41 protein-coding genes are annotated in these 57,671 nt (G+C 69.6%); 27 read left to right on the top strand and 14 right to left on the bottom strand.

Annotation, left to right across the window (positions count from 1 at the left end; all coding sequences use genetic code 11):
* Nucleotides 1-24 precede the first annotated feature (24 nt).
* From VFK57_25845 to VFK57_25815, 7 genes are all read left to right on the top strand, one after another.
* Nucleotides 25-297 (top strand): hypothetical protein, encoded by a 273-nt coding sequence (locus tag VFK57_25845; protein ID HET7699169.1) that lies wholly within the window; start codon nt 25-27, stop codon nt 295-297.
* Nucleotides 298-1,593: a hypothetical protein gene (locus VFK57_25840; protein ID HET7699168.1), complete on the top strand. Its 1,296-nt coding sequence runs from the start codon at nt 298-300 to the stop codon at nt 1,591-1,593.
* Between the two features lie 180 nt (nt 1,594-1,773).
* Nucleotides 1,774-4,122, top strand: coding sequence for a helicase-related protein (locus VFK57_25835; protein HET7699167.1), 2,349 nt, complete (start codon nt 1,774-1,776; stop codon nt 4,120-4,122).
* Nucleotides 4,113-7,271, top strand: coding sequence for an N-6 DNA methylase (locus tag VFK57_25830; protein HET7699166.1), 3,159 nt, complete (start codon nt 4,113-4,115; stop codon nt 7,269-7,271). Before VFK57_25835 ends, VFK57_25830 begins: the two co-directional genes overlap by 10 nt.
* Nucleotides 7,272-7,394: 123 nt before the next feature.
* Nucleotides 7,395-8,825 (top strand): NrfD/PsrC family molybdoenzyme membrane anchor subunit, encoded by a 1,431-nt coding sequence (nrfD, locus tag VFK57_25825; protein ID HET7699165.1) that lies wholly within the window; start codon nt 7,395-7,397, stop codon nt 8,823-8,825.
* A 1-nt stretch (nt 8,826) separates the two neighbouring features.
* Nucleotides 8,827-11,505, top strand: coding sequence for a molybdopterin-dependent oxidoreductase (locus VFK57_25820; protein ID HET7699164.1), 2,679 nt, complete (start codon nt 8,827-8,829; stop codon nt 11,503-11,505).
* A complete protein-coding gene (locus tag VFK57_25815) occupies nt 11,505-12,557 on the top strand; it encodes a GAF domain-containing protein (GenBank protein HET7699163.1) in 1,053 nt (350 codons plus the stop codon). Before VFK57_25820 ends, VFK57_25815 begins: the two co-directional genes overlap by 1 nt.
* 18 nt (nt 12,558-12,575) lie before the next feature.
* Here VFK57_25815 and VFK57_25810 read toward each other — a convergent pair whose 3' ends face one another.
* Both VFK57_25810 and VFK57_25805 read right to left on the bottom strand, forming a co-directional pair.
* On the bottom strand, nt 12,576-12,890 hold the full coding sequence (locus tag VFK57_25810; protein ID HET7699162.1) for a DUF1634 domain-containing protein: 315 nt from the start codon (nt 12,888-12,890) through the stop codon (nt 12,576-12,578).
* Nucleotides 12,887-13,708 carry a sulfite exporter TauE/SafE family protein gene (locus tag VFK57_25805; protein HET7699161.1) on the bottom strand — a complete coding sequence of 274 codons (822 nt, stop codon included), beginning with the start codon at nt 13,706-13,708 and terminating at the stop codon, nt 12,887-12,889. The genes VFK57_25810 and VFK57_25805 overlap by 4 nt, the downstream gene beginning before the upstream one ends.
* 48 nt (nt 13,709-13,756) lie before the next feature.
* Here VFK57_25805 and VFK57_25800 point away from each other — a divergent pair, with 48 nt between their 5' ends.
* Nucleotides 13,757-15,121, top strand: coding sequence for a rhodanese-like domain-containing protein (locus VFK57_25800; GenBank protein HET7699160.1), 1,365 nt, complete (start codon nt 13,757-13,759; stop codon nt 15,119-15,121).
* The gene (locus VFK57_25795; GenBank protein ID HET7699159.1) at nt 15,118-15,678 is read left to right on the top strand and encodes a cysteine dioxygenase family protein; all 561 of its coding nucleotides are present in this window, start codon (nt 15,118-15,120) and stop codon (nt 15,676-15,678) included. Before VFK57_25800 ends, VFK57_25795 begins: the two co-directional genes overlap by 4 nt.
* A 17-nt stretch (nt 15,679-15,695) precedes the next feature.
* On the opposite strand, the gene VFK57_25790 is transcribed toward VFK57_25795, so the two are convergent.
* From VFK57_25790 to VFK57_25780, 3 genes are read right to left on the bottom strand one after another with little or no spacing between them, the layout of a single operon-like run.
* Nucleotides 15,696-16,385: a lipid-binding SYLF domain-containing protein gene (locus VFK57_25790; protein HET7699158.1), complete on the bottom strand. Its 690-nt coding sequence runs from the start codon at nt 16,383-16,385 to the stop codon at nt 15,696-15,698.
* 9 nt (nt 16,386-16,394) lie between these two features.
* Nucleotides 16,395-17,327, bottom strand: a complete 933-nt coding sequence (locus tag VFK57_25785; protein ID HET7699157.1) for a ketopantoate reductase family protein — start codon at nt 17,325-17,327, stop codon at nt 16,395-16,397.
* On the bottom strand, nt 17,324-18,715 hold the full coding sequence (locus VFK57_25780; GenBank protein HET7699156.1) for an amino acid permease: 1,392 nt from the start codon (nt 18,713-18,715) through the stop codon (nt 17,324-17,326). The genes VFK57_25785 and VFK57_25780 overlap by 4 nt, the downstream gene beginning before the upstream one ends.
* Before the next feature lie 46 nt (nt 18,716-18,761).
* Between VFK57_25780 and VFK57_25775 the strand changes: the two genes are divergently transcribed.
* Nucleotides 18,762-20,429 carry an amidohydrolase gene (locus VFK57_25775; GenBank protein ID HET7699155.1) on the top strand — a complete coding sequence of 556 codons (1,668 nt, stop codon included), beginning with the start codon at nt 18,762-18,764 and terminating at the stop codon, nt 20,427-20,429.
* Here the strand turns inward: VFK57_25775 and VFK57_25770 are convergent.
* Together VFK57_25770 and VFK57_25765 are read right to left on the bottom strand one after the other, a co-directional pair.
* Nucleotides 20,411-21,712, bottom strand: a complete 1,302-nt coding sequence (locus VFK57_25770; protein HET7699154.1) for an amidohydrolase family protein — start codon at nt 21,710-21,712, stop codon at nt 20,411-20,413. The genes VFK57_25775 and VFK57_25770 overlap by 19 nt on opposite strands.
* A gap of 10 nt (nt 21,713-21,722) precedes the next feature.
* Entirely contained in the window at nt 21,723-23,081 is a 1,359-nt protein-coding gene (locus VFK57_25765) for a M14 family zinc carboxypeptidase (GenBank protein ID HET7699153.1), read from the bottom strand.
* 39 nt (nt 23,082-23,120) lie between these two features.
* On the opposite strand from VFK57_25765, the gene VFK57_25760 reads away from it, so the two are divergent.
* Nucleotides 23,121-23,927, top strand: coding sequence for a hypothetical protein (locus tag VFK57_25760; GenBank protein HET7699152.1), 807 nt, complete (start codon nt 23,121-23,123; stop codon nt 23,925-23,927).
* A gap of 53 nt (nt 23,928-23,980) precedes the next feature.
* Here VFK57_25760 and VFK57_25755 read toward each other — a convergent pair whose 3' ends face one another.
* Nucleotides 23,981-25,267 carry an APC family permease gene (locus VFK57_25755; GenBank protein ID HET7699151.1) on the bottom strand — a complete coding sequence of 429 codons (1,287 nt, stop codon included), beginning with the start codon at nt 25,265-25,267 and terminating at the stop codon, nt 23,981-23,983.
* A 68-nt stretch (nt 25,268-25,335) separates the two neighbouring features.
* Here VFK57_25755 and VFK57_25750 point away from each other — a divergent pair, with 68 nt between their 5' ends.
* On the top strand, nt 25,336-26,466 hold the full coding sequence (locus VFK57_25750; protein HET7699150.1) for an aromatic ring-hydroxylating dioxygenase subunit alpha: 1,131 nt from the start codon (nt 25,336-25,338) through the stop codon (nt 26,464-26,466).
* Nucleotides 26,467-26,496: 30 nt separating this feature from the next.
* Nucleotides 26,497-28,005, top strand: a complete 1,509-nt coding sequence (locus VFK57_25745; GenBank protein ID HET7699149.1) for a hypothetical protein — start codon at nt 26,497-26,499, stop codon at nt 28,003-28,005.
* Nucleotides 28,006-28,021: 16 nt separating this feature from the next.
* Here the strand turns inward: VFK57_25745 and VFK57_25740 are convergent, their stop codons facing one another.
* The gene (locus VFK57_25740; protein ID HET7699148.1) at nt 28,022-29,221 is read right to left on the bottom strand and encodes an aminomethyltransferase family protein; all 1,200 of its coding nucleotides are present in this window, start codon (nt 29,219-29,221) and stop codon (nt 28,022-28,024) included.
* Between the two features lie 245 nt (nt 29,222-29,466).
* Here VFK57_25740 and VFK57_25735 point away from each other — a divergent pair, with 245 nt between their 5' ends.
* The 10 genes from VFK57_25735 (at nt 29,467) to VFK57_25690 (ending at nt 43,687) form a co-directional block, all read left to right on the top strand.
* Nucleotides 29,467-31,056 carry an NAD(P)/FAD-dependent oxidoreductase gene (locus VFK57_25735; protein HET7699147.1) on the top strand — a complete coding sequence of 530 codons (1,590 nt, stop codon included), beginning with the start codon at nt 29,467-29,469 and terminating at the stop codon, nt 31,054-31,056.
* Nucleotides 31,056-32,648, top strand: a complete 1,593-nt coding sequence (locus VFK57_25730; GenBank protein HET7699146.1) for an NAD(P)/FAD-dependent oxidoreductase — start codon at nt 31,056-31,058, stop codon at nt 32,646-32,648. The genes VFK57_25735 and VFK57_25730 overlap by 1 nt, the downstream gene beginning before the upstream one ends.
* A 12-nt stretch (nt 32,649-32,660) precedes the next feature.
* Nucleotides 32,661-35,153, top strand: a complete 2,493-nt coding sequence (locus VFK57_25725; protein ID HET7699145.1) for a hypothetical protein — start codon at nt 32,661-32,663, stop codon at nt 35,151-35,153.
* Nucleotides 35,150-36,301 carry a VWA domain-containing protein gene (locus VFK57_25720; GenBank protein HET7699144.1) on the top strand — a complete coding sequence of 384 codons (1,152 nt, stop codon included), beginning with the start codon at nt 35,150-35,152 and terminating at the stop codon, nt 36,299-36,301. Before VFK57_25725 ends, VFK57_25720 begins: the two co-directional genes overlap by 4 nt.
* 10 nt (nt 36,302-36,311) lie before the next feature.
* Complete coding sequence (locus VFK57_25715; GenBank protein ID HET7699143.1) at nt 36,312-39,080, top strand: VWA domain-containing protein; 2,769 nt, start codon at nt 36,312-36,314, stop codon at nt 39,078-39,080.
* A gap of 60 nt (nt 39,081-39,140) precedes the next feature.
* Complete coding sequence (locus tag VFK57_25710) at nt 39,141-40,691, top strand: DUF1800 domain-containing protein (GenBank protein ID HET7699142.1); 1,551 nt, start codon at nt 39,141-39,143, stop codon at nt 40,689-40,691.
* Between the two features lie 2 nt (nt 40,692-40,693).
* On the top strand, nt 40,694-41,935 hold the full coding sequence (locus tag VFK57_25705; GenBank protein ID HET7699141.1) for a DUF1501 domain-containing protein: 1,242 nt from the start codon (nt 40,694-40,696) through the stop codon (nt 41,933-41,935).
* Nucleotides 41,936-42,005: 70 nt separating this feature from the next.
* Nucleotides 42,006-42,272: a hypothetical protein gene (locus tag VFK57_25700; protein HET7699140.1), complete on the top strand. Its 267-nt coding sequence runs from the start codon at nt 42,006-42,008 to the stop codon at nt 42,270-42,272.
* The gene (locus tag VFK57_25695) at nt 42,272-43,387 is read left to right on the top strand and encodes an alanine racemase (protein ID HET7699139.1); all 1,116 of its coding nucleotides are present in this window, start codon (nt 42,272-42,274) and stop codon (nt 43,385-43,387) included. Before VFK57_25700 ends, VFK57_25695 begins: the two co-directional genes overlap by 1 nt.
* A gap of 12 nt (nt 43,388-43,399) precedes the next feature.
* A complete protein-coding gene (locus VFK57_25690; protein HET7699138.1) occupies nt 43,400-43,687 on the top strand; it encodes a BMC domain-containing protein in 288 nt (95 codons plus the stop codon).
* A gap of 20 nt (nt 43,688-43,707) precedes the next feature.
* Here the strand turns inward: VFK57_25690 and VFK57_25685 are convergent, their stop codons facing one another.
* Together VFK57_25685 and VFK57_25680 are read right to left on the bottom strand one after the other, a co-directional pair.
* Nucleotides 43,708-44,193, bottom strand: coding sequence for a MerR family transcriptional regulator (locus VFK57_25685; GenBank protein HET7699137.1), 486 nt, complete (start codon nt 44,191-44,193; stop codon nt 43,708-43,710).
* A gap of 1 nt (nt 44,194) precedes the next feature.
* Complete coding sequence (locus VFK57_25680) at nt 44,195-44,476, bottom strand: 4a-hydroxytetrahydrobiopterin dehydratase (protein HET7699136.1); 282 nt, start codon at nt 44,474-44,476, stop codon at nt 44,195-44,197.
* 212 nt (nt 44,477-44,688) lie between these two features.
* Here VFK57_25680 and VFK57_25675 point away from each other — a divergent pair, with 212 nt between their 5' ends.
* The 3 genes from VFK57_25675 to VFK57_25665 are packed head-to-tail and all read left to right on the top strand — an operon-like array spanning nt 44,689 to nt 51,339.
* On the top strand, nt 44,689-45,369 hold the full coding sequence (locus tag VFK57_25675) for a TetR/AcrR family transcriptional regulator (GenBank protein HET7699135.1): 681 nt from the start codon (nt 44,689-44,691) through the stop codon (nt 45,367-45,369).
* Entirely contained in the window at nt 45,366-46,571 is a 1,206-nt protein-coding gene (locus tag VFK57_25670) for an efflux RND transporter periplasmic adaptor subunit (protein ID HET7699134.1), read from the top strand. Before VFK57_25675 ends, VFK57_25670 begins: the two co-directional genes overlap by 4 nt.
* 7 nt (nt 46,572-46,578) lie before the next feature.
* Nucleotides 46,579-51,339, top strand: a complete 4,761-nt coding sequence (locus VFK57_25665) for an efflux RND transporter permease subunit (GenBank protein ID HET7699133.1) — start codon at nt 46,579-46,581, stop codon at nt 51,337-51,339.
* Nucleotides 51,340-51,351: 12 nt separating this feature from the next.
* Here VFK57_25665 and VFK57_25660 read toward each other — a convergent pair whose 3' ends face one another.
* The 3 genes from VFK57_25660 to VFK57_25650 form a co-directional block, all read right to left on the bottom strand.
* Nucleotides 51,352-52,320 carry an FAD-dependent oxidoreductase gene (locus tag VFK57_25660; GenBank protein HET7699132.1) on the bottom strand — a complete coding sequence of 323 codons (969 nt, stop codon included), beginning with the start codon at nt 52,318-52,320 and terminating at the stop codon, nt 51,352-51,354.
* On the bottom strand, nt 52,313-53,377 hold the full coding sequence (locus VFK57_25655) for a hypothetical protein (GenBank protein ID HET7699131.1): 1,065 nt from the start codon (nt 53,375-53,377) through the stop codon (nt 52,313-52,315). Before VFK57_25655 ends, VFK57_25660 begins: the two co-directional genes overlap by 8 nt.
* A gap of 71 nt (nt 53,378-53,448) precedes the next feature.
* A complete protein-coding gene (locus VFK57_25650) occupies nt 53,449-56,403 on the bottom strand; it encodes a M14 family zinc carboxypeptidase (GenBank protein ID HET7699130.1) in 2,955 nt (984 codons plus the stop codon).
* 49 nt (nt 56,404-56,452) lie between these two features.
* Between VFK57_25650 and VFK57_25645 the strand changes: the two genes are divergently transcribed.
* Nucleotides 56,453-57,586, top strand: coding sequence for a YihY/virulence factor BrkB family protein (locus VFK57_25645; GenBank protein ID HET7699129.1), 1,134 nt, complete (start codon nt 56,453-56,455; stop codon nt 57,584-57,586).
* Nucleotides 57,587-57,671: the final 85 nt, after the last annotated feature.

Below are 57,671 nucleotides of genomic sequence, written 5' to 3'. Positions count from 1 at the left end.
GAGCCCTGAGAGGGGGAAACCGCTATGAACCTGCAATTCGCAAAGCGTCAGGGTGCGCTTTCCGCGGTGGTCTTCGCCGGGATCATGTTCGCCCTGGTGTCGGTCGACGCCCGCGTGCGCGACCACGTGTCCGGACTCATGAGCAGCACGGCGAGCGTCGCGCCCTTGAGCAGCCGCGTTTCCGATCTCGTCGACGCGCTGTGGACCGCGGCGAAGTATCAGAGCATCGAGAACGCACCGCTGGTGGTCTTCGCCACGGTGGGCATCGTGCTGACGATCTTCATGGTCAAGAGTTAAGTGCCGCAGCCGCTAGTACTCGCGATCGAGCCCGATCTTCGCCAGGCCGCCATCGTCAAACGCATCGTCCGCGAGAAGGCGCTCGCCGACGTCGTCGTCGTCGACTCGCGGGACGCGGCGATCCAGGCGATGCGCACCAGCATGCCGGACGTGCTGCTGCTCAGCGCGCTGCTGTCGCCGCGTGACGAAGACGAACTGATCGCGCACCTGAAGACGCTCGAGCACGCCGGCCACCTGCAGACGCACACGATTCCGCAGCTCGCCTCGTCGCTCGACGCCGGCGACGACACCGGCTCGCGCGGCCTGTTCTCGGCCTTCCGCCGCAAGAAGGACCCGGCGCAGGTCTCCGGATGCGATCCCGATCTGTTCGCGGACGAGATCCGCGTCTACCTGCAGCAGGCGGCGGACAAGAAGCTGCTGCTGGCGCAGACGTCGTACACGGCGCAGGCGCACCGTCCCGGCCCTGCGGTCCCGTCGCAGGCGGCGACCGCGGATCCCGAGGAGCCGGCGGCGCCGGAGTCGGCGTGGTCTTCCCCGTTCGAATGGAAGCCGGCATCGTCCTCGCGGTCGTCGAAGTCGTCCGAGAAGCCGGCCGCTCACAAGCGCGGGCCCGCGCCCGCCCCGGCACCGGCACCGGCACCCGTCGTCACCGCCCCGGCTGCGGAGGCGCCGTCGATCATCATGCCCGCGATCGACGAACCGATCGTCAGGCCCGCGGCGGATGTACCGATCGTCGAGCCCGCGGCGTTCGAGCCGCCGATCGTCAAGCCGGCCGCGGCAGAACCGCCGCCGGAGCCGGTGGCGATCCAGCCGCCGATCGCGCCCACCCTGGAGGCGTTCACGTCCGCCCTTGCCGTTCCGGCCAGGGCCGATGAGCCGCCGGCCAAGGCGCCGCGACCGGTCGCGGCGCAGACCGACACGCCTGCCGAGTCCGCGCCACCGCCGGCGCCGGCGAAGAAGAGCGCCAGGCCGGCCGACGCGCCGAGACCGAAGGCGGTCGCGGACCGCCTGCCGAAGCTCACCGGACGCGTTCACCTGCAGGATCTGCTGCAGCGGTCCAGGCCGTCGGACGGCAGCGGCCGCGATCGTCTCGGCCCGCTGGCACGGTGGGCGCGCAGCGACGCACCGCGCCCGGTGAAGGGGGCCGCCGTAACGAGCGACGACGTGCGGTCGTTGATCTCGTCGCTCGCAGTGCCATCCACCGTCGCCTCGGTCGCATATGCGCGCGGGGTCCGCATTCGGCGCGTTCGGGTGCCGGTATCGCCGGACCAGGACGCGGTCCAGGCGTCCGCGTAGCCCGCGCGACGCCGAATCGGCCGCGGGCCGCGGCACGTCCATTGCCATCCGCCGGGCGGCGCAGATCGCCACCCCGCGGAAATGCCGGCAAATTCGATCGACGATCGCAATACGCGCGAAGACGCCTTTCCTGCGCCATCGCAGCCGCTGCCACGTGCGCTCAGTGCGGGGGCCTGGGTCGTGGCGCGCGGCCATCGGTGTCGGCTCGAGACGACGGTCCGCCACACCGATTGCGACGAACTCCACCTCACGCGAGAGGCGGACGGCACCAGGCGGATTCTCCTGTGGCCGTTCGACCGGCCGGCCGTCTGCGCCGATCAGCGGCGGCCGCGCGCCGTTCGTCTGCGTGTCTGGGCGGCGTCGGTGCTTCGAGACGCCGCGCGCACGATCGACCCGCTGACCCCTCGAAGCAGGCGATCCTCGGCCGATCTCATCGCCTTTCAACTCGCGCCCGCGGTTGCGGCCGCGGGAGGCGTCTGCCGCCTGCTGCTCGCCGACGAAGTGGGATTGGGCAAGACGATTCAGGCCGGGTGGATTGTGAGCGACGTCCTGGCGCGCGATCCCGACGCGCGGATCCTGCTCGCCGTACCGGCGGGCGTTCGGCACCAGTGGGCGTCAGAACTGGCCGGGCGCTTCAACCTCCAGCTCTCCGTGGTCGACGCGCGCTGGTTGCGCAACACGGTCGCGGACATTCCCGGCGACTCGAGCCCGTGGACGGCGCCCGGCATCTATGTCGGATCGATCGACTTCCTGAAGCGGCCCGACGTAGCGGAGGGGATCGCCTCGCATGTCTGGGATCTGCTGGTCGTCGACGAAGCGCACACGGCCGCGGCGCCGACCGACCGTCACACCGCGCTGCAGCGGTTTGCGGCGAGATCGCGCCGCGTCGTTGCGATCACCGCCACGCCATATTCGGGGACCCCGGGATCGTTCGCGTCGCTCGCGTCGATCGGTGCGACTCCTGCGGCGGCGCCGCCGCTGATGTTCCGGCGCTCGCGCGCCGACGTCGGCGATGCGCGCCGGCGGCGGCACCGGTTCGCGCGGGTGCGCACCTCCGGCGTCGAGGGGCGCTTTCAGCGGCTGCTCGAGCGCTACAGCCGGGACGTGTGGAACGAGCCGCTCGCGGACCGCGACGCCGCCAGGCTTGCGGTCACGATCCTGCGCAAGAGGGCGCTGTCGTCGCCGGCGGCGGCCGCGCAGTCGCTGCGACGGCGCCTCGCGCTCCTGCAGGGGCGCGGCAGGATTCCCCGTCAACTGGCGCTGTTCGAAGACGATGATCCGCTCGACGACGAGGTCGCGCCCGGCTCGCTGGCGGCTCCGGGGCTGGCCGACGCAGCACGGGAGCACCGCTGCCTGGCCGCCCTCATCGCCGCGGCAGACGCCGCCGCCGGAACCGACTCGAAGCTGCGCTACCTGCGCCGGTTGGTCGGGCGGGTTCCGCGCGAATCGCTCGTCGTCTTCACCGAATATCGCGACACGCTGCTGCAGATCGCGGCCGCTCTCCCGCCATCGCTGCAGCTGCACGGCGGGCTCGCCTCGCCGGATCGCGCCGCCGTTCAACGGCGGTTCAATGCCGAGGGCGGCCTGCTGCTCGCGACCGACGCGGCGGCCGAGGGACTCAACCTTCACGAACACTGCCGGATGGTCGTCAACTACGAGCTGCCGTGGAATCCGGCACGACTGGAGCAGCGCATCGGCCGCGTCGATCGCATCGGGCAGCGGCGCACGGTCCATGCGCTGACGCTCACCGCCCGCGACACCGCCGAGGATCTGGTGATCGGGAACCTCGCGCGGCGGCTCTCGCGCATCGTTGCCGCGCTGGGGGCGGACGACCGTCTCGGCGCGTTTCTCGACGACGCACGCACCGCCGGGATCGTCATCGGCGGCGATGCCGTCGAGGCCCTGCCGGACGGCCGGGAGAACGACACCGTGGCGATCCTTCGTCACGATGGCGATCCGGGACGGTCGGGTGAAGCCGCACGTCAGATCGCGGCGCACCGCCGCATCGCCGGGACGCGCGATGACAGCGGCCGGAACGTCCTCGTCAGCAGCATGCGTGCGAGAGCCGGCACGCCGCCGCCCGGGTACGTCGCTGCCCTGTCGTGTACCGCGCGAACGATCGAGGGCTTCCCCGTCGCCGTGCGCCAGTTCCTGCTGCATCTCGAGGCCAGTCCCTGCCGGCCCTGCACCGCCGGCGACGTGCGCCGCGCCGCGGCGCCGGTCATCGAGCGGCTGAACACCTCGCGTCTTCCTGCCGTCGACGTCTGGTTCGCGGGCGTCTGCGACGCGCACGACGCGGCGGCAGCTGCGATGGCCGCGCGGGAGCGGGAGCTGAGCGATCGGCCGCGCGACCGCGCCGCGGTTCAGCCGGGCTTGTTCGACCGCCGCGCTCTGGCGGAAGCGGCGCGGATCGTCACGACCGAGGATCGGCTGCGGCAGACGCACCTCGGCGAGATCGAGCGCCTCGAACGATCGCGGCCCCTGCATCTGAGTTGCGGCGTCTCGGCGGTGCTGATTCTGTGGCGCTGAAGAGCATCGGCGGTTCGCTGGCGTCCGTCGAGCTGCTGGAGGAGCTCGGTACGTTCGACGCGCGGATCGCGCCGCTGAGACGGACGCTGGCCGAGGCCCGGCGGGCGCTCGGCCCCGCGAGCACGGCGCGCCAGATCTTCGATCATCAGCTCGGACCGATCCTGAACGTTCTCGGTTTGGACGTGCAGATCCTGCGCGGGGATTCGACCGAGGTCGTCGCGGCTGCGGGTCGCGGCAGTACTGCCGCAGCGGTAGCGGCGGCGGGCGGCTGGGGAGCCGATCTCCACCGGCTGCGCCGCCGCACCCGACGGGACGCGCCAGTCCGTGCACGCTGGTGGATTGGCAGCAATGGCACGACCGCGCGCCTGGTGGACGCGACGCGCGCGTACACGCGGCGTTCGCTCGACCTCGATCTGCTGCGCCTGGAAGACGATGACACGGCGCTTGCGGCCACGCGGCGGTTGTTCGATGCCGACGCCGACACGCCGCTTGCGACGCTCGAACGGATCGTCGCCGCATCCGACCGTCACTGCGCGGCCGTCGGGCGCTCGCTGCAGAACGGCGTTCGCGAGGCGCTGGCGCGGCTGGTGGATGGGTTCGCGCGCGGACGCAGACGTCCCCCCGATCCGGCCGTCTCGTTCGCCGATGCGCTCACCGTCGTCTACCGCATTCTCTTCCTGCTGTTCGCGGAGGCGCGCGGCCTGGTGCCCCAATGGCATCCGGTCTATCGGGAGAGCTACACGATCGAGTCCCTCCGACCTGCCGTCGAGTCGCGCGCCGCACCCGTGGGACTGTGGCAGTCGCTCCAGGCGATCGCTCGCCTCGCGCATCGCGGCTGCGCCGCGGGATCGCTGCACGTCGTCCCCTTCAACGGGCGGCTCTTCGCGCCGGCGGCCGCACCACTGGCGGACTCGTTCGTCGTCGACGACAGCGTGGCGCGCGACGTGCTCCTGGCGGTCACGACGCGTCCGGGCGCGGACCGCCGCGAGCGCATCTCCTACCTCGATCTCGGCGTCGAGCAGCTTGGCGCCGTGTACGAGCGCGTGCTGGATTTCACACCGGGCGAGCCGCGGCGCAAGCCGACCGGCACCTTCTATACCCCTCGCGCCATCACCGAGTACCTCGTCCGCCGGACGCTGGCGCCGCTGGTGCGCGGCCGCTCACCGCAGGAGATCCTGTCCCTGCGCGTCATCGATCCCGCGATGGGAAGCGGCGCCTTTCTGGTGGCGGCGTGCCGTTTCACGGCGGATGCCTACGAGGAGGCGCTGATCGCGAGCGGTGAGGCCTCCCGTGCGGACCTCACGGCGGCCGATCGCGCCGGTTTCAGACGACTGGTGGCCCAGCGCTGCCTGTACGGAGTCGACGTGAATCCCATGGCCGTGCAGCTCGCCAGGCTGTCGCTCTGGCTGTGCACGCTTGCCGCCGACCGGCCGCTGTCGTTTCTCGATCACCATTTGCGGAGCGGCAACAGCCTGGTCGGGGCGTCGGCGGCGGATATGGCGCGGCAGCCGCCCGGCCGCGGCAGCCGGCGGCCAGGGCAGCCGCTGCCCTTGTTCGACGCCGAGGCGCTCGTCGCCCGCATCGGAGCGTCGGTGGAAATGCGTGCGGCGCTCGCCATGACTCCCGACGACTCAGCGACCGTCGTGAGAGGGAAGGAGCGCTCGATGGACCGGCTCGCCGGGGAGCACGGACCTCTCGCGCCGTGGCGTGTGCTCGCGGACGCGTGGTGCGCGGCATGGTTCTGGCCGGACGGCGAGACCGCGCCAGGCGGCCGGGCCTGGACGGCGTTCAGCAGCGCGCTGCGCGGCGAGGCATCGGGTCTTCCTCCCGCCGTGGAAGCACGGTGGAGGGACGCGTCCGCCAGACTCGCCGCGTCCCACCGGTTCTTCCACTGGCAGCTCGAGTTCCCCGAGATCTACTTCGACGCCTCGGGCCAGCCGCTCGAGCGGGCCGGTTTCGATGCGGTAGTGGGCAATCCGCCCTGGGCGGCGGCCCGAGGCTTGTCGGCCTTTTCCCGCGAGTCCGGCTGCTACGCGCTCCAGGGCACGGGGCACGCCAATCTGTATCAACTGTTCGCCGAGCGAATGCTCCAACTGACGCGACCCGGCGGACGCGTCGGCATGCTGATGCCGTCGGGGCTGCTCGCCGATCACGGCTGCGCGGCTCTGCGCCGGCGGCTGTTCGACGGCTTCGCGGTGGACGCCGTGCTCGGACTCGACAATCGCGACGCGCTGTTTCCGATTCATCGCGGTCTGCGGTTCTCGCTGATCACCGCTTCGGCCGCCGGGTCGACCGCCGCATTGCAGATGCGGTGCGGCATTCGCAGCGCCGACGCGCTGGACGACGTGCCGGATGCGGGATCGGTGCCGTCGGCCATTGCCGTGCCGCTGGCGCTCGTGCGCCGGTTCAGCGGCGAAGGGCTCGCCGTACCGGACCTGGAGCACGAGCGCGATCGCGCAATTCTGGCGCGCATCCTCACGCTCGCTCCGGCGCTCGCCGGCGACGATGGCTGGCGGGTCCGGTTCGGCCGCGAGCTGAACGCGACGGACGACGCGCCGAACTTCGCCGCGGCGGGCCTGCCGATCGTGGAAGGCAAGCTGCTCGATCCGTATCGTCTCCGTGTCGAAGAGGCGCGCGCCTTCATCGGCTCCGCGGCGGCGGCGCGGCTGCTCGGCGATCGCTTCGAAGGGCCGCGCCTCGGCTATCGCGAGGTGGCCTCGTCCACCAACCGGCTCACACTGATCGCGGCGATGATCCCGGCGCGCGTCGTCACCACGCATACGATTTTCTGCCTGCGCGACCGCGTGGACGAGACGCTGCAGTGGTTTCTGTGCGGGATCTTCAACAGCTTTGCCGCCAACTATCTGGTGCGCCTGCGGGGCGGCACGCACGTGCCTGCCGCCGTCATCCACCAGCTGCCGGTGCCGAGAGTGCCTCGCGAGTCCGTGCTCTTCACGCGCATCGCGTCGCTGGCGCGCGCCGCCGCAGACGACGAGGCTGCGCGCGCCGAGGTTCACGCGCTCGCGGCGATCGCCTATGGACTCGGCGAGGAAGATGTGATTCACGTGCTCGCGACCTTTCCGCTCGTGAGCGAGTCGGAGCGAACCGCCGCGCTCGCCGCGTTTCGGCGCACGCGGGATGCGATATAGTTTTTCTGCTCCATGGCCAATTACGGCTTCGCCATCGACCTCCGAAAGTGCATCGGATGTCATGCCTGCACCATCGCCTGCAAAGCCGAACACGAGATTCCGATTGGCGTGAATCGATGTTGGGTGAAGACGGTCGAGAAAGGCGCCTTCCCGGACACCCGCCGCTTCTTCTTCCCGGTCCTCTGCAATCAGTGCGCTGACGCCCCGTGCGTGCGCATCTGCCCGACGAGCGCCCTGTTCAAGCGCCGCGACGGGATTGTCGATCTCCATGGCGACAGTTGCATCGGCTGCCGCGCCTGTATGGAGGCGTGCCCGTACGATCAGCTGTTCATCGACCCGAACACGCACACCGCCGAGAAGTGCAACTTCTGCGCGAACCGGGTCGAGAACAAGCTGCTGCCGGCGTGCGTGAGCGTGTGTCCGACCGAGTGCCGGATCTTCGGCGATCTGGACGACCCGGCGAGCGAGGTCGCGCGCATCGTGCAGCGCGAGGCGTTCATGGTGCGCAAGCCCGAGAAGGGCACGGGACCGAAGATCTTCTATCTCGGCGCCGAGGAGAGTGCGATCCGGCCGGAAGCGGCGGTACGCCCGCTGTACTACCGCGAGGGCGAGGTTCACCTGCGGCCGGTGGGGGCGCCGGACGAGGATCCGGCGTCGCCGGCCGAACCGCGCGTCGACTATGACGTCCCGCATGGCAAACCGTGGGGGATCGACATGGTCCTCTATCTGTTCATGAAGGCGGTGTCGACCGGAGTGATGCTCGTGGCGGCGCTGCTCTGGATTCTGTCCGCCGAGCGAACCGCGTTGACGATGCTGGTGGCGCCCGCGCTGTCGCTCCTGTTCCTTGCCGCGACGACCGCCGTCCTGATCGCCGATCTCGAGCGCCCGGCACGCTTCTACTACATCCTCACGCGACCGAACTGGCGATCATGGCTCGTCTGGGGCACATGGTTCCTCGTCGCCCATGGCGCCATCAGCACGCTGTGGCTGGGAGCCGGGTGGCTCGGTGGGTACGCCGGCGAGGGCGTCGTCAGCGTGCTGCTGGCGCCGGCGATCGTGTTCGCGACCCTGGCGACGGCGTATACAGGCTTCCTTTTCGCCCAGGGACTTGGGCGCGATCTCTGGCAGGGGCCCCACGCGGCGATTCATCTGATCGCGCAGTCCGGGGTCGCCGGTGCCGCTGTCCTGCTCGGCATCAACCAGGTCTTTCACGTCGGCTCGCCGGACGCGTCGGTGGTGCTGGCGGCCGTGCTCTTTTTCAGTCTGCTGATGCATTTGATGATCGTCGTGTTCGAGAACCTGCTGGCCTCCAGCCCGACCCGCCATCACGAGCTCGCCCTGCACACGATTCGGCGGGGCGCGTACGCGCCGCTGTTCTGGAGTGTCGTGATCGCGGCCGGCGGCGTGCTGCCGCTGCTCCTCTATCTCCTCGCCGGCGCGGTGTCGAGCGGCGAAACGGCGATCGTCATGCTGATGGCTGTTCTCGCGCTCGCCGGCAGCGCGGCGTGGGAATACATCTGGGTGGAGGCGGGACAGTCGGTCCCTCTGAGCTGATATGGCCACGGACAGGATGACGCCCGGCTTCCGCTCCCACCCCGATCCGTCGGAGTGGGACAACTACACCGACTACGAGTCCACCAGCTGGCCGAGGAAGGAGCGGCGCCGCTACTGGATCGTTCCGTCGATCTGCTTCAACTGCGAGTCGGCCTGCGGCATCCTCGCCTACGTCGACAAGGAGAAGCTGGACGTCCGCAAGATCGAGGGCAACCCGGTGCATCCGGGCAGCCGCGGCCGCACCTGCGCGAAAGGGGTGGTCACCCCCAACCAGCTCGACGACCCCGATCGCATCCTCTATCCGCTGAAGCGGACCGGGGGGCGCGGCCAGGGGGGCTGGGCGCGCGTGACCTGGGACGAGGCGCTGACTGAGATTGGCGGGCGCATCCGGAAAGCAATCGAGGAAGGACGCCGCCACGAGCTGATGTACCACGTCGGCCGCCCCGGCGAGGACGGCTACGCCAATCGCGTCATCCAGGCCTGGGGACTCGACGGCCACAACAGCCACACCAACGTCTGCTCGTCCTCGGCGCGGCTGGGGCATTTCCTCTGGACCGGCGCCGACCGCCCGTCCCCCGACTACGCCAACGCCCGAACGATCCTGCTGCTGTCGTCCCACCTGGAGACCGGGCACTACTTCAATCCGCACGCGCAGCGGATCATCGACGCGCAGTCTCAGGGTGCGACGGTCATCACGATCGATCCCCGGCTGTCGAATTCCTCGGCCAAGGCCAATCTCTGGCTGCCGGCGTATTCGGGTACCGAAGGCGCGCTGCTCCTCGCGATCGCACGCATTCTGCTGCACGAGGATCTGTTCGACAGGAAATTCGTGCGCGACTGGGTCAACTGGCGCGACTACCTGCAGGCGCTTCATCCCGGCCGGCCGGAGACGTTCGAGACCTTCGTCGACGTCCTGAAGGAGGAGTACGCGCAGTTCACGCCGGAGTTCGCCGCCGCCGAAACCGGCGTCGCCGCGGAACGCATCGTCGAAGCGGCACATGCGATCGCCCGCGCCGGCAGCCGCTTCGCCACGCACAGCTGGCGCGCCGCCGCGGCGGGCAACCTGTGGGGCTGGCAGATCACGCGCTGCCTCTATCTGCTGGTCGTCCTGACCGGCAGCGTCGGCACCGTCGGCGGCGTGAACCTGCACGTGACGAACAAGTTCGTCCCCAAGCATCCCAACCCGCCGCCGGCACCGGAATACTGGAACGAGCTGCTGTTCCCGCGCGAGTTCCCGCTGTCGTTCCACGAGCTGAGCTATCTGCTGCCCCACTTCCTCAAGGAGGGGCGCGGGAAGCTCGACGTGTACTTCACCCGCGTCTACAACCCGCTGTGGACGAACCCCGACGGGTTCTCGTGGATGGAGGTGCTGCAGGACGAGCAGAAGATCGGCCTGCACGTGTCACTGTCGCCGACCTGGAGCGAGACGGCGTGGTTCGCCGATTACATCCTGCCGATGGGACTCGGCACCGAGCGCCACGACACGATGAGCCAGGAGACGCATGCCGGGCAGTGGCTCGGGTTCCGCCAGCCGGTGCTGCGGGTCGCGCGCGAGAAGGCAGGCGAGACGTTCACCGCCACGCACGAATCGAATCCCGGAGAGGTGTGGGAGGAATCGGAGTTCTGGGTCGCGCTCAGCTGGAAAATCGATCCGGACGGCGCCCTCGGCATCCGCAAGTTCTTCGAGAGCCCGTATCGTCCCGGCCAGCCGATCACGATGGACGAGTACTACGGCTGGATGTTCGAACACTCCGTCCCCGGACTGCCCGAGGCCGCGGCGAAAGAGAGTCTCACGCCCCTGCAGTACATGCGCAAATACGGCGTGTTCAAGGTGTCCGAGAACACCTACAGCCGTGACTTCGAGAAGAACGGCTTCAAGACCCCGTCCGGCAAGCTCGAGTTCTACTCGAAGACGCTGGCCGACTGGGGCTGGCCTGAACATGCGATCCCGCGCTATGTCCCCGGCCACGTGCACTGGCGCGACCTGAAGCGGGAAGACGGAGAGTTCGACCTCCTGCCGAATTTCCGGCTGCCGACGCTGATTCACACCCGATCGGCGGTCAAGTGGCTGTACGAGATCTCGCACAGCAATCCGCTCTGGATCGCGACCGCCGATGCGTCGCGCTACGCGCTTCGCACGGGCGACCTCGTCAGGGTCCGGACGCGAATCGGGTATTTCGTGACCCGCGTCTGGGTCACTGAGGGGATCCGGCCCGGCGTGCTGGGCATGTCGCACCATCTCGGCCGCTGGCGACTGAACGAGGATCTCGGCGGCGCGCGGAACGCGACGGCGCTGGTCTCGATCGCGCGCGATCCGGGCGGGCGCTATCGCATGCGCCAGCAGCACGGCGCGCGTCCCTTCGAGAGCAACGATCCGGACAGCGCCCGAATCTGGTGGAGCGAGGTCGGCGTTCACCAGAACCTGACCTTCCCGGTTCAACCCGATCCGGTCAGCGGGATGCACTGCTGGCACCAGCGGGTCCGCCTCGAGCGCGCCCGGCCCGAAGATCGGTACGGGGACATCGAGGTCGACACGGAAAAGGCGCACCAGGCGTATAAAGAATGGATGCAGTTGACGCGGCCGGCGCCGGGACCTGACGGGACCCGTCGTCCATCCTGGTTCGACAGACCGCTTCGTCCGGTAGCGGCCGCCTACAAGCTGCCTGCGGCGATCGGCTGATGTTTCGCGACCACCGCGCCCCGCTGTGGGTGATCTGGGGCCTCGTCGCCCTGTTCGGCGTCGTCCAGGCGTCAGCCTGGATTGTCGCGGGCGGCATCCCCACCCGTCCGCTCGTCCTCGTCCAGGTGATCACCGCCTGGATCGTGATGCTGCTGCTGGCGGCGCTGGCGACGCAGCGCCTCGGCACGCTCGCCGAGCGCATCCGGGCGCACGAGTCCACTCACCAGCAGAACCTCGGCGAGATCGAGCAGCTCCAGAACCACAACGCGATGCTCGAAATCATCGCCCGATCGGTCGACGTCACGCTGGCGTTCCAGGGCCTGGCGGCGCGGCTCTCGCACGTCGTGCCGTGCGATCGAATCGGGCTCGCGCTGCTCAGCGAGGACGGCGACGAGTTCCAGACCTACACGGCACGGGTCTCGGAGGAAGAGCGCCGCAGCCGTCCCCGTCCGGAGATCGTCTTCAAGGTCGATCGCACGGTTCTCGGCGGCGTCGTCCGCTCGCGCGAAGCGCTGATCGTGCCCGACGTGTCCGCCGCCGCCGCCGATTTCCTTGACGCCAACGTCCTCCATACGTCCGGCTTCGGCTCGGCGCTGATCGTGCCGCTGGTCTCGAAAGGGCGCGCGGTCGGCACGCTGAACCTCGTCCAGCGCGCCAGGAACGCGTATCGCCCCGAGCACGTCCGCGCGGTTCAGCCAATCGCGGAAGTGTTCGCCGTCGCGATCATCGCCCAGCAGCTCCAGGTGTCGCTCGGCAAGTACCGGACCATGGAGGCGATGTCGGATCTGACGCTGTCGATCGCGGCGGAAATCAACAGCGCGCTGCAGATCATCATCGGGCACTGCGATCTGCTCGATCGCGCCTATCCGGACCCGCACCTGCAGCGCGACCTGGCGACCGTCATCGTGCAGGCGCAGAGAATCGCCGGGCTGCTCGAGAAGATGCGCTCGGCGGCGCACGAGCGGATGAAGGAAGTCGAAGCGGCGGTGGAGCAGGCGGGAATCCCGTCGAGCCCCGAGGCGTTCGTGAACTCGCGTCCCTTCGAAGTCTAGCCGCGGGGCGGCCGCGGCCTACCCGCCGGACCTCGTCAACGCGAGGGTGACCGTCACCGCCAGCAGCACGAACACCATGACGGTCGTCGCCACGAAGAACCAGTCGCGCATCCTCACGTACACCACCAGCGAGACGACGACGCGCAGGATGGGCGTTGCCATCAGCACCATCAGCCCCAGCGTGAGCATTGCGTTCGCGAAGCCGGATGGCCCGGCGGCCATCCATGCGGCGAGCCCGGTGGCGAGGCAGGCGGCAGAGGCGATCACGCCGGCCTGGAGCAGGCGTCCGAGCACCAGCTCGAGATGCTGCAGGGTCGCCTCGCTCGTTCTCACAGCAGCGCCTTCCTGAAATACAGCAACGACACGGCGCCCAGCACGACGGCCATCAGCGCCTTGAGCCACTTGGCGCGGGCGCGGCCGCCGAACCACAGGCCGGCGCGCGACCCGGCCAGCACGCCGAGCACCGCCGCGGCCGCGGTCGGCGGATCGACCTGACCGCGGGCGTAGAACAGCGGGAGCGACGCCGCCGCGGTCACGCCGATCATCAGCGCGCTCGTGGCCGCGGCGGGACGCAGCGGCACGCCGCACCAGGCGTTCAGGATCGGGACCTTGAGGATGCCGCCGCCGATCCCCAGCGCGCCCGAGACGGCGCCGGCGATCGCGGACGCGCCGAGCGCGACCGGCAGGCGCTTCACGCGGTAGGCCACGTCCCGGCCGGACTCGGCTTCGAAGTAGCGGCCGCCGAGGATGCCGGTGTCGGCGTCGGCGTCGAGCACGTTGCGCTTCTCGAGCCGCGTCACCATCAACGCCGCGATCACGGCGGTCACGACCGCGAAGGTGATGTAGAGCGTGCCCGGCGAGAGGCGTTCGACGGTGATCCCGGCGGCCAGCCCGCCCGCGGCGGACGCCACCTCGAGCACCATGCCGAGGCGAAGATTGATCGTATTGCGGCCGGCGGCGCCGGCGGAGACGGCGCTCGACGTGGCGATCACGGTCATCAGGCTGACCGCGCGGGCGATCTCGAAGTTCATGCCGAGGCCGGCGTTCAGGAACGGCACGAGGAACACGCCGCCGCCGATGCCGAGGAGCGACCCGAGACCGCCTGCGACGGCGCCCGCGCAAACGACTGCGGCGGCGAGTAGCAGGGTCATTGTGGGTGTATGATTTTTTCCGGCGGGATAACTCGGGAATTCTATCGCATGTTCCAACGATTTTTCGACGAGGGTCTCGCGCAGGCGTCGTTCCTGATCGGCTGCGGCCGCACCCGACAGGCCGTGGTGATCGATCCGCGGCGCGACGCCGCGATCTACACCGCCGCGGCAGCGCAGCACGGCGCCGCCATCGTCGCCGCCATCGAGACCCACGTGCATGCCGATTTCGTCTCGGGCGCGCGCGAACTCGCCGCCTCGGGCGCGCGCGTCATCACCGGACCGTCATCCGGCGTGCGGTATCCGCATCAGCAGGCCGGTGACGGCGAGACGCTCGCCGTCGGCGACGTGACGCTCACGTTCCTTCACACCCCCGGACACACTCCCGAACACATCTGCATTCTCGCCGCGGCGCCCGGCCAGCCCGCGCGGCTGTTCACGGGCGACCTGCTGTTCGTCGGCGCCGTCGGGCGGCCGGACCTGCTCGGCGACGAGCAGACGGCACGGCTCGCGCGCGATCTCTTCACGTCATTACAGCGCGTCATGCAGCTGGACGACGACGTCGAAGTGCATCCGGGACACGGCGCCGGCTCGCTGTGCGGGGCCGGCATCGGCAAGGAGCCCTCGTCGACGATCGGCCGCGAACGGCGGCAGAACGCGCTGCTGCACCACACCGATCGCGACGCCTTCGTCGAGGCGGTGCTCGGCGACATTCCGCCGACCCCTCCGTACTTCGCGCGGATGAAGCGCGTCAACGCCGAAGGGGCAGCGCTGCTCTCATCCGTGCGCGGTGCCGGCACGCTGCCGGCAATCGCCCCCGCGGCGGTGGCGGCGCTGGTTGCCGACGGCGCCGTGCTGATCGACTTGCGCTCCGCCGGGGAATTCGGCACGGCGCATCCCGAAGGGGCGCTCAACATCGGGTTCGGTCCGAAGATCGGCTACTGGGCCGGCTGGGTGGTACCGCCCGACGTACCGATCGTGCTGCTGGCGGACGATCCGGCACAGGCGCCGGAGGCAGCGCTGCAGCTGCTGCGGATCGGCCTCGATCGGGTCGAAGGAACGCTGGCGGGCGGGTTCGACGCATGGTCGCGCGCCGGTCTGCCGGTGGCGGCGATCGACCAGGTGTCGGCCGCCGAACTGCGCGACGCGGTCGGCCGCCGCGAGCCGATGCAGCTGATCGACGTCCGGACGCCTCGGGAGTACACGGCCGGCCACGTCGACGGCGCGATCAACGTCCCGGTCGGAGAGATCCTCTCGCGCAGCGGCGAGCTGCGGCGCGACGCCCCGACGGCGGTCATGTGCGAAGGGGGCTTCCGGTCCGCGCTGGCGGCGTCGCTGCTCCAGCGCGAAGGGTTCACTCATCTGGCGAACGTCGCCGGCGGCATGGCGGCGTTTCGCGAGGCGGTGACGAGATGACGCGAGTACTGAACGATCCGCTCCGCTCCCGGCTGGACGCGGTCATTCACGCCGGGCGCCTCGACCGCGTGCCGGAGCTGGTGAAGGCGATTCTGGTGGACTCGATGCACTGCGGCTCCCTCGCGGTGCCCGACAGTTTCCGCGCGCCCATCGAAGGGACCTACGCGCGGCGCCTGCTGCATCGCGATCCTGACGGGCAGTACACGATGGTGGTCATGACGTGGGGTCCGGGACAGAGAACCGCGCTGCACGATCACGCGGGCATCTGGTGCGTCGAATGCGTGGTCGACGGCCGCATGGAGGTGGCCCAGTACGACCTGCGGGCGGAGCACGACGGACGCTACGAGTTCACCGAGCGCAGCCGGGTCCTGGCCGGGCGCGGTTCGGCCGGCTGCCTGATCCCGCCGTTCGAATATCACACGCTGGGGAACGCCGCCGACACGCCGTCAATCACGCTGCACGTCTACGGCGGCGAGATGGATCACTGCCACGTCTTCGAGCCCGCGGACGACGGTTCCTATCGCCGCGTGCGGAAAGCGCTCGCGTACCATAACTGACGCTCGGCGGCGGGGCTCTATTGTTTTCGCTCTGACAGGTTCTTCGGCGATCGCTGCGTCAGCACGTCGATCATCCCCTTGGCGGCGGACGGCACCGCGATCGAGCCCTTCACGATCTCGCGGGCCGCGATCTGGCTGCCGTAGACCAGGGTGTTCGCGTCATTGTCCGGACGGAGCGTCGATCCTTCGAGCGAGATGCCGGCGAACAGGCCGCGCGACCGCGAGTAGCTGAGCATCTCCGCCTTCATCTGGACGTCGGTCGCCGCCGCGGCGGAACGCCCCTTCGGACCGGCCGCCGCCGCCGCGTCGACCCCCAGCTTGACCTTGCTGCTCAGGACCGAGGTCGCGCCGCGGTCGTTCATGATCAACAGCACGTAGTCGGTGGACTGGCCCCCGAGCTGGAACCCGATGCTGCCCCCTTCGAGCGCCATCAGCGTCGGCGCGCTCCACGGGCCGGTGAAATCGTCGCCGGTGCGGCAGGTCATGGCGCCGCGGCCGTACGTGCCGCCGACGCCAACCGCGAACTTCTTCACATCCGGGAACACCACCACGCACTCCGCCTTGTCGAGCAGGTCCTTGGGAATGTCGTCGGGGATGTCGATGATTTCCTTCAGAACGGTGGCGCAGGCGCGGAGCCGATCTTCTTCCTTGCCTTGCGCGCCGAGGCTCACGGAGAGGCCCAGCACGGCGATCAGGACTTTCTTCATGCCCCAAGTCTACCGTTTCTCTCCGGCGGCGTGGAGCTTCAGCACCGCGTAGAGCGTGGACATGATCGGCGTCGGCACGCCGCGCGCCGCGCCGCGCCGCACGACCGTGCCGTGCAGCGATTCCACCTCGATCGGTTTTCCCTGCTGCAGATCGATCAGGAGCGACGATCGCATCGACCCGGGAATCCTGTCGACGTAGGGGACGATGCGCTCCACCACGTCGGCGGCGACCGGCACCCCCTCGGCGCGCGCCACCGCCTCGATCTCGCGGGAGCCGGCGAGGAACATCGACCTGACGAACGGGTCTCCCCAGATCGGCCCGATCGGCAGCCGCGCGGCGCCGGTGAAGCCGGCGAGGGCGGCGAGAAAGATGAACTTCTCCCAGATCGGCACGCGTCCGTCTTCGACGGGAAACGACTGGATGTCGGCGGCGGCGAACGCCTCGTGGATGCGCCTGACGCGCTCGCTCATCCGCGGCAGGTCGCCGAACGCCTCGCCGAACACGATGCGGCGGTGATCGCCCGTCTGCACGATCAGTCCGGGCGCTTCGAGCGCCGTCGCGATGTAGGTGGTGCCGCCGAGCGTGCGCGCTTCGCCGGCGATCGCCGCGACTTCCCCGGGACTGTCGACGCCGTTCTGCACCGTCAGCACCGCGGTCTCCGGCCCGAGCAGCGGGGTCAACCGCGGCAGCGCGGTCGGATTGTCGTAGGTCTTGACCGCGACGAGCACGAGATCCACCGGCCCGATTTTCGCCGTGTCCTCTTCGGCGCGGCCGCGGACGGTGAAATCGCCGAGGGCGGCGCTCCGGATTTCGATGCCGCGCTCGCGGATCGCCTGGAGGTGCGCGCCGCGCGCGATGAAGGCGACCTCGTGCCCCGCCCGCGCGAGCCTCGCGCCGTAATAGCCGCCGACCGCGCCGGATCCCAGAATGGCGATTCTCATGTCTTCTTCGAATACCAATACACCGGAAGCCCGACGGCAAGAAGCGCCAACCCCGCGACGGACTCGCGCGGACGCTCGATCAGCGTGTTGAGCACGACCGCGCCGGACGCCGCGATGTAGACGATCGGCACGATCGGATATCCCCACACGCGGTACGGCCGCGGCACGTCGGGCCGCAGCCTTCGCAGGCGGAACACGCCGAACGCGCCGAGCGCGTGCAGCAGCGTCGACGCGAACATCACGTAGGTGAACAGCTGTTCGTAGCTGCCCGACAACGCGAGCAGCGACGCCCAGCCGCCGAGCGCGACCAGCGCGACGTGAGGCGTGCGATAGCGCGGATGGACGGCGGCCGCCGCCGGCAGGAACACGCCGTCCCGCGCCATCGCGAACAACAGCCGGGCGCCGGCGAGCACCGCGGCGGCGTTGCAGCCGAGCGTCGACACCAGGACCGTCAGCGCGACGAAACTCGCGCCGCGGGTCCCCGCCAGCACCGAGGCCGCGCGCTCCGCCACCCGCGTCACCCCCTGCAGCTCCGCCATCGGCAGCGTGTAGAGGTACGCGACGTTCACGATGAGATAGATCGCCGTCAGCAGCGAGATGCCGATGATCAGCGCGCGGGGCAGATCCCGCCGCGGGTCCCGCATCTCGCCGGCAATCCAGGTGATGCAGTACCACGCGTCGTTCGCCCACAGCACCGCGATCATCGCGACGCCGAAGGCCGCCAGGGGCCGCGGCACGCTCGGGACGACAGGCGTCCACGCCGGCGAGACATCGGCGGCGATCAACGCCAGCACCGGCAGCGACGCGAGCCCGAGCACCTTGGCGATCGTCAGCAGCACGTTCGCCGCGTTCCCGCTCCGCACCCCGACGTAGTTGATCGCCACCAGCGCCGCAATCGACACGATCGCGACGATCTGCGCCGCCGACACCGTCCAGGTGCCGAGCGGCGTCGGCGCCGACCACAGGATCCGCGCCGTCGACAGCGAGGGGGCGAAATAGCTCAAATAGTCGGCGAACCCGACCGCCACAGCCGCGATCCCGCCGCTGAAGAAGATCAGCAGCGCCGCCCAGCCGTAGAGGAACGCGACCATCGGCCCGAATGCCTCGCGCAGATACACGTAGACGCCCCCGGAGCGCGGGAACATCGCCGCCATCTCGGCGTAGGTGAGGCCGGCGCTCAACGCAATCACCCCCCCGGCGGCCCAGGCCAGGAGGATCAGCGCCGGCGACGGCAGGGCGGAGGCCATCGTGCCGGTCGTCAGGAAGATGCCGGACCCGATGACGCTGCCCAGCACGAACAGGATGCCGGACCGCAGGCCGAGCGCCCGGACCAGCCCCTCCTCAGGGAGGGCCGCGCCGGCTGCCGGCGTCGTCAGCGGGGCTGCCACAGCGGCGACTTTAGCAGCCTTTCAGGGTGATAGAATCCGCAGTCTTATGGCCGCCCGCCTTGCCGGCTTCATCGTCGTCGCCATCGTGACGTCCACCGTGATCGCCGGCTTGATTGTCGGCGCGCAGCGCGACGACAACAGCGGACCGGTCGATCTGATCGTCCACAACGCGAAGGTGTATGCCGCCGACGATCTCGGCACCATGGCGGAGGCGGTCGCGATCCGCGGCAACAAGCTCCTCAAGGTCGGCAGCGAGCGCGAGGTGATGCGCTACCGCAAGCCGCAGACCACGGTGATCGACGCCAAGGGAGCCGCCGTGCTTCCCGGGTTCGACGACGCGCATGCGTCGCTGGTGGCCGGCGGACTGTCGCGCGAGGCCGTGCAGCTGTTCGGCGCCGCGACGCTCGACGACATCCGCGCGCGGATCGAGGCCTGGGTGGCGGCGCGCCCCGACGCGCCGTGGGTGACCGGCGTCGGCTGGTCCATCGACTCGGTCAGCGAGCCGACGCGCGCGCAGCTCGACGCGATCGTCTCCGATCGTCCGGCCCGGCTCCTCTCGCAGGACGGCCAGACGCTGTGGGTGAACTCGCAGGCGCTCGCACTCGCCGGAATCGCGCGCCGCACCGCCGCGCCGGCGCACGGCGCCATCCTGCGCGATCGCCGCGGCGATCCGACCGGGGTGCTCAAGGGGACGGCGATCGCGCTGATCGACAAGGCGGCGCCGAAGCCGACGCGGGAAGAGCGCGCCAAGGCGCTGCAGCTGGCGATTCGCGACGCGCAGCGCCAGGGGATCACCAGCGCGCACGATCTCGGCGCGTCGCCGGGTGACATGGACCTCTACGATGCCGCGCGCGAAGCCGGCCTGCTCGGCCTGCGGGTGTACGCCGCGGTTCAGGCGGAGCGCACCGCCGCAGCGGATCTCGACGCGATCGCGAAGCGCTACCCCGACGACCCGCTGCTGAAGACCGGCCTCGCGACCATCGCGTTCGACGGCTCGGTCGAGTCCCAGACCGCCGCGATGCTGTCGCCCTACGCGCCCCGCGGCAGCGGCGACGGCGACGCGGCGATGACGCCGGAGCAGCTCGCGGCGCTCGTGGCCGCGCTCGACACCCGCGGCTGGCAGGTCGCGATCGACGCCGCCGGCGACCGCGCCGTCCGCGCCGCGCTCGACGCCGTTGCCGCCGCCGCCAGGAGCGGTCAGGCGAAAAAGGCGCCGCGCCATCGCATCGAAGGCGTGGCCACGGTGGCAGCCGAGGACATTCCGCGTTTCGGCGCGCTCGGCGTGATTGCGTCGCTGCAGCCGCTGCACGCGACCGGAGATGCGCTGCTCACCTGGAGCAGGAATCTCGGCCCGGAACGCGCGGCGCTCGGCTGGCCGGCACGCAGCCTGAGCGCGGCAGGCGCGCACCTGACCTTCGGCACCGATTGGCCGCGGCTGCCGCTCGCGCCGCTCGACGGCCTTCGCGCCGCCGTCCGGCGCCCCGACCTGCACGCGCCGGAACAGCTGACGCTGAAGTCGGCGATCAACGGCTGGACGTCCGGCGGGGCGTGGGCGTCGTTCGACGAGCACCGCAAGGGCCGGCTGCGGGCCGAGATGCTCGCCGATCTCGTCGTCCTCTCGAACGACATCTTCGCCAGCGCCGCGAACCTCGCCGCCGCGGAAGTCGTGATGACGATCTTCGACGGCAAGATCGTCTACCGGCGCCCCTCGTAGGGGCGCACGACGGCGCCGCCTTTCATCACGAACCCGACGCGCCGCAGCGCGCCGATGTCGCGCGACGGGTCGCCGTCGACCGCAATCAGATCGGCCAGCAACCCGGCTTTGACCGCGCCGACCCTGTTCTCCATGTGCAGCACGCGCGCCGCAATCGAGGTGGCGCTCTTCAGCGCATCGCTCGCCGTCATGCCGTAGTTCACCATCAGCTCCAGCTCGCGCGCGTTGTCGCCGTGCGTGAAGACGCCGACGTCACTGCCGCTCAGGATCGTCACGCCGGCATCGAGCGCCGCCTTGAAGCTCGCGCGCTTTCTGGTGATGCCGGCGGGTTCCTGGCCCTCCCCCTTCTTCCAGCCCGCGTACTGTGCGGTCGCGTCTCCGGCGGCGAGTGTCGCGCACAGCGCGACGCCGCGCTCCTTCATCAGCTTGAACACTTCCGGCGTGCCGGCATCGCCGTGCTCGATCGTCTCGATCCCGGCGACGACGGCGCGGCGCATGCCCTCGGGAGTGCTCGCGTGCGCGACGACCGGACGGCCGCTGCTGCGCGCCGTGTCGACGATCGTCGTCAGCTCGTCGACCGAGAACGTCGGCGCCGCCTCGCCGCGCGCGCCCCAGCGGTAGTCGGCGTAGACCTTGATCCAGTCGGCGCCGTGCCCGATCTGATCGCGGACGACGCGGACGAGCGAGGCGCCGTCCGCCTCTTCGGCGCCCTGCGGCACCTGCCACTGGAGCGCGAACCCCTTCGGTCCGTAGCTGCCGGTCGCCACGATCGCCCTCGTCGTCGTCAGCAGCCGCGGACCGGGAATGATGCCCTGATCGATCGCCTGCTTGAGCTCGACGTCGGCGTAAGCGGCCCCTTCGGTGCCGAGATCGCGGACCGTGGTGAAGCCCGCCATCAACGTCGCACGCAGGTGGTTCGTCGCCCGCGCGATGCGCAGGCCGAGGCTCTCGTGAAGCACCTGATCGTTCCACGAGGTCTCGTTGTACGGGTGGAGCAGGACGTGCGAATGCCCTTCGACGAGACCCGGCAGCAGGGTCAAGCCGGGAAGGTCCACCACGGCCGCGGTGGGATCGGTCACCGTGGCGATTGGCCCGGCGGCATCAATCCGCTCGCCGCGAACGCGCACGCCCCATCCCTCGTGCATCGACTCGCCGTCGAACACCCGCGCGGGCCTGATGACCGTGACGGCGGCGGCGGGCTCGCGCGGAGGCGTCCGCTGGACCTGCGCGCCGAGCGCGACCGGGATGAGACAGAGCGACGAGAACAGCAGCCGTCCGCGCATGACCGCTCCTTCAGTACTTGAGGATGGTGTCGACCACGTAGCGTGACGCGGGCTTCGACGGATCGTTCAGCGAGCGCAGCAGGACGATCTCCGCGGATTGTCCCGGAACGATGATGCGCGGCGACGGCGCCTTGGAGAAGTCCGGAAGGTCGACCTCCTGCCCCTCCGTCATCTCCGGATCCCAGAGAGGCGCGGCGACGAGCCCGCGGGCATCGATGGTGCGCAGCGCGCCGTAGGTTCGCAGGTCTCCGAGGTCGCCGATGTTCGCCTGCACCTGGATGCGGCGCTGTCCGTCCACCGGGCGGACGCGGCGATTCGCGGCGATGCCGATATCCGCCGTGAACGGCGGCACGCCGCTGCCGGCGACGACCGTCGCCTGCCGCACGAGCACGTAGAACATCCGCGATTCGTTGAATGGCAGCTCTTCGTAGCGCTTCGGGTTGGCGCGTTCGACGCTGCCCGTGGCAAGCGCGTCGAGCGCCGACAGGATCGCGACGAAGTTCATCCGGACCAGCGGTGGATCCGGCTCGGCGGACGGGAACGGACCGGTCTCGATCAGCACCACGGGCGTGCCCCAGAGCGTGAGATTGTCGCCGAAGGCGCGCACCTCGAACTCGTCGTCATAGCGGCCGATCTGCCCCGACGCGAACGGTTCCAGGGCATCGCGGATGACCGCGCAGAGCTTCTTCGTGAGCCGGCGGCCCGCGTTCTCCGAGCGCGGCTTGTCGTATGCCACCGACAGCAGGGAGATCGACGCGGGCTTGGGCGGATCGCCCACCGACGTGCCCCATCCCTGGTTGTGCAGGTTGAAGCCGACTTTCGGATTGAAACGATCCCGAACCGCCTTCAGGACGCGCCCTTCGGGCGTCTGCAGGCCGAGGGCGTCGCGGTTGATGTCGATGCCCTGCGCGTTGCGCCGCTGGAACCGCTCCGCGCCGTCCGGATTCAGCATCGGGACGACGTAGAGGGTCAGGGACGACAGGATCCGCCGGACCGCGGGGTCGGTCCGGTGGCGCTGGAAGTATTCGAACACGTCGAACAGCGCCGCCGTCGCCGTCGGTTCGTCGCCGTGCATCTGCGACCAGAGCAGCACGCGATACGGGCCGGTGCCGACGGTCACGAGATTGATGGAGCGTCCTTCGAGCGACGACCCGGCGCGCTCGAGAATGAAGCGCGGGTCGGACCGGGCCAGCGCGGTGAGGCGGCGCTCTACGTCGGCATGATCGAGCAGCGGCGGCACGGGGGGAGAAACGCGTTCGGCGTCCCAGATCGCCGCCAGATCCTGCGGTGAAATCGGCGTGGCGCGTTGAGCCGCGGTCGTGAGCACCGAAAGAACCACGATCGCCGCCGTCCCAAACGTCCGAAGCATGACTCCTCCACGGCTCACTGGCGGTCATTATCTGCGAGAATGACGCGTGAGGACACGGTGTTCAGCCCGCCATCGGCGACTGCGTTCGACGCGCTCACGTCGCTGACGTCCGCGGGGGTCTACATGATCGTCGCGCTGGCGGCGCTGGCGCAGGCCCCTCATGACGCGCGCGTCCGCGTGTTCTTCGCGGTCGCGCTCGCCGGCATCGCCCCGTACTGGATCACCGCGCAGATCTGGGTCTGGGGATGGCCCAAGGCGTTGAGCAAAGGGGCGGTGGTGTTCGTCGTGCTGTCGCTGATGATGGGCAGCGTGGCGCTGTTCCACTTCACGCAGGTCTTTCCCTGGCGGCGGCCGTGGATCAAGGCCTACGGCTCCCGTCTCTGGGCCGCCTATGTCGTCATTCCGGCGCTCACCGCGCTGGTTGCGTTCATCACGCCGAGCTTTACCCGCGGCGGATCCGGAGGGTTCGGCGCGGTGTCGCCGGGGCTGACGGTGCTGCTGCTGCTCGCCGCCGTCGGGTCTGCGATGACGATCGTCGTCGCGCTCGGCATCATCGTGCCATTTGCCGGCCTGTTGTCGCTCTACAAGAGCTTCCTGGTGGCGCGCACGCGCGGCATCGAGTCGGCGCGCCGGACCACCCTGCTGATGCTCGTGAGCCAGCTTGGCGGCGGCGCGCTGACGATTCTCGTGGTGCCGCTGATGCGTCTGATGACGCCGTCGGGCCCGCTGGTGACGATCGCCTCAGGCCTCCTGTTCGCCTGCGCGATGCTCATGCCGCTCGCGTTTGCGATCGGGGTCTGGCGGCTGCACGTGCTCGAGCTCGACATCGACGCGCTGCCTCAGTAACGCAGCCGTACGAGCGTCGGCGCGCCCGCGGCAGGAGTCCGGCGGGGTCGACCTCATCGTCTTCTCCCGGACAGGATCGCAACGACGAACAGCACGGCCCCGGCGACGATGGCAAACGCGCCGGCGCGCAACTGCGCCGGCGTGGCGCCGAACAGAATGGCCAGGGCAATCAGGATGGCGAGCACCGGGATGACCGGTCCGAGGGGGAGCCGCATCTGCGGCTCCGCCACCACGCCGGCGAAGCGCGGCGTTCGCAGGCGCAGCGCCGCGGCGCAGGTCGCGACGTAGACGATCAACCGGCTCACCGCGCTGGCCTGCGCCATGGTCACGAACGACCCGGTGGTGGCGAGGATCAGCGAGACCGCGGACGTGAACACGATTGCGACCACCGGCGTGCCGAACCGGTCGCTGACGCGCGCGAAGATGCCCGGGATGTCGCCGTGCTCGGCCAGCGCGAAGAGACTGCGCGAGCCGGAGAGCGCCTGTCCCATGTTGTTGCCCAGCGTCGACAGTACGGCTCCGAGCGTGATCACCGCCGCGCCGGTCGCCCCCATCATCAGCGCCGAGGCGTCGGCGAGCGGGGTCTTGGAGTCCGGCAGCGACGGCAGCACGCCGAGCGCGACGACCTGGGCCAGCGTCAGCACGATGGTGACGACGACCAGCGTCATGATCAAGGCGAACGGCACCATCCGCCGCGGATCCTTGGCCTCCCCGGCGGGGACGGGGATCACTTCGTAGCCGCCGAACGCGAAGATCAACAGGAGCGCGCTGCGCGACAACTCGCTCGACGAGGGCAGCCCGTGCAGCTCGAATCCGCCTGGTCCCAGCTGTGTCAGGCCGACGGCGATGAACAGGGCGAGCGGCACGAGCTTGCCGATGGTCAGCGCGTTCACGACCCACGCGCTCTGACGGATGCCGACGATGTTGATCGACGCGAGCGCGACGATGATGGCGGTGAGCAGCGCGGTTCGCATCGCGCCGGCGGTGACCGCGGGCCAGTAGAATCCGAGCGAGGCGACGAGCACGTTGATCACCGACGCCCAGCTCGTGGCCCTGGTGAACCACTGCATCCAGCCGACTTCGAACGCGGCGAAACGTCCGAACGCGGCTTTGGTGTAGAGATATGGTCCGCCGGTGGAGTCGAAGCGGCTGCTGACTTCGGCAAAGGTCGCGGCGATCAGCAGCGAGGCGAGGCCGACGGCGACGATGAGGAACGGGCTCCACCCGCCGACGATCGCGGCAAGCGCCGCCGGCATCGCGAATACCGCGCCGCCGATGACCTGGTTGACGCCGATCGCGGTCAGGTCCCAGCGTCCCAGCTCGCGGCGAAGTTGGCTCACCTCGAAGTCTTGTATCATATTCTCCCCGAGGGGCTTCGCCCCTCGCGGATCTCGTCGTCAGGGCTGCCATGGAACACGTCGTCGTCAAACCCCGCGACAACATGCCGGAGGGCGCGTCCACGCTGCCGGCGAAGTACTACACCGATGCGTCATACCTTGCCGCGGAGCTCGACGGCCTGTTCGGCAGGATGTGGTTCCACGCGGGACGTTCGGAAGAAGTCGCCAGGGCGGGGCAATATTCCATCCGCGAGTTGAACGGCTACAACATCGTCGTGACGCGCAACGCGCACGGCGAGGTGCGTGCGTTTCACAACGTCTGCCGCCACCGCGGCACGCGGCTCTGCCCCGAGACCGCGGGACAGTTCCCCGGCAGCATCCAGTGCCCGTACCATGCCTGGACCTACGATCTCGACGGCGCGCTGATCGGCGCGCCGCACATGAACGAGGTGCCGCACTTCCGGCGTGCCGACTATCCGCTGCTGCAGGTGCATGCCGCGGAGTGGGACGGCCATGTCTTCCTGAACCTGTCCGCCGATCCCGCGCCGCTCGCCGACCAGCTCGGGCCGCTGATCGCGAAGTTCCGCAGCTGGAACATGGGCGAGCTGCGCCGCGGCCACCGCATCGTCTACGACGTGAAGGCGAACTGGAAGCTGATCATCCAGAACTACAACGAGTGCCTGCACTGCCCGAACCTGCACCCGGCGCTCAACAAGCTGTCCCACTATCTGAGCGGAGAGAACGAGCCGTTGCGACCCACTTACATGGGGGGCGTGATGGATCTGCAGCCGGGTGTCGAGACCCTGTCGATGGACGGGACCTGCCCGCGCGCGATTCTGCCCGGCCTGTCAGCCGAGGACGCGCGGCGGGTGTACTACTACTGCATCTTTCCGAACATGATGCTCAGCCTGCATCCGGATTACATGCTGACGCACACGCTGTGGCCGATCGCGCCCGATCGGACCATCAACGTGTGCGAGTGGCACTTCCAGCCGTCCGAGCTGGCGCGCCCCGGTTTCGATCCCGCCGATTGCGTGGAGTTCTGGGACATGACGAACAAGCAGGACTGGTACGTCTGCGAGCTGTCGCAGGCGGGCATCAGCTCACCTGCGTACATCCCCGGCCCGTATTCGAACCGCGAGGATCTGCTCTACGCATTCGATCGCTTCATCGTGGAGTTCCATAGCGGCGCCGGCCGCTGAAACAGCGGCCTCGGACGCGCGGAGGCATGCATGAGCGCAGTCCGTCATCGATACTGCTTTCTGTCGTGGTGCATCCTTCTGTGCCTCGGCAGCGCGGTCTACTCGGCCGCCCGGGCGCCGGTCATCTGGAACGATCGCCAGCTCGATGACTGGGCAACGCCGGTTGCCGCACTCAAGGTGCGCCCCTCCCATTACAGCCGATCCGAGTACTACGCGATTGCCGGCGACAACCTCCGTACCTATCCCGTCTACCGGCCCGATCGAGAGCCACCGGGATACTGGGAGGCGCTTCAGAAGAAGAAGCCGGAGCCGCTGGTGGATGCGGCCGCCATCCGCTCGACGAAGGACTGGATTGCCGCCGGCGGGCGCGCGTTCAGGGACCTCGACGATCCACTGAGCCGGACCGATGATCCCGCGCTGATCGCCCGCGCCCGCGATCCCGTCACTTTCGCCAACGTGCCCGGCCTCGCCGACGGCACCGTCTTTCAGCCGCGTTGGGTCGTCACCGATCGCGGCCTGATGCTCAGCAACCTGGCGTGCGCAACGTGCCATCGCCGAGTGAATGCCGACCGCACGATCGACTATGCAGGACCGCTGGCGCCGGTTCCCGACGGGTTCGGCGCGATTGGCGCCGATGGCGCCTTTCGTCTCAATGCTGTCGCCTCGCAGCGCGCGTTCGGGGGGGAGAGTTTCGGCGCGACCGTTCGGCGCCTGTTCGAGACGCCGTGGGATCCGGATCCGAGACTGCAGGCTCTGGCCGCGCTGTCGCGCCAGGAAGCCGCGGCATCGTTCGGCAACCGCCAGGGCGTGATCCCCAGGCCCAACGGCCATCCCTGGCACGGCGCGCGTGTGCCGGACCTGCACGTGCTGCGCTACAGCCGCTACATCGACGCCACCGGCACGCACCGCCTTCGCGGACCGGAAGACGTCGCCCGCTACGCGGCGCTGATCACCGGCGCCGACCCGATGGACTTCGGCTCGCATCGCATGCTCAGCGATGAGCAGCGTCGAATGAAGACCCGCTTTGCGGACGAGGTGTTATACGCCATTGGCGTGTACCTGCTGTCGCTCGAGCCTGCGAGGAATCCGAACCTCCCGCCTGCGGATCTCGTCAAGCGCGGCGAGCAGGTGTTTCGGCGGGAGAAGTGCGGCGCGTGCCATCCGCCGCCGAACTACACGACCGGCGAGCTGACGCCGGCGCTCGGATACACGGTTCCGCTCGATCATCCCAATTTCAGCGACGTGCGGGATCGGAGCGTGGGCACCGACCCCGGCCTCGCGCTGCGCACGCGGAAGGGCACCGGCTTCTACAAGATCCCCTCATTGCGGGGGGTGTGGAGCCGCCCTCGGCTGCTCCACGACGCGTCCATTCTCACGCTCGAAGAGCTGTTCGATCCGGCGCGTCTCGAACCGGACTACGAGCGAAAGGGGTGGAGCCCTCCGGGGATGACGACCGGTGCGGTCCCGGGCCTGGAATTTCTCACGACACTGAGCGCCGAGGACAAGCAAGCGTTGATCGCGTTCCTGCGAACGCTGTGAACGCTCCGAACGCGCATTACGCCGGTGGTGTCGCGGTCTTCCGCGCCGGGTTGAAGAACGGCGTCTTCACCACCTTCGCGGTCACGCGGTGACGAACCGCCTCCACGGTGATCTCGAACTGCAGCTCCGTGCCAGGCGCATGGTGCGGACGATCGACGGTGGCGAGCGCGATCATGCGCTTCAGCGTGGGTGACCAGGTCGTCGACGTCGCTTTCCCGACCTGGCGGCCGTTGCGATACACCGGGACGGCGGCGCGGGACGCGGTTGCCGCGACGGCGGGCGCCAGGCCGGCCGCGTCATACAGCTTCTCGACTTCGTTCCAGTCGATCTCCAGACCGACGACCTGGCGGTCGGCGCCGCGGCGATGCTCGTCGCGCAGCGCGCGCTGGCCGATGAACCGCCCCTTGTCGAGGCTCACCAGCTTCCCCATCCCGAGCTCGAACGGGCTGTAGGCCTGGGACGCGATCATCGCCTTGCGGCTGCTGAAGAAATCCACTTCGATCAGCAGCAGCCCGGCTTCTATGCGCGCGACGTCGAGCGCCAGCATCCCCGCGGGTTTGATGTCGAACGGCCGTCCGCCCTCCATCAGCGCGTCGAACACCGCTATCGCGCGGTTCGCCGGCATCCAGATCTCGTACCCGAGATCGCCCGTGTAGCCCGTGCGCGAGATGTCGACGTCGACTCCCGCGATCGTGCCGCTGGTGACGCGGAAGTACTTGAGCCTGTCGATGTCCGCGTTCGCCACCGCGCGCAGCAGGCGCGCCGACGTCGGACCCTGCAGGGCGAGCGCCGCGACTTCCTCGGAGATATCGTCGATGCGCACGTCCATGCCGGCCGCGTTCAGCGTGAACCAGCGCAGGCTCGGGTCGGCGGCGGTCCAGCGGAACGTCTGCTCCGCCAGCCGCGACACCGTGCCGTCGTCAATCACCTTGCCGTGCTCGTCGCACCACGGCGTGTAATACACCTGACCGACCGCCATCCTGGCGACGTCGCGCGTGATCAGCCGATCGACCAGCTTCGCCGCGTCGCGCCCCGTGATCATGTACTTGAACAGCGGCGAGACGTCGATCAGCGCCGCCGCGTTGCGGATGGCGTTGTACTCGTGCTCGTGATGGCTCTCGTAGGCGCTGACCGTGTAATAACCGGACCACTCGCGATAGTTCAGGCTTTCGCAGAGGGCGAGTGTGCGCTCGTGAACGGGTGTTCCGATCGGCATGCCCGCATTGTAGTCCGGCCACCGGAGCGACACCCGCCGACCGAGCGCGCACCCTCGCCGCCGCCGCCGCAATCGGATAGTATGCCGCTGTGCGGCCGGCCGCTCGTCTCCTCGCGCTGCTCCTGGGCAACCAGACCCGGTCTGCCGGGTTGTCGTAGTCCCGCTAACCGCTCTGCGCCTTCCGAACCTCGAACCTCGGATCTCGAACCTCGAACCTCGGACATCGAACCTCGGACATCGATCGCATGAGCACCACCTACGACGTCATCGTGATCGGCGGCGGACACAACGGACTGGTCAACGCGGCCTATCTCGCGCGCGCCGGGCGCAAGGTCCTCGTGCTCGAGCGGCGGCACGTGCTCGGCGGCGCCGCCGTCACCGAAGAGATCCACCCGGGCTTCAGGTACTCGGTCTGCTCCTACGTCGTCTCGCTGCTGCGCCCCGAGATCATTCGCGATCTGGACCTGCCGCGACACGGGCTGGAGATCCTGCCGCTCGACGGCACCTTCACGCCGATGCCGGGGGGCAACTACCTGTGGCGCGTGAACGACCACGCCAGGACCCGCCGCGAGGTCGCGCGCCACTCGAAACTCGACGCCGAGGCATACGAGGAATACGGCAAGGCGATGGTCGAGATGGGACGGTTCGTCAAGCCGATCCTCAACATGACCCCGCCGGATCCGACGTCGCTCGACCCGCGCGGGCTGATGGATCTCCTGTCGCTCGGCAGGCGCTTCCAGTCGCTCTCCGATCAGGACAAGTACAACCAGGTCCAGCTCATGACGATGAGCGCGGTCGACTTTCTCGATCAGTGGTTCGAGACCGACGTGCTCAAGGCGACGATGTCGGCGTCGGGGATCATCGGCACGTTCCTCGGCGTGCGCTCGCCGGGTACCGCGTACGTGCTGCTCCACCACTACATGGGAGAGATCGACGGCGCCTTCCGCTCCTGGGGCTTGTCGCGCGGCGGCACCGGCGCGATCTCGAATGCGATCGCCTCCGCCGCCCGCGAGGCAGGGGCCGAGATTCGCGCCGAAACGCCGGTCTCGAAGATTCTCGTCAAGGACGGCGCGGCGGTCGGCGTCGTGCTGGAAAACGGCGACTACTTCACCGCCAACGTGGTCTCGTCGAGTCTCGATCCGCGGCAGACGTTCTCCAGGATGGTGGGGGAGGAGCACCTGCCGGCGGAGTTCGTCGAGGACGTGCGCCGCTACAAGTTCCGCGGTTCATCGGGAAAAGTGAACCTCTCGCTCGACGCGCTGCCCGACTTTACGAGCATGCCCGGGCCGGGCCCGCACCTGCGCGGCGCCGTCTCGATCTCGCCGAGCGTCGACTACATGGAGCGCGCCTACGACGAGGCGAAGTACGGGCGGTACTCGCGGCGGCCGTACATCGACATGGTGATCCCGAGTCTCACCGACCCGTCCGTCGCGCCGCCGGGCAAACACGTGATGTCGTGCTTCGTGCAGTACGCGCCGTACCACCTGAAGGAAGAGGGCGGCTGGGACGCGCATCGCGAGGCCTTCGGCGACACGGTGATCGACACGATCGCCGAGTACGCGCCCAACATCAAGGACATCATCCTGCACCGCCAGGTCCTGACGCCGCTCGACATCGAGCGCGACTTCGGCTTGTCCGAAGGCAACATCTTCCAGGGAGAGCTGACGCTCGAGCAGCTCTTCTTCCTGCGTCCCGCCCCCGGCTGGGCGCAGTACAAGACGCCGATCCGCAACCTCTATATGTGCGGGTCCGCAACCCACCCCGGCGGCGGCATCATGGGAGCGCCGGGGCGCAACGCGGCGCTCCGCATCCTGAAAGAGACGGGACGGAAGTGATGACGCACGACACGGTCATCATCGGCGCCGGTCACAACGCCCTCACTGCCGCGTACTATCTCGCCCGCGGCGGACGCAGGCCGCTGGTCCTCGAGCGGCGTCACGTGGTCGGCGGCTGCGCGACGAGCGAAGAGTTCGCGCCGGGATACCGCGCCGCGACGCTGGCCCACACCATCGGTCCGCTGCGGCCGTCGATCGCCGCCGACATGCAGCTCGAGCGGCGCGGCGTCAGGTTCGTGCGTCCCGATCCCCGGATCGTGGCGCCGTCGGGCGACGGCAGGACGTTGGTGTTCTCGACCGACCCCAGCCGCACCGCCGAAGCGATCCGGCCGTTCTCCGCGAAGGACGCCGCCAGATACGCCGACTTCTGCGGCGCGCTGTCCCGCGCGGGCGCGTTCCTCGGCGGACTGCTCGACATGACGCCGCCGTCCATCGACGCGCCGTCCAGGGCGGAGCTGTGGGAGCTGCTGAAGGCCGGCCGGCGATTCCGCGCCCTCGGCAGGAAGGATTCGTTTTCGCTGCTGCGCTGGGGACCGATGGCGGTCGCGGATCTCGTCGCCGAATGGTTCGAGACCGACCTGCTTCAGGCCGTCGTCGCCGCCAGGGCCATTCACGGCGCCGCGATGGGGCCATGGTCGGCGGGCACAGGCGCACTCCTGCTGCTCGCCGCCGCGTTCGACCGCGCGCCCGGCGGAAGCAGCGTCACGGTGGCGGGCGGGCCCGGCGCGCTGACGCGCGCGATGGCGGACGCCGCGCGTGAGGCCGGCGCCGAAATCCGCACCGGCGCCGGGGTCCGCGAGATCGTCGTGAAGGACGGCGCGGCGGCCGCCGTCGTGCTCGACGACGGCACCACGATCGCGGCGAAGACGATCGTGTCGGGCGCCGATCCCCGGCGAACGTTCCTGACGTTGATCGATCCCGTGGAGCTCGAGCCCGTCTTCATGACGCGCATCAGGAACTATCGCGTGCCCGGAACCGTGGCGAAGGTCAACGTCGCCTTGCGCGCGCTGCCCGCGTTCACCGGGCTGGCTGGCGATCCCGCCGTCACCCTGCAGGGACGGGTGCACATCGGGCCGGGCATCGACTACCTCGAGAAGGCGTTCGATGCGTCGAAGTACGGCGAGTCGTCCACCGCGCCGTTCCTCGACGTCACGTTCCCGTCGATTCACGATCCCAGCATGGCCCCGGCGGGGCGGCACGTCATGTCGGTGCACGTGCAATACGCGCCGTACAGACTGCGTTCGGGATCGTGGGCGGCGCTCGAGGACGCGCTCGCCGCCACCGTGCTGAGCACCCTCGAGCGGTACGCCCCCGGCGTGACGTCGCTGGCCGAGCACCGCCAGGTGATCACACCGCTCGCGCTCGAGCAGGAATTTGGCCTCACGGGCGGGCACATTCATCACGGCGAGCTGGCGCTCGATCAACTCTTCACGATGCGGCCGACGCTCGGCTGGGCCAGTTACCGCACGCCGATCGACGGCCTGTTCCTCTGCGGATCGGGGACGCATCCGGGCGGCGGCCTCACCGGCGCGCCCGGACGCAACGCCGCCCGCGAGGTCCTGAAGTCCGCCCCGCGAACCGCGCGCGCATAGAATAGCGGCCTCATGCCGCGGCCCCTCGCACTCGCCACGCTGGTCGTGTGTTGCGTGGCGCCGGGCGCCTTCGGCGGCGAGTCGCCGATCGGCAGTATGCGCCTGCCGCTGCCCGCGGCGGAGCTGGCCGCCGCCCTCGGCATCCAGCGTGTCGACCCATCGACGCTCCCGGTCGACATCGTTCGCCTCGCCTTTGCCTCGCCCGATCAGGCGAGCCCGCCGGAAACGGCCGCGCGCGCGAAGCTCACGCAAGCGCTGTCCCGGCGCGGCGCGGGCGACCTGGTTCCGCTGCCGCTCTCGCCGCAGCTCTGGCGCGACCACATCCTCGGCGGGGACGTCCGCGACGAAGAACTCGCGGCGCGGATCTTCTCGCGCCGCACCACCGCGCTTCTGTACCACGGGCTGCTCGGCGTCGACCGCGAGACGCTCGCCTGGATCGAGAAGCATCCGGCCGTCGTTCGATCGCTCGCGGCGAACGCCGGAGCCGCGGCGGTGTTCGCCGGATCGATTCGAATACGCAGCGGCGCGATCGAAACGCCTGGTGACGATGCGCGCGAGGTGTGGCGCGGAATCGTCGGCGCGGATCCGGCGCAGTCCGCGGCATTCATCAGCCGCCTGTTCTCGGCCGACGGCGGCGCCCTGGCGGCGTTCTACCACACCATCGTGCGGCTGGATCCGGCGCGCCAGGCCTTTGCGATCGGCCGGCGCGGCGAGCCGCGGCGGGTGGAACTCGCGACCGCCGTGCTCGACGCCTCGAACGCTCCCGGAGCGGCGTGGAGCAGCGAACGGCCGTTCGTGCGCCCGGACGTCGATCTGCTGCTTCTCCTGCGAACGATCGCGGTCGACGAGCGCGGCGCCGCACGCCCGCCGGCGTCCGGCGCGCTGTGGTCGAGCGTGTTCGGCCAGGGCTCAGGCGGCCGCGGCCCGGTCGACGCGGCGTGGCTGGCGCGGCACGTGTTCGGCGGCGCGCCGGGAAGCGCGCGGCGCCGGCTCGAAGCCATCCGGTTCGCGCAGCAGACGTTCGGGAGCACGCCGGCGGCCAGCGAGGATCTCGCGGTCGTGCTGCGTGAGCACTCCAGGTTCCCGATGTTGATGAGAGTCCTCGAGACGTTCGGCGAACGGGAACCCGCCGCCTACGCCGCGGCGGCTCGATCGGCCGGCGCGCTGGACGGCGACACAGTGGCGATGACGGTGTTTCAGTCGTCGCTGGCGATCGTGGACCAGGCGCGGCGGTCGCGAACGATCGACGACCGCGAGGCGCGGACGCTCGGACGATCGCTGGTCCAGGCGGCTGCGCAGCGCGACCGCCGCGGTGCGATGGCAGCGTGGGTCGGCGACGCGCTCGTCCCAGCGCTGCGGCGGGCCGCCGGCGACGCCGCCGGCAACGTCCGCGATGCGGAGCGCGACGTTCTCGCAGGACTCGCCGGCCGCGCCGGCGTGCCGCCGATCGCGGTCAGGTGGGAGGACGCGGAGTACGTCGCCGACGTCGCCCCGGCGGAATTGCGGCGGCTCACGCGCATCCGGCGGCGCCAGGGGGAGATACCGCTCGACGCGGCGCTCGCGCGGGCGCGGAAAGGAGATGCGCAGCCGCTGGCCGCCAGCCTGTCCGCGTTGGTATACGCCTGCGCGCTCGGCGACGCGGACGGGGCGCCGGTGAACGCCGGTGCAGTCTGGCGGCGCCACCGCTTCAGCGGCAGCATCGCCGGCGACGGCGGCTTGCCGACCCCGTGGCGTCTGGCCAGCGAAGTGTTCGGCGCGGACGGCTGGCATCTCGCCGGATCGCTGCTGCGGCTCGATCTCGCGCTGGCGCCGCTCGCGCTGCGCCGCCTCGATACGACGGAGATGCCGTCGCCGTCGCAGGTCAGCGCGAGCGATCGGCGGACGCTGGCGGCGACGATCGCATTGATCGAGCCGCAGCGGCTCACCGATGCCGACCGCGACGCAATCGCGGCGGCGCTCGCGCGCGGGGGCGAGCGGATCGGGCGGCTGCCGGGCGCGCCTGACGATCTCGAACGGATCGCGCAGGACGCGGCGCTGTCCGGCTGGCGGCGGAACGCCATCGCATGGCTGCTGACCAGCGACCCGCAGCGCGTCGCCGGTGCGTTCACGCTGCTGGAGCAGCTGCGCCTCGGCGCGGGAGCCGGCGCGGACGCCTGGGGCGCATCATCGTTCCCGCTCGACGGCTGTCTGTGCGTGCGGTGGCCGGGGGCGGTGCCGTGGGAGGACTACGCCGGACGGCCGTCGACCGGGCAGCTCGGCACGCAGTTTCCGGACGTGATGCTGCGCACCGCGGCGGTGCTGGCGAAGCACCAGCTGCCCGCCCTGCTCGCGAGGGACGTGGCGGCGTACGCGATGCAGGACGTCCTCGATCGCGCGCGCACCGCGTACTTCGACGATTGGCTGCCGGTGGCGCTCGCGGTGCGGGAGCTGCCCGAGGATCGGTTCATCGACTACGTGGCCGCGCTGACCGTTGCAGGGCCGCTGACGCCGAGAGGCGCGCGGTGATCCGGCCGTTCGCCGTGGCCGCCGCGGCTGTCGCCGCGCTGGCGATCGGCGCCGGCGCGCAGCAGAGCGCGACGATCACCTCGCCTCTCGACGGCGGGTATCTGACCGGCCCGGTCCGCCTCACGATTGCGTTCGAGCCGCTCGACCTCGCCGCCAGGGTGAAGCAGGTCCGGTGGTTCGCCGACGGGCGTCTGGTGTGCACCGCTGAAGCGCCGCCGTTTGCCTGCGACTGGGACGCCGGCAGCCGGATCGAGGAGCACGTCATCCGCGCGGTTGCGGTGCTCGCCGGCGGATCGCAGCTGGTCGCCAGCGCCCGCACCAAAGGCGTCGAGTTCGCCGAAACGGTCGACGTGGACGTCGTCCAGGTCACCGCCGTCGTCACGGATGCGAGCGGCCGCTTCGTGACCGGGCTGCAGGCGGCGGACTTCCGCGTCTACGAAGACGACCGGCCGCAGCGGCTTACGACGTTCCAGGTCGAGAACATTCCGCTGGAGCTGGTCGCGGCGATCGACGTGAGCTCCAGCATGACGGAGGCGCTGCCGGGCGTGAAGCGCCACGCCACGCGATTCCTGTCGCAATTGCGCGGCACCGATCAGGTGACGGTGCTCGGGTTCAACGACAGCATCTTCACCCTGGCCCGCCGCTCGACGGATCGCGCCGTGCGCGAGCGCGCGGTCGCGCGGCTCGCCCCGTTCGGCGGCACGGCGCTGTACGACGTCGTCATCCACGCCTTCGACCTGCTCGGCCGCCAGGCCGGCCGGCGCTCGCTGCTGGTGTTCAGCGATGGCGAGGATCAGTCGAGCCGCGCGTCGATGGCGGCGGTGCTGCAGCGCGCCGAGGCTTCGGACGCGACCGTCTACATGATCGGCCAGGGGCGGGCACTCCGGGCGCCGGCGCTGCAGCAGTTGATGCGGAAACTCGCCGAGGGCAGCGGCGGACGGGCTTTTTTCTCCGGCAACGACGCGCGGTTGGAGGCGATCTTCGAGGAGATCGTTCAGGATCTGCGGCATCAGTATCTGCTCGGCTACCCTGCGCCGGACCACGCGCGCGACGGCGAGTGGCACCGGATTCGGGTCGAGGTCCCGGGGCGCGACTACGCGGTGCGGGCCCGCCTCGGTTACCGGATCGCCCGCTCCGATCCAAAGTAGACTCACCGCCATGAAGGGCCTCGCCGTCCTCGCCGCCGCGCTGCTTCTCGCATCGGCGCCGGGGCAGGACCCACAGCAGCCGCCGCGCACGACCTTCCGGTCGTCGGTCGATCTGGTCCCCGTGGACGTCAGCGTCATCGATCGCAACGGCCGGCCCGTGCCCGATCTGAACGCCAGCGACTTCACGCTGGAAGTCGATGGCAAGCCGCGGCGCATCGCCTCCGCGCAGTTCATCGCGGTCGAGCGCGCGGCCGCGGAGGCGCCGCCCGCGCCGCGCGAGTTCGACTCGAACAGCGGCGCGAGCGGCGGCCGGCTGTTCGTGCTGGTGATCGACACCGGCAACATCTCGGCCGGCGGCGGCAGGCCCGCGATCGAAGCGGCGAAGCGTTTCGTGGGGCGTCTCAACCGATCGGATCGCGTCGCACTGGTCACGATTCCCGGCGCCGACGCGCAGATCGACTTCACCGCCCATCACGCCCTGGTGCAGACCCTGCTGGAGCGCGTCGTCGGGCAGGCGACGGAGCGCTCGGGTCCGCAGCGCGTCGGCGTCGCCGAGGCGCTGGCGTTCCAGCGCGGCGATCAGATGACGACATCCTCCGTCGTGGATCGGGAGTGTTCGACCGACCTGATGTCGATCACCCGGGAATCGTGCCTGCAGTTGCTGTCCAACGAGGCCGAACAGCTGTTGTCGATCTCGCGCGAGCGCACGCGCAATTCGATGACCGCGCTGCGCTATCTGTTCGAGCGCCTCGCCACCAGCGACACGCCGAAGACGATCGTGTTCATCTCGGAAGGACTGCTCATCGATCGCGAGATTGCGGACATCAGCTGGGTGGGGCCGCGCGCGTCGGCAGCGCACGTCGCGCTGTACGTGCTGCAGGTGGAGCCGCCCGAGATGGACGCCTCCTCGAGCCGCACCTCGCCGTCCCGCGGGGCGGACCGCGAGATCCTCCGCCGCGGCCTCGATCAGCTCGCCGGCATGGCGCGCGGCGACGTCTTCCGTGTCGTGGCGAACGCCGACTTCGCGTTCCAGCGGCTGGCGCTCGAACTGTCGGGATACTACCTTCTCAGCTTCGAGCCCGAGCCCGGCGACCGCGACGGCCGGCCGCACCGGATCAGGATCGACGTCCGCCGCGGCGATCTGCTGCTGCGCTCGCGGCGCGAGTTCAGCGTCGGCGCGACGGCAGCGAAGTCGTCCGGCGATCTCGTGCTCGACACGCTGCGCGCTCCGCTCCTGGCCGGCGACATCCCGATGAAGGCGACCACCTACACCTTCCGGGACACGGAATCCTCGCGGCTGAAGGTGATCCTCGTCACCGACATCGACCGGTCGCTCAACGCCGACGGCGCGCTGGCGCTGGGCTACATGATGTTCGACGACAAGGGCAAGCTCGTCACCAGCCAGCTCGAGCCGGCGCTGCAGAACCCGATCGATCCGCGATCGAAGATCCAGAAGTACATCGGCGCCGCAATCGCCCCTCCCGGCACCTACACGTTGAAGATCGCGGTCGTCGACGCGAACGGCAAGCGCGGCAGCGTCGAGCGAACGCTGGTCGCCAGGATCAATGCCTTCGGCCAGCTGCACGCCACGGATCTGTTGATCGCGGACAACACCGTCCGCGGAACGGACGGTCTGCCTCCCGCCGTCGCCGCCGACTTCACCGGTGACGAGCTGCACGCGTATCTCGAGCTGTTCTCGGAGGTGCCCGAGCAACTGCGCTCGGCGACGGTCGTCATGGAAGTCGCGCCGAACGAGGGGTCGCGCGCGCTCGACAGCACCGCGGCGCGCCTGCAGCAGACGCCGGAAGCCAATCGCCGCGCCGCCGAGGCGGGCGTGCCAATCGGACTGCTTCCGCCCGGGGAGTACGTCGCGCGCGCCGTGGTCTCGGTCGGCGGCCGGAGGGTCGGGCAGGTCGTCCGGCCCTTCCGCATCGCGCGCGCCGCGCGCACGCTGACGGCGCCGGGGGCGACGAACGCGCCGCTGCCCGCGTCCACGACCATCGCGTTCTCGTCGCGAATCGAGAACTTCGACAAGGCAGCGGTGCTCACGCCGCAAGTGCTCGGATTCTTCCTCGACCGGCTGAGCGCCACCGCGGCGGCGAGCGCGGCGGCGGTGAAGCCGGCGCTGGCCAGCGTCCGCGCGGGGCGGTTCGACGAGGCGATGACGTCGCTGGAGCGGGCGGGCGACGATCAGCTCGCGGCCGTCTTCCTGAAGGGGATCGTGCTCCTGCACCGCGGCGATCTCAATGGCGCGCTGGTCAGGTTCCGCGAGGCGCTCCGCCTCGACTCCGAGTTCTATTCGGCGGCGTTCTACCTCGGCGCCTGCTACGCCGCCGGCGGACGCGATCGGGAGGCGGCGGGCGCGTGGCAGACGTCGCTGATCACCGAATCGAGCGCGCCGTTCATCTTCACCCTGCTCGGCGACGCGCTGCTGCGGATGCGCGACGTCGATCAGGCGATCGACATTCTCACCGAGGCGCGATCGCTCTGGCCCGCGAACGACGACGTCGCGCTGCGCCTCGGCACCGCGCTGGTGATGGCGAACCAGCCCGGCGAAGCGGTGAAGGTACTGGAGCCGTACCTCGCAACCCATCCGGCGGATCACGAGCGTCTGCTGCTCGTGCTGCGCGCGCTCTACGAAGCGCGAAGCTCCGGCAAAACGCTCGCCACAGCGGACGGCGACACCGCCCTGTTCAATCGCTACGCCGACGCCTATGCCGCGGCGAAGGGGCCGCAGCAGGCGCTGGTCGATCAGTGGCGCAGATTCATGCAGAAGTGAGCAGTCCTGGAAACGCCGGTCCGGTTCAACCCGGCCGGCCCCTTCCCGGTCTAAGGGAGCATGAGGTCGATCACACGCCTGGCCGCGGCGGCCCTGGCCGTGGCAACCGTCGCCGGAGCGGAGCAGCAGCGCTCCGCCATCCCGGCAAAGCCCGACGACAAGGCGATCCTGCACGTCCTCAACCGGACCGGCTTCGGGGCGCGGCCCGGTGACGTGGAGCGCGTGCGCGAAGAGGGGATCGCCGCGTACATCGAGCGCCAGTTGCGCCCCCACAGCATCGACGATCGGGACGTGGATGCCCGCCTCGCGGCGCTCGAAACGCTGCGGATGTCGCCGCGCGAGCTCGCATCGGGGTACTTCATACCGGCGCTCGACGCGCGCCGCGCCGCGAACGCGCGCCCCGCGCCCGACACCATGACGATGGACGCGCCGCCGGCGCGGACGCCTGAAGAGATGCAGGCGGCCCGCAAGGCCCGGCAGGTGCTGGTCGAACTCTCGGAGCAGAAGGTCCTCCGCGCCGCCTTCAGCGAACGTCAGCTGGAGGAAGTGATGGTCGACTTCTGGTTCAATCACTTCAACGTGTTCGCGGGCAAGGGGGCGACGATGAATCACGTCACCGCCTACGAGCGCGACGCGATACGGCCGCACGTCTTCGGCAGATTCCGCGACCTGCTCGGCGCCACCGCGAAGAGCCCGGCCATGCTCTTCTATCTCGACAACTGGCAGAGCGCCGGACCCGCGGCTCGCCCCGGCGGACAGCGCGCCGGGCTCCTGACCCGGGGCGGTCAACGGCGGCCGCAGCGCGGTCTCAACGAGAACTACGGCCGCGAGCTGATGGAGCTGCACACGCTCGGCGTCGACGGCGGCTACACGCAGCAGGACGTCGTCAACGTCGCGCGCGCGTTCACCGGATGGACGATCGATCAGCCGCGCCTCGGCGGCGGGTTCCGTTTCGACGAGCGGCTGCACGACGGCGGCGAGAAGGTGGTGCTCGGCCGCACCATCAAGGCCGGGGGCGGGCAGTCGGATGGCGAGCGCGTGCTCGACATCCTCGCATCGCATCCCTCGACGGCGACGTTCATCGCGACGAAGCTGGTGCGGCGGTTCGTCGCCGATACGCCGCCGCCGGCGCTCGTCGCGCGTGCCGCCGGGCGGTTCCGCGACACCGGCGGCGACATCCGCGAAGTGGTCCGGACGATCCTGACGTCGCCGGAGTTCTTCGCGCCGCCGGCGTACCGGGCGAAGGTGAAGACGCCGTTCGAGTTCGTGGTGTCGGCCGTGCGCGCGACCGGGACCGATGTGTTCGAAGCGGAGCCGCTGGTGCAGGCGGTGCGTCAGCTCGGCATGCCGCTCTACATGTGTCAGCCGCCGACCGGATATGCCGATCGCGCCGACGCGTGGGTCAATACCGGCGCCTTGCTGAACCGCATGAACTTCGCCCTGCAGCTCGTCAGCGGCCGCATGCGCGGCGTACGCCCCGGCAGCGGCGCGGCCGGGGCCGCGCTCGGAGGGGACGTGTCGGCGGCGACCGCCGCGACGATTGCGAAGGCCGCCGATCCGCGGCAGACCGCGGCGCTCACCCTCGGTTCTCCGGAGTTCCAGCGGAGGTAGCCATGCTGTCCAGACGCGTGTTCATGAAGAACGGCGGGCTCGCGCTCCTCAGTCTGGGCTTCGCGCCCGCCTTCCTGGAGCGGACCGCCGAAGCGGCCGCCGCGCGCCGCAAGATCCTCATCGCCATCTTCCAGCGCGGCGCGGTGGACGGTCTGAACATGGTCGTGCCGTTCGGCGAGGGGGAGTATTACGCCGCCCGCCCCAGCATCGCGATCCCGCGGCCCGGCGCCGACGACGGGGCGATCGATCTCGACGGATTCTTCGGCCTGCACCCGCGGCTGGCGCCGCTGAAGCCGCTGTGGGACGCCCGGCAGCTCGCGATCGTCCACGCGTCGGGGTCGACCGATCCGACGCGATCGCATTTCGACGCGCAGGACTACATGGAGACGGCGACGCCGGGCGTCAAGAGCACGCAGGACGGCTGGCTCAATCGTTGCCTGCATGCGCGCGAGCACGCCGAGGCGACGCCGTTCCGCGCCGTCGCGCTCGGCGGCCAACTGCCGCGCGCGCTGCACGGCACCGCGCCGGCGCTGGCGATCTCGCAACTCGGGCAGTTCGGGATCCGCGCCGGCCAGGCGACGGACACGATGCAGGCGTCGTTCGAATCCGAGTACGCCGCGGCGGCCGACGCGGTGCTGAATCGCACCGGCGGACAGGCGTTCGACGCGGTGCGGATGCTGAAATCCGCGGACCCGGCGAAGTATCGTCCTGAGAACGGCGCCGACTATCCGCGCACCGGCTACGGCGAGGCGCTGCGCCAGATCGCGCAGTTGATCAAGGCGGACGTCGGCCTCGAGATCGCGTTTGCGGAGGCGGGAGGCTGGGACACCCACGCCAACCAGGGAGCGTCGGCCGGCGAGCTGGCGCGGCGGCTGGATGATTTCGGCCGCGGCATCGCGGCGCTGACCCGCGACCTCGGCGATCGGATGGCCGACGTGGTCATCCTCACCATGAGCGAGTTCGGCCGCGCCGTCGCGGAGAATGGAAACCGCGGCACCGATCACGGCCACGGCAACGCCATGCTCGTCATCGGCGGCGGCGGCGTGCGCGGCGGAAAGGTCTACGGCCGCTGGCCGGGACTCGCGCGCGAGCAGCGCTACGATGGCCGGGATCTGGCGGTGACGACGGATTTCCGCAGCGTGTTCGCGGAAGTGGTCCGCGGCCACCTCGGCGTCACCGATACACGCCGGATCTTCCCCGGATTCACCAGGCCGGAGGCCCTTGGCGTGATCGGCCGCGGATAGCGGGGAGTCAAGCCGGGCGCCGGCTCTCGGCTCGGATCCGCGGCTCCGGAATCGGATAATCTGGTCGTGCGTGAGTGGTGACTTCGCGGCGGCGGCCGTCTGGGGGGTGGCACTGCTCGTCCTGGTGGTGATCGCGATCGCCGTGCTTTCCGGCGACGGCGGCGGTCGCGGATCCTCGGGGGTCGGGCCCGCCGCGTCCGGCGCGATATACGATCTGCTCAATCAGGACAAGCGCAACGCCATCGAGCTCATCGTCGAGGAGAAGGCCGCGGCGCGCGATCCCGAAGACGCGGACGGCAACCTGCCGGATCTCGACCAGCCCACACGCTTCCGCTGATGCGCATCGTTGAACTCCCGACACCAGCCGTTCTGATCGACTCGTCGCGGCTCACCCGGAATCTCTCGCGCATGCAGGCGATGGCGAACGCGCGCGGCGTCCGGCTGCGGCCGCACGCCAAGACGCACAAGTCCACGGCAGTCGCGGCGCTGCAGGTGCAGCGCGGCGCCGTCGGCATCTGCTGCGCCAAGCTCGGCGAAGCGGAAGTGTTCGCCGACGCCGGGATCAACGACATCCGGCTGCCCTATCCGCTGCATCCGGTCAACGCGGATCGCGTGTTCGCGCTGGCGGAGCGCGTCACCCTGTCGTTCATCGTCGACGATCCTGCGGTGGCGCAGGCCTGGTCCGACCTCGCCGTCGCCCGCGGCCGCCGGCTGGAGATCCTGATCAAGGTCGACGTCGGCTTTCACCGCTGCGGTATCGATCCGGACGCGCGGTCGGCACCGGGGACGGTGCGCGCGATCGCGTCGATGCCCGGACTCGTGTTTCGCGGCCTGCTGAGCCACGCCGGGCACGGCTACGGCGCCAGATCCGAGCGCGAGGTCCGCGACGTCGCGATCCGGGAGGCGGAAATCCTTCGCGACCTCGCCGCCGCCGCGCAGATCCGGTGCAGCGAGATCAGCGTCGGCGCGACGCCGACCGCGCGGTTCTCGGTCGACGAGGACGGCATCACGGAGATCCGTCCGGGGAATTACGCCTACTTCGATCGGACGCAGGTCGGGCTGGGCGCGGCAGCCTGGGACGACTGCGCGCTCACCGTGCTCGCCCGCGTCGTCAGCCGGCCGGCGCCGGAGCGGGTGATTCTCGACAGCGGGAGCAAGACGCTGACGAACGATCTCGCGCGCGGCTTCAGCGATATGCCGGGATACGGCGCCATCCTGCGCGACGTGCTGGCCGCGGAGCCGGACGTGTCACTCGTCGTCGAGCGCCTGTCGGAGGAGCACGCCAACGTGCGCGTGCTCGAGGGGGACACGCGGCTGGCCACCGGCGGCCTCGTCCGCATCGTCCCGAATCATTCGTGTGTCGTGTCGAACCTGGTCGACCACGTGTGGCTGGTCGACGGCGACGAGGTGATCGAGCAGGTGGCGGTGGCGGCGCGCGGCCGGATCACGTAGAATCGACGTCCCATGGCAAAGGATCTGCCCGGCGAAGCGCTGGGTCTCGTCGAGACGCGCGGGCTGGTCGGGATGATCGAAGCGGCCGACGCTATGGTGAAGACCGCCAACGTCGTCTTCGTCGGCTGGCAGAAAGTGGACGCCGGTCTGGTGACCGCGATCGTCCGCGGCGACGTCGCCTCGGTCAAGGCGGCGACGGACGCCGGCGCGGCGGCGGCGCGGCGCGTCGGCGAACTGGTGGGCGTTCACGTCATCCCTCGTCCCGCCGACGGTCTCGACAAAATCTTCCCGATCTCCTAGCAGCATCCGTTCACGACGCGCTACGCGGTGGGCCGCGCTCGGGGCCGCGGTTTGCGCCGCCGTGTCTTCGCCCGCGCGCTGAGCTCGCGGAGCGCGTCGCCGCCGGCGAGCATCAGCAGCGGCTGCAGCGGATCGCGCAGCAGGTTGTAGACCTCGCCCTGCGCGGTGCGGCCGTACACGTCGCGGCCGTCGGTGAGCAGCGTCAGCGGACCGCCGCCGCCGATCGTTTCGAACAGGCGGACGCCGAATCGCGCACGCAGCGTCTCGAGCAGGCGGCGAAGTTGCGCGGCCGACACGCCCTGGCGCCGCAGCTCCGCGAGGACGAGCAGCTCCAGCAGATCGACCGGCGTGTAGCGGCGCTCGGTGTAGCCGCCGCGCGCCGTCCGCCTGGGCGCGATGTGCGCTGCGAACAGCCGCTTGTCGTCCCACCACTGGAGCTGCCGGGCGGTCAGGCCGGTGAGGTCGGCGACCTCGCGCGACGTGTACGTGTTCTTGAGCTGCGTCACGTCAGATCAACGCTTCCACTTGTCTGGCGCCGTCGAAGTCTTTCTGCGTCAGCCCGCCGGCGCTGTGGGTGGAGAACGACAGCGTCACCTTCCGGTAGTTGATGGTGATGTCGGGGTGATGATCGGCGGCTTCGGCGTCGAACGCCAGCCGGATCACGAACGCGACTGCGTCGGGAAAGCCGCCGAGGGTGAACTGCTTCCGGATGGCGTCGCCGTCGCGGGTCCAGCCATTCAGCCCTGACAACTGCCGCGTAATGCTTTCGTCGGACAAGCGTTGAGTCATAGACGGAAGGATACCCACCTTCGCGGCGGCGGGCCCGGGAAACGGGGACAGTCCCCTTTTCCGGAGGGTGGAAAAGGGAAAAGGGGACTGTCCCCATTTTGGAACCGTCGCGCTTGACCGGACGTCTAACGCTGTTAGACTGCTGAACACTGTTCAGTGAACGCCGTTCAGCGGGGCCGTAAATCGGCTGTAAGGCCAAAGGGATCAATAACTTGGGTGTCAAAGAACGTCAGGAACGGGAGCGGGAAACGGTCGCCAGGGCCATTCTGGACGCCGCGCGCGAGCTCTTCGTCACGCACGGCTACCACGAGGTGTCGATTCGCAAGATCGCCGAGCGCATCGAATACAGCCCGGCCGCCATTTACGGCTACTTCCCCAGCAAGGACGACATCTTCTTCGCCCTCGCCGACGAAGGGTTCCGCCTCCTCTTTCAATACGGCGGCACGCCGCGCCCGGCCACCGACGACCCGGTCGAGAAGCTCCGGGCGATGTTCCTGCGCTACTACGAGTTCAGCAAGGAGCATCCCGAGTACTTCGCGCTGATGTTCCTCGATCGCAGCGTGCCCCGGATCAGCCGCGACTGGTCCCGCTTCGGCTTCGTCAGCGAGATGAAGCACGACATGATCGATCGCATCCAGCAGGCGATCGACGCCGGCGCCTGCCCGGCCGACACCGATCCCAATACCGTGTTCCGCCTGCTGCTGACGGCGGTCCACGGCGCCGCGACGCTCAACCTCTGCGATCGCCTCGCCCCCGGCGAGAACGCGGACGTGCTCGCCCGCGCCACCGTCGACACCGTGCTCATCGGCCTGCAGGCAGGGGCGGGCCGCAACATCAGTCTGCCGCTCTGCATTCATCGCGAAACCCCTGCGAGTGAGGACAAGCCGTCATGATTCGTTCGTTCCGCCGTTCCATTCTGCCCGGCGCCGCCATCGCGGCGGCGCTCTCGACCGCCGCGTGCAGCGGCACCCAGACCAGCGCCGCGGCGCCGCCGGAGCCGGCGCCGGTGGCCATCCGCCCCGCCCAGGTTCAGGGCCAGACGATCGATCGCTTCATCCGCGTGACCGGCTCGCTGGCGGCGGACGAACAGGCTGACGTCGCCGCCGAAACCGCCGGACGCGTCATCGGCACGCCCGTCGAGCGGGGCACACGCGTGACCGCCGGTACGGTGCTCGTCCGCGTGTCGGCCACCGAGGCGGACGCGTCGCTCCGTGAAGCGGACGCCAACGCGGCGCAGCTCGAGGCGCGCCTCGGCCTCGCGGCCGGACAGCCGTTCGATCCGTCGAAGGTGCCGGACGTGCTGAACGCGAAGGCGTCGCTCGACTGGGCCGAGGCGGACTTCAACCGCATCAAGTCGCTGCTCGAGCAGAAAGTCGTCTCGCAGGCCGAATACGATCAGCGGCTCACGCAGGTGCAGGCGGCGCGCCAGCAGTACCAGGCGGCGCAGAACACCGCACAGCAGTCGTACCGCTCGCTCCAGGCGGCGCGGGCCCGCGTCGATCTCGCGCGCAAGTCGGCGGCCGATACCGTCGTCCGCGCGCCGTTCACCGGCATCGTCGCCGAACGCCTGGTCAGCACCGGCGACTACGTCTCGCGCGGGATGAAGGTGGCCACGGTCGTCCGCATCGACCCGGTCCGGGTCGAACTCACGGTTCCGGAGCAGTACCTCTCGCAGGTGAAGGCCGGACAGGCGGTGCGCCTCACGGTCGACGCGTATCCGGGAGAAGTCTTCACGGCCAGCGTGCGCTTCGTGTCTCCGGCGCTCAAAGCGGATCAGCGCGCGCTGACCGTCGAAGCCGTGGCGCCGAACGCCGACGGCCGCCTGAAGCCGGGGCTCTTCGCCACCGCGCTCCTCCAGCAGCCGGCGCCGGCGCCGGCGCTGCTCGTCCCCGCCGCCTCCGTCGAGACGGTGGCCGGCACGAGCCGCGTCTACGTCATCGCCGGCGACAACCGCATCGAGGAGCGCATCGTCACGGTCGGAGAAAAGGTTGGCGATCGCGTCGAAATCGCGTCGGGCGTGAAGGCCGGCGAGCGCGTCGCGGCAAATCCACGCGGAAAGCTGGCCGACGGCGTCCGCGTGCAGATCGAGGGATGAAGCCGTCATGCAGTGGTTAGCCGCAATCTCAGTCAAGCGACCGGTCTTCGCCAGCGTTCTCATCCTCGCGCTGACCGTCGTCGGCGCGTTCTCGTTCTTCAGTCTCGGCGTCGATCGGTTCCCGAAGGTCGACTTCCCGACCGTCGTCGTCACGACGCGGCTGCCCGGCGCCGCGCCGGAGGAAGTCGAAACCGAGATTTCCGACAAGATCGAAGAAGCCGTCAACACCATCAGCGGCATCGACGAGCTCCGCTCGACGTCCTCGGAAGGCGTGTCGACGGTGATCGTGTCGTTCCTGCTCGAGAAGGATGTCGACGTCGCCTCGCAGGAAGTACGCGATCGGGTGAACCGCGTGCTGCCGCTGCTGCCGCGCAACATCGACCAGCCCACGGTCGAGAAGTTCGATCCTGACTCCGCGCCGGTGATGACGCTCGCGGTCTCGGCGGACAAGCCGATCCGCGACATCACCGAGTACGCGGACAAGACGCTGCGGCGCCAGCTCGAGAGCGTCAACGGCGTCGGTCAGGTCGTCGTCGCCGGCGGCAGGCAGCGCCAGGTGAACGTGCTGCTCGATCCGGCGCGCCTGCAGGCGCACAACCTCACGGTCACGGACGTCTCTCACGCGCTCCAGCTGCAGAACGCCGAAATCCCGGGCGGCCGCGTCGAGGCGGGCTCGACGCAGATGACGCTCCGCACCCGCGGACGCGTCCAGTCCGTCCAGGAGTTCGGCGACGTCGTCGTCGCCGAGCGCGGCGGGCACCCCATCCTGCTGCGCGACGTCGCCACGGTCGAAGACGGCATGGCCGACGCGACGACCCGCGCCAACGTGAACGGCAGGCCCACCGTGCTGCTGTCGATCCGCCGGCAGTCGGGCATCAACACCGTGCAGATGGTGGACGCGGTGAAGGAACGGCTCGCCGACATCGAGGCGGTCACGCCGCCCGGCTACAAGGTCACCATCGTCCGCGACCTGTCCGACTTCATCCGGGCGTCGATCAACACGGTGGAAGAGCACCTGGTCGTCGGCTCGATCCTCGCGGCGCTCGTGGTTCTCGTGTTCCTCTGGAACTGGCGCTCCACGCTGATCGCGGCGATCGCGATCCCGACCTCGATCATCGCCACCTTCGGCCTGATCTGGTACCAGGGGTTCACGCTCAACTCGATGACGATGCTCGCGCTGACGCTGGCGGTCGGCATCGTCATCGACGACGCGATCGTGGTGCTGGAGAACATCTATCGCTTCGTCGAAGAAAAGGGCCTGTCGCCGTTCAGGGCCGCGGTCGAGGCGACCCAGGAGATCGGTCTCGCGGTGCTCGCGACGACGTTCTCGCTGATCGCCATCTTCATTCCGGTCGGCTTCATGGGCGGCATCGTCGGGCGGTTCATGAAGAGCTTCGGCCTGACGATGTCGTTCGCGATCCTGGTGTCGCTGCTGGTGAGCTTCACGCTCACCCCGATGCTGGCGGCGCGATGGATCAAGACGAAGAAGGCGGAGAAGGAGAAGCGGTCGAAGGACAGCCGCTTCTTCCGCGCCATCGATCTGCGTTACTCGCAGGTGCTGTCGTGGTCGCTGGCGCACCGGGCGGTCGTCGCGGGCACGGCGGTGCTGATCCTGCTGACCAGCGTGCCGCTGTTCGTGGCGGCGAAGAAGAACTTCCTGCCCAACGACGATCAGTCCGAGTTCGAGGTGGGCATCCGCGCGCCCGAGGGGACGAGCATCGATGCGACCGAGATTCTCGTGAACCGGATCGCCGCGGGCATCCGTTCGCTGCCGGAGGTGGACTACACGCTGGTGACCGTCGCCGACGATCCGGCGCAGACCCAGAACGCCGGCACGATCTACGCCCGCCTGAAGCCGCTCGAGGCGCGCTCGCGGGATCAGTTCACGGTCATGAACGACGTCCGCGCCAACATCGTCCCGAAGTTCGCGGCGAAGGACGTCCGCACGGGCGTGCGGCCGGTCGCGACGATCGGCGGCGGCGGCAATCAGAACGCCGAGATCCAGTTCACCATCAACGGCCCGGACCTCGCCAGGCTGGAGCGGTTCGCGGCGGCGGTGGCCGATCAGGCGCGCAAGGAGCCGGGTGTGGTGGACGTGGACACCTCGCTGAACGTCGGCAAGCCCGAACTCTCGGTGCATCTCGATCGTCTGAAGGCAGCGGACCTCGGCGTGCAAGTGGCCGACGCCGCGGAAGCGCTGAGGCTGCTCGTGGGCGGCGACCAGGTCACGACCTACAACGAAGGCGGCGAGCAGTACGAGGTGCACGTGCGCGCCGTCGCGGGCGACCGGTCGTCGGCGCGGGCCATCGGTCAGTTGACCGTACCGTCATCGAGAGTCGGGAGCGTGCCGCTGGAGAACATTGCGGAGCTGACGGCAGGGACGGCGCCCAGCAACGTCGATCGCCTCAACCGGCAGCGTCAGGTCACGGTGTACGCGGGCCTGCTGCCCGGCGTGTCCCAGACCCCGGCGATGGACGCCATGCGGAGGACGGCGGAGTCGTTGAACATGGGGCCGGGCTACCGCACGCGCTTCGCCGGCCGCTCGCGCGAGCTCGGCCGCGCGGCGCAGAATTTCCTGATTGCGTTCGTGCTGTCGCTGGTGTTCATGTACTTGATCCTGGCGGCGCAGTTCGAGTCATGGCTGCACCCGGTCACGATTCTGCTGTCCCTGCCGCTCACGTTGCCGTTCGCGCTGCTGTCGATCATCATCACGCAGCAGTCGTTGAACATCTTCTCGGCGCTCGGCCTGCTGGTGCTGTTCGGCGTCGTCAAGAAGAACTCGATCCTGCAGATCGATCACGCGAACCAGCTCAGGGAAAGAGGAATGGACAGAGACACTGCAATCCTTCAGGCCAGCCGCGATCGTCTGCGGCCGATCCTCATGACGACGCTGGCATTCGTCGCCGGGATGATTCCGCTGGTGCTGTCGAGCGGCATCGGCGCCGGCACCAACCGCGCCATTGGATTCGTCATCATCGGGGGCCAGTCGCTGGTACTGGTGCTCTCGCTGATCGTGACGCCGGTCGCGTACTCGCTGTTCGACGATCTGGCGAACGCGCGGCTGTTCTCGCGCGCGTTCCGGCGCGTCGGCGGCTGGGTTCGTCCTCGGCGCCTGGCGGCGGCGAGCGGCGCCGGCGCGCTGCTGTTGGCCGTGCTGCTGCCGGCGCAGGTCTCCGCGCAGCAGCCGTCCGGCGACGTCATCAAGCTGACGGCCGACGAGGCGATGCGGATGGCGACGGCGAACAACCCGGATCTGGCCGCCGGCGGCTACGACCCGCGCATCAGCGCCGAGCGGCTGGCGCAGGCGCGGGCGGCATACCTGCCGACGCTGACCAGCGGGGTTCAGCGCAACGTCCAGCAGTCGCCGCCGAGCAGCATCTTCCTCGGCAACGAGGGCACGCGCACCGACGTGTGGTCGGGCAACGTCGGCCTGGTGCAGCAGCTGCCGTGGGGCGGCGGGTCGTACACCATCGGCTGGAACTCGCTGCGCAGCAACGCCAGCAGCTCGCTGTCGAACTTCAACCCGTCCGTGACCGCGAACCTGCAGGTCGTGGCATCCCAGCCGCTGCTGCGCAATTTCAAGATCGACACGCTGCGGGCGCAGATCGCGACGGCGCAGCGCAACCAGCAGATCGCGGACATCGGCCTCGAGGAGCTGTCGACCTCGATCGGCGCGGCGGCGCAGCGCGCGTACTGGAATCTGGTGCTGGCTCGCGCCGCGGTCTCCGTGCAGCAGCGGTCGCTCGAACTGTCGCAGGAGCTCGAGCGGAACAACCGCGCCCGGGTCGACGTCGGCCAGTCGCCGCCGCTCGATCTCGTCTCGGCGCGCGCTGAAGTCGCTCAGCGCCGCGAGAGCCTGATCGTGGCGCAGACGCAGGTGCGGCAGGCGGAGGATCAGCTGCGCATCCTGATCATGGATCCGAAGCGTCCGGACTTCTGGACGGCGCGGCTCGAGCCGGCCGACCTCGTGCCGCCGGTCGGCGCCCTGCCTGACGTCGATGCGGCGGTTCGCAATGCGCTGAGCCTGCGCACCGACCTGCAGCGGACCCGCCGCCGGATCGAGAACAGCGAGACGGCGGTCGCGCTGGCGAAGAATGCGGCGCTGCCGGACCTCCGGCTGCAGGCCACCTATCTGACCAGCGGCCTCGGCGGCACGGAGCTGCTTCGCACCGGCGGAATCTTCGGGCCGGTCACCGGCCAGCAGTTCACCGCGTTCGGCGACGTGCTGCGCCAGCTGTTCGTCGCCGACTACCCGACGTGGACGGTCGGCTTCACGCTCAGCTATCCGCTCGGCCGCAGCGCCGACCAGGCGGCGCTCGCCCGCTCCACGCTCGAGCGCGAACAGACCGTCGCGCAGCTGCGCAGCTCGGAGTTCAAGGTGGTGCGGGAAGTCCGCCAGGCGGCCATGGTGCTCGAGCAGAACCGCGAGCGCATCGAGACGACGCGCCTGGCGCGCGAGTTCTCGGAGCAGCGGCTCGACGCCGAACAGAAGCGGTTCGAGGTCGGCATGTCGACGAACTTCAACGTGATCCAGGCGCAGCGCGATCTGGCCGTCGCGCGCAACAGCGAGCTGCAGGCGCAGCTCGACTACCAGCTCGCGCTGATTGCATTCGAGACGGTGCAGCGCGTCGGCAGCGGCGGCGCCGCGTCCGGCGGCCCGAGCGGCGCGGCGGGCACGTTCGGCATCGGCACGACCACGGCCGCGCCGCCGACGTCGGCACCGACGGCCGCCACCACGACGCTGACGGGACCGGGCGGCGGCTTCTGATCGCCGCCGGTCTCACCCAAACCGCGCCGCGCCGAAGCTCGCGACGATCGGGTCGAGACGACCGTCGTTGACGAGGTCGCCCACGACCGTCGCCGTAATCGGCGCCAGCAGCACGCCGTTGCGGTAGTGGCCCAACGCGTGAACCAGGCCGGGCGTGCCGGCATCGGGGCCGATCACCGGTAATCCATCCGGCGTCGCGGGACGCAGGCCGACGCGCACCCCGATGAACGTCGCCGCGCGGGCGGCGGGCAACAGCTCACAGACGGCGTCGAGGAGCTCGCGAACGCCGTCGCCCGTGGCCCGCTCGTCGAACCCGGCTTCCTCCACGGTCGCGCCGACCAGCACGGTGCCATCGAGGCGCGGCACGACGTAACAGCGCGGCCCCCAGACGATCGTCGAGAGCGGGGCGGCATTCCATCCCAGGTACAGCAGCTGCCCGCGCACCGGCCGAAGCGGTGGCGTGCGGATTCCCTCGATGGCGTTGGCCCAGGCCCCGGCGGCAAGAATGGCGTGTACCGCATCGACGGTGCGTTCCGAGGTGACCACCCGGAGCGTGTCGCGTGCGCGATCGATCCGCGTCACGCGATCGCGGACGAATACGGCGCCGCGGCCTTCCGCCGCGCGGGCGAGCGCCAGCGCGAGCGATTCAGCCGCCACGTAGCCGTGTTCGGGCGTCGAGCGATTGGAGACCGTCTCGAGCGTTCCGATCCGGCGGTACTCCACGTCGACGCCGGATTCGGCGCGGATCGCCGCGATCCAGTCGTCGTACAGCGCCAGGCTGCGGACGCCGAGGTCGAGCAGCGGACCGGGCTCGTGCGCCTCCACGTACGGCGCGAGCATGCCGGCGGACGCCTGCGTGGCTCCTCCCCCGATCGGCCGCGGATCGATGACGGTGCACGGCACGCCGCGGACGGCGAGATCGCGCGCGATGGCGCAGCCGATGATGCCTGCGCCAACGACAACCGCCGGAGAGCTATTCAAATGAGGTGAGCGTGGCTTCGAGCTGACGGACGCGGGCGCTGGGGCGGTTCCACTGCACGAGGATCGGGCTCTGATAGCGGCCGTCGGCGATGACGCCGTGGCCGTCGCTCTCCCGGACGCGCAGATTGACGGCACGCTTCATCCGCAGGAAGCGCCCGGCCGGCACGGCGATGGCGCGCGCGAACAGCCGCTCGAGCAGCGAGGCGCGCAGGCCGGTGAGATCGAGCACCTGATTCATCGCCCGCACCATGTCGTACTTCGCGTAGTCGAGCGCCTTCTGCGGGATCGATCGCGGCGAGGCCCACATGTGGCGGCCCTTCTCGGCGGCGAAGCGGAACGGGTTGCGCAGCACGTCCGCGAGATCGTGCCGCATCAGCAGCGTCTCGTACTCGTTGACGGTGAGCCCGGCCTGCCGCTCGGCGCCGGCGAGCTCGAGCCGCACCCGCCCGCTGCTCACTCCCTCGCGCCTGATCATCTCGACGATCTGCTCGTAGATCCCGAGCTTCGGATCCTTCAGATTGACGGAGTCGACCTGGTGATCGGACACCGGCACGTCGATGCGGACGCGGGACACCTGACGCTCGCGGTTGAACCCGACGATGCTGGTCAGGCGGCGGCGCGGACGCCCGTCGGTGATGCCGTCGAGGTCGACGAAGCACACCGGCTCGGCGGGGCGGTTCACGTAACTGACGCACGTGCTCAGTCCCGCGGCCATGAAGGCGAGGTGCGAGTCGGCGTTGCGCGGCTCGATGGCGCGCTCCGCGTGAGTCAGATCCTTGCGGCGGTCGAGTTGATCGTGCTCGTAGCCGGCCCCCTCGGGGAACATCGCGCGGAACACTTCGACGTACGGCGCCACGGTGGAGCGCTCGCGGCGCAAGCGGGCGGCGAGGCTCTGTTCCAGATAGCCGGCGGTGGTGTGAAACGAGTGATAGAGGTGCCGCGGATAGACGTCGAGGAGGTCGCCGTGGGTGCCGCGGAGCCGCTCGCGGACATCGATGATGTCGAAGCGGGCCCGGGGTGTGAGTTCGAGGGTGACCTCGACCGGAGCAACAGCCATGTATCGACTTGTTAGTGTAGCGCACCATGACTTTGTTTTGCAAAGCCATGGTGCGGCTAACCTGTTGAGCCCTATCGATTCTGACCGGATGTCGAGGTCGGCCTGGGGGCTCCGGCCCGGCCGGCGTCGAGGTCGTTCCAGTTCAGGATGGCATTGAACGCCAGGAAATGGCTGCCCTGCGTCTGCCAGCGCCAGAACGGGCGGATGGCAAACGAGACCACGTGCCCCTGCCCGACCGGTATATCGACCAGTTGGACCCGGTTCGCCAGCGCCTGCCCGCCGACGAGGGTGCCGGACAGCAGCATCTCGTCGGGATTCGCGGGGAACCGCATGATGACGCGGGCCGATTCGGTGCCGCCGGCCGCCGGGAACCCGCCGGGACCACCGCGGCCGCCGCCGCCGCGCCCGCCGCCCGCGGCCTGCTGCGGACCGGGCTGAGGCGGAGCGGCCGGGGCCTGCGCCCCTTCCGGATCGTACGGGGTGATCCGCTGCTGCGACGCGCCGGCCATGGGCGTGACGTTCATGCCGACGCCGGGAATCTCCGCGCCGCCGCCGCCGCGGCCGCCGAATCCGCCGCCGCCGCCGACGTTCAGCACCGGCTCCTGATTGAAGTACACCGGGAGCTGTGCGTCGTAGCCGTAGGCGATCGGGCTGCGGCGATCCGCGAACACGCCGCGCACGATCGAGCCGCGCACGAACAATCCGCCGGGATTCTCCACCGTCACCGCGCCGGTGACGTTGTACTCGGGGAGGATCACCGACGTGGAGCCCTCGGTGATCAACGTGCCGCCGGCCTGCACGAACTTGACGAGCTCCACCAGCCCTTCCCAGCCCATTCCGCCGCGGATGTCGTCCGCGGAATCGATCGCGCCGAGCGAGGGATACTCGGCGGACTTCTTGTACGGCAGCGGCGCGCTCCCGGTCTTCGGTATGCCGTTCACCTGCGACTGCGCGTTGCCGCCGACGTGCGGGAAGACGATCACGTCGTACTTCGCGCGGAGGTTGCCGTCGCGCAGCGTGACGTCGCCGAAGTAGGTGTAGGGAACGCCGTAGGTGTCGAGCGCGGCGCGCACCCAGCCTTCGTCCTGCGTGCGCGACCAGCTGTGGACGTAGCCGATGCGCGGCACGTCGAGATCGTGCGTGCGGACGGCGGGCGCTGCGGCGACCGCCCAGGCCGACAGCCCCAGGTCCCTGAGCACGGGATCGAGCTTGCCGCGGTCGGCGTCGGGAATGATGAAGGCGCCGGCGCGGAACTTCCGTCCCGCCGCCTCGAAGTCCTCTTCCGCGGCCTGCATCCGCACCGCGGCGTTCATGAACCGGAACTTCATCAGGTTGTTGTCCGTGGTGTGCGCCACGATCAGCACCGGTCCGGTCCCCTCGATGCCGCCCGGCGCTCTGGCGTCGGCGGTGAGCAGCGTCATCGGCTGATTGACGACGTTCTTGTCGGTGATCGGCCTGATCACCAGATTGCGCATGTACTGGAACGTCCAGCCGGTGTCATCGTAGGGGCGCGGGTTCGCCGGCGCGAAGCTCTGCACCGAGAAGTACATGTCGGCGACGGTGCGATACGGCTGGTCGCCGCGGATCACGTAGTCGCCGTTGGCGAGCTTGTGCACCTCGAGCCCCTGGGCGCGAAGGTCGTTCACCGCCTGTGCGGCGTCGGACTTCCTCGTCTGGTTCGCCGGAATCAGCCAGCCGTAGCTGCCGCCGGACTTTCCCTTCTCGACCGCGCGCTTGTTCTTCAGCCAGTAGTTCTCCAGATAGAGCTCGCGATTCTTCGCCACGTGGCTCAGGGAGAGCAGCACACCCGACTGCTGGATGTTGACGTTGTTGCGCGGCCCCCACTTGATCGACGGCAGCGGCGGATTCGGCCGGAACCATTCGCGGCTGGTCACCGTCGGCGCCGGCCGCACCTCGTACGGATCGGGGCCGTAGCTCTGCACCTCGTAGAAGCGGCCGATCGCGTTGTGGCCGTGCGCGATGAAGAACATGTAGTTGGGGGTCCAGCCGTCGTAGAAGCCGTAGGTCCACACCCCCGGCACGCCGCGCTTGGTCATCTCGAGCACGTCGTTCTGCGCCAGCATCCACCATTCGTTGATCGTGATCGGATCGATCGCCTCGTTGTACGGCCCGGTGCCGGTGGACGAGTAGAGATAGGTCTGCGCCTCGTGGAGATCGTGGAGCACCTGCGGCTTCCAGTCCAGGTTCGCCTTGCCGACGTGGCGGGTCAGCGCGAGGAACTGCCCCATGCCGTCGCGGTTGTTGTCGTGCTGCACGTACTTGCCCCAGTACATCAGCGGCAGCGTCTGCTGTCCCTGGCGCGTCCTCTTGTTGAAGTAGTAGGTGTCCACCATCTTCTCGCGTCCGTCGACTTCGACGACCGGCGTGATCAGCGTGATGACGTTGCTGCGGATGTTCTGGATGAACGGCGTGTCCTCGACCGCCAGCCGGTAGCCGAGCTCCATCAGCATCTCGGGCCCGCCGGTCTCCGGCGAATGCATGCCGCTCGTCAGGTAGTAGATCGGCTTGGCCGTCTTGAGCAGTTGCTGCGCCTGCTCCTCGCTGGTGCGGCGCGGATCGGTGAGCTGCGCGATCTGCGCCTTGTACTTGTCGAGCGACTTGATCGTCGCCTCGTCGGCAATCGCGACGAGGATCATGTCGCGCCCTTCTTCCGTCTGCCCGATGGTCCACATCGCGACGCGATCGGAGGCCTTGTCGATCGCCGCGAAGTAGCGATGGATGTCGGCGGCGCGGGTCAGCTCGCCTGGCGTGCCCGGCATGTGCCCCAGGAACTTCAGCGGCGTCGGCACCGTCGGCGACGCCGGCAGGTGATCGACGAGCTCCGTCGTGATCCGCGGGTCCTGCAGGTATTCCTTGATCCTGGCGGTGTACTCCGCGTCGACGGCCTGCTTCTGCGGCGCCGCCGCGCGGGTCTGCGCCGCCGGACGGCTGTCCGACAGCGCCAGGGACGCCGCCAGCATCACCGCAAGCCCTGCAGCGCCAACGAGTTTGGGGTGCTTCTTCATGCGCGCGGTTATAGCACAAAGTGGCCGGCGGTTTGCTTTTCGGCCACGCATGCTGGCGCACCTGCGAGTCCCCATCGGCTGGAAGGATCTGCTGACCCGCTCGGCGAAGGGAGCGTGGAACGACGACATCCTGAACCTCGCGGCTCAACAGGCGTACTACTTCTTCTTCGCACTGTTTCCCGCGCTGCTCTTCGTGGTGGCGATCGCGAGCTTCTTTCCGCTCCAGACGCTGACCGACGAGGTGGTCGGCCGGCTCAGCGGCGTCGCCCCGGCGGCGGTCATCCAGATCATCAATCAGCAGCTGCAGGAGCTGGGCAGGCAGAACAGCGGCGGCATCCTCACGTTCGCCTTCCTGATCACCATCTGGTCCAGCTCCGGCGCGATGGTGTCGATCATCACCACGCTGAACGCCGCCTACGACGTCACCGAGACGCGGCCGTGGTGGAAGACGCGGCTGATCGCCATCGGACTCACCGTCGGCCTCGCCGTGTTCGTGCTCGTCTCGATGTTCCTCGTCATCGCCGGTCCGGCGCTCGCCGAACGGCTCGCGAACACGATGCATCTCGGCGCCGCGTTCAAGTGGACGTGGTGGGTGCTGCAGTGGCCGGTCGTATTCGCGCTCGTCGCCACCGCAATCGGCCTGGTCTACTACTTCGCCCCCGACGTCGAGCAGGACTGGGTCTGGATCACGCCCGGCTCGGTTCTGGCGACGCTGCTCTGGGTGCTGGTCTCCGTGGGACTGAAGGTCTATTACCAGATGGTGCCCAACGCCAACGCCTCCTACGGCGCGATCGGCGGCATCATGGTGCTGATGCTGTGGTTCTACTGCTCGGGAATCGCGCTGCTGATGGGCGCCGAACTGAACGCCGAGATCGAGCATGCCTCGCCGTACGGCAAGGATGCCGGCGAGCGCGTGCCCGGCGAGAAGAAGGTGGTCGGCGCGCGCGCGCAGCGGATCTACGAAGAGAAGCGCGCCAAAGGGGAGCTGCCGACCAAGCCGCTGCCGGACGACGTCAACTGCGACATCGATCGCCCCGCTTCAGCGGAGGAGCCGCCGGTGCGCCCGAGCGACTTGATCATCGGCGCCATCGCGCTCGCCCCCGCCGCGGTCCTCGCCGCGAAAAAGGTCCGCGACGAGCTGAAGCAGGAGACAACCGAGGATCGCGCCAGGAAGAGCGCATAAGTGATCGGGCGATCGGGCGATCGGGTGATCGGGCGATCGGGCGATCGGGTGATCGGGCGATCGGGCGATCGGGTGATCGGGCGAT

Source organism: Vicinamibacterales bacterium (assembly GCA_035699745.1).
Classification (GTDB): domain Bacteria; phylum Acidobacteriota; class Vicinamibacteria; order Vicinamibacterales; family 2-12-FULL-66-21; genus JAICSD01.
This window is presented reverse-complemented; position numbering and strand designations above follow the sequence as displayed.

Coding starts and splice junctions, on each gene's coding strand:
- VFK57_25845 (HET7699169.1), top strand. CDS start 25: ATGAACCTGCAATTCGCAAAGCGTCAGGGTGCGCTTTCCGCGGTGGTC.
- VFK57_25820 (HET7699164.1), top strand. CDS start 8,827: ATGGCCACGGACAGGATGACGCCCGGCTTCCGCTCCCACCCCGATCCG.
- VFK57_25815 (HET7699163.1), top strand. CDS start 11,505: ATGTTTCGCGACCACCGCGCCCCGCTGTGGGTGATCTGGGGCCTCGTC.
- VFK57_25805 (HET7699161.1), bottom strand. CDS start 13,708: ATGACCCTGCTACTCGCCGCCGCAGTCGTTTGCGCGGGCGCCGTCGCA.
- VFK57_25800 (HET7699160.1), top strand. CDS start 13,757: ATGTTCCAACGATTTTTCGACGAGGGTCTCGCGCAGGCGTCGTTCCTG.
- VFK57_25795 (HET7699159.1), top strand. CDS start 15,118: ATGACGCGAGTACTGAACGATCCGCTCCGCTCCCGGCTGGACGCGGTC.
- VFK57_25790 (HET7699158.1), bottom strand. CDS start 16,385: ATGAAGAAAGTCCTGATCGCCGTGCTGGGCCTCTCCGTGAGCCTCGGC.
- VFK57_25785 (HET7699157.1), bottom strand. CDS start 17,327: ATGAGAATCGCCATTCTGGGATCCGGCGCGGTCGGCGGCTATTACGGC.
- VFK57_25775 (HET7699155.1), top strand. CDS start 18,762: ATGGCCGCCCGCCTTGCCGGCTTCATCGTCGTCGCCATCGTGACGTCC.
- VFK57_25770 (HET7699154.1), bottom strand. CDS start 21,712: ATGCGCGGACGGCTGCTGTTCTCGTCGCTCTGTCTCATCCCGGTCGCG.
- VFK57_25765 (HET7699153.1), bottom strand. CDS start 23,081: ATGCTTCGGACGTTTGGGACGGCGGCGATCGTGGTTCTTTCGGTGCTC.
- VFK57_25760 (HET7699152.1), top strand. CDS start 23,121: ATGACGCGTGAGGACACGGTGTTCAGCCCGCCATCGGCGACTGCGTTC.
- VFK57_25750 (HET7699150.1), top strand. CDS start 25,336: ATGGAACACGTCGTCGTCAAACCCCGCGACAACATGCCGGAGGGCGCG.
- VFK57_25745 (HET7699149.1), top strand. CDS start 26,497: ATGAGCGCAGTCCGTCATCGATACTGCTTTCTGTCGTGGTGCATCCTT.
- VFK57_25740 (HET7699148.1), bottom strand. CDS start 29,221: ATGCCGATCGGAACACCCGTTCACGAGCGCACACTCGCCCTCTGCGAA.
- VFK57_25735 (HET7699147.1), top strand. CDS start 29,467: ATGAGCACCACCTACGACGTCATCGTGATCGGCGGCGGACACAACGGA.
- VFK57_25730 (HET7699146.1), top strand. CDS start 31,056: ATGACGCACGACACGGTCATCATCGGCGCCGGTCACAACGCCCTCACT.
- VFK57_25725 (HET7699145.1), top strand. CDS start 32,661: ATGCCGCGGCCCCTCGCACTCGCCACGCTGGTCGTGTGTTGCGTGGCG.
- VFK57_25715 (HET7699143.1), top strand. CDS start 36,312: ATGAAGGGCCTCGCCGTCCTCGCCGCCGCGCTGCTTCTCGCATCGGCG.
- VFK57_25710 (HET7699142.1), top strand. CDS start 39,141: ATGAGGTCGATCACACGCCTGGCCGCGGCGGCCCTGGCCGTGGCAACC.
- VFK57_25705 (HET7699141.1), top strand. CDS start 40,694: ATGCTGTCCAGACGCGTGTTCATGAAGAACGGCGGGCTCGCGCTCCTC.
- VFK57_25695 (HET7699139.1), top strand. CDS start 42,272: ATGCGCATCGTTGAACTCCCGACACCAGCCGTTCTGATCGACTCGTCG.
- VFK57_25690 (HET7699138.1), top strand. CDS start 43,400: ATGGCAAAGGATCTGCCCGGCGAAGCGCTGGGTCTCGTCGAGACGCGC.
- VFK57_25680 (HET7699136.1), bottom strand. CDS start 44,476: ATGACTCAACGCTTGTCCGACGAAAGCATTACGCGGCAGTTGTCAGGG.
- VFK57_25670 (HET7699134.1), top strand. CDS start 45,366: ATGATTCGTTCGTTCCGCCGTTCCATTCTGCCCGGCGCCGCCATCGCG.
- VFK57_25665 (HET7699133.1), top strand. CDS start 46,579: ATGCAGTGGTTAGCCGCAATCTCAGTCAAGCGACCGGTCTTCGCCAGC.
- VFK57_25655 (HET7699131.1), bottom strand. CDS start 53,377: ATGGCTGTTGCTCCGGTCGAGGTCACCCTCGAACTCACACCCCGGGCC.
- VFK57_25650 (HET7699130.1), bottom strand. CDS start 56,403: ATGAAGAAGCACCCCAAACTCGTTGGCGCTGCAGGGCTTGCGGTGATG.
- VFK57_25645 (HET7699129.1), top strand. CDS start 56,453: ATGCTGGCGCACCTGCGAGTCCCCATCGGCTGGAAGGATCTGCTGACC.